The sequence below is a fragment of the Enterobacter cloacae complex sp. IR53030 genome, from assembly GCF_049238365.1.
Taxonomy (GTDB): Bacteria; Pseudomonadota; Gammaproteobacteria; order Enterobacterales; family Enterobacteriaceae; genus Enterobacter; species Enterobacter kobei.
The window spans coordinates 228,528-285,332 of record NZ_JBMKHA010000001.1 but is presented as its reverse complement, the minus strand read 5'-3'; the positions used below and the strand labels follow the sequence as shown (position 1 = coordinate 285,332).

Sequence of the window (56,805 nt, the reverse complement as noted above, 5' to 3'; positions counted from 1 at the left end):
ATTTCAGCTCGCCGCGCTTGCGGGCGACGTGGTAGGGCGTTAACCCTGCCCGCGCAATAAACGGTTTGAGTGCGGCAAAGACGGGTTCAAACGACGCGGGATACAGCGGGCAGTCGGTTAAGTCTTCCGGCGTGCCGTCGCGGTGCAGCATCCCCAGCAGCGGTTTTTCGACGCTGCCGCTGACCACCATTTTGGCTTTGTTGCGAAAGCCCTGCTCCGGTCCGCTGACGGGTGCGCACCACTCCCCCACCGCGTGTTCAGCCAGCAGCTGTTGCAGGTCGGCCATTTTGGCGGTGAGTTGTTGAGAGACCGGCTGTTCTATCCACTGACAGGAGCGGCAGCGTCCGGCGTCATAGAGTGCGCACTGCATATGAAAACCTTAAGAATAACGGGGGCTGCGATTATACACATTATTGCAACTGGAAGAACCGTCGACTGGACGCAGGCACGAACAGGAAGAACAGCACCAGCATATCCGGCAGTTTTTGCAAAAACAGCGCGTGCAAAATCTCGCGTTTTGATCCGCCCGCAATGCTGAACAGTTCGGGATAGCCATACCCCAGCGAGGCGGCCCACAGGTAGCTGGCGGCGGTCACCTGCGTCAGCAGATAGACCCAGCGCGCCCAGTTGCGCCCTTTGACCAGCGAAAACGCACAGTAGATCTCAATGAACACCAGCACCAGGCTGCTCAGAAAAACCAGCGTCAGATTCCACGTCTGCACGCTGCGGTGAATGAATTCACCGATACCGCGCACGCCCAGGGTATTCATAATCATCAGCACGTCCAGGCAGCGGATCATAATAATGGCGAGCGCCGCCACCTGTACCAGCGCAGGAACGTTAGGACGAGCGTGCGTAAGCCGTGATTTTTTTAATAATCCCAATGTTTTACTTCCCTGAAAAACAGTGCCGCGTGATACGCGGCACATCACTGGAAATTTTAAATGCTTCAGCCGCGTCTTGCACGCTGGATATCACGCACGCGCTGTTTTTCCGCGCGCGCCATCAAATACCAGGCGATAAATCCGACAATTCCGACCACGCCGAGGATGATAGAGGCCAGGGCGTTGATCTCCGGGTTAACCCCCATGCGCACGCTGGAGAAGACCAGCATCGGCAGCGTTGTCGCCCCCGGGCCGGAGACAAAGCTGGCGATCACCAGATCGTCGAGCGACAGGGTAAATGCCAGTAGCCAGCCGGAGATCACCGCCGGCATGATCATCGGCAGGGTAATGATGAAAAAGACCTTTAGCGGGGTCGCGCCGAGATCCATCGCCGCCTCTTCTATCGAGCGATCCAGCTCGCGCAGACGCGAGGAGATCACCACGGCGACATAGGCGGTACAGAACGTGACGTGCGCCAGCCAGATGGTGAGCATGCCGCGATCCGCCGGCCAGCCGATGGCATGCGCCAGCGCCACGAACAGCAGCAGCAGCGCAAGGCCGGTAATCACGTCCGGCATGACCAACGGCGCGGTGATCATAAAGGCGAAGCCGTTCGAACCGCGAAAACGGCCGAAACGCACCATCACCAGCGCGGCGATGGTGCCCAGAACAGAGGCCATCGTTGCCGCCAGTGCGGCGATGGTCAGGCTCAGCCCTACCGCGCTCATCATTGCATCGTCGTGGAACAGCTCACTGTACCAGCGCGTCGACCAGCCCGCCCAGACCGTCACCAGTTTGGAACTGTTGAACGAGTAGATCACCAGCATCAGCATCGGCGCATACAGGAAGGTAAAGCCGATCGCCAGGATCGCAATTCGCCACGGGGAGCGCACTACCGGTAAGTTATTCATCCGTGGTCTCCCATCTGTTTCTGCTGATGTTTGTGGAACCACATGATCGGCACGATCAACAGCAGCAGCATGATAATCGCCACCGCAGACGCCACCGGCCAGTCGCGGTTATTGAAGAACTCCTGCCACAGCACGCGGCCAATCATAATGCTGTCCGGCCCGCCGAGCAGCTCCGGGATCACAAACTCCCCTACCGCCGGAATAAAGACCAGCATCGACCCGGCGATAATCCCGCCTTTGGTCAACGGGACAATGACGCTGAAGAAGGTTTTCAGCGGACGCGCACCGAGATCAAGCGAGGCTTCCACCAGCGAGTAATCTATCCGCGTCAGCGCCGTATAGATCGGCAGAACCATAAACGGCAGATAGGCATACACAATGCCAATATAGACCGCGAGGTTGGTGTGCAGGATCGTCAGCGGCTGATCGATAACCCCAAGCCACATCAGGACGTTATTCAGCACGCCGTTGTTTTTCAGGATCCCCATCCAGGCGTAAACGCGGATCAGGAATGAGGTCCACGACGGCAAAATCACCAGCAGCAGCAGGATATTACGCGTCGAGGGTTTACTGTGCGCCACGGCCCACGCCAGCGGATAGCCCATCACCAGACAGCAGAGCGTCGAGATCGCCGCCACCTGCAGCGACTGCAGATAGGCTTCAATATAGAGCGGGTCCTCGGTGAGCTGCAGGTAGTTACCGAGGTTTAAGGTCAGCGTCAGCTGCCCGTCTGCCCACTCCCACAGGTCGGTATACGGCGGGATCGCCCGCGCCATCTCCGCCAGGCTGATCTTGAAAACGATCAGGAATGGCAGCAGGAACAGCAGGATCAGCCACACGTAAGGCATGGCAATCACCAGCTTGCGGCCGTGCTTCATCTTAAGGCGCGTCAGCCAGCTGGCTGCGCGGGCTGGAGGTTCAAGTGTACTCATTGGCCGCTCCTTATACCGTCAGCACGACACAACTGTCAGCATCCCAGCACAGGCGCACTTCGTCGCCCCAGGTCGGCTGACCTTTGCGGTAGCGATGTTCGTTTTGCAGCTGGGCGCTCAGCATCTGACCGCTTTTCAGACGCACATGATAGATAGACAGATCGCCCAGGTAAGCAATGTGCACCACTTCACCCACGGCGAAGTTATAGCCATCGGCTGGCGGATCGTCACAAAGCATGATCTTCTCCGGACGCAGCGCGACGTAGACCGGCACGTTGTCCACCACGGCGCTGTCAGGATCGACCTTGAGCGGATGCTGCAGACCCGGCGATTCAATGACCAGGCCATCCTCCTGACGATCTTTCAGTAGCCCTTCGAACACGTTGACCGAACCGATGAACTCGGCGCTGTAGCGGGTGGTTGGATGCTCATAAATCTCCTCCGGCTCGCCAATTTGCACAAACTTCCCGCGGTTCATGATCGCAATACGTCCGGCCATGGTCATGGCTTCTTCCTGGTCGTGGGTCACCATTACGCAGGTCACGCCGACGCGCTCAAGAATATCCACCACTTCCAGCTGCATACGGTCACGCAGTTTTTTATCCAGGGCCCCCATCGGCTCGTCGAGCAGCAGCAGTTTCGGGCGTTTTGCCAGGCTTCTGGCGAGCGCCACGCGCTGGCGCTGGCCGCCTGAAAGCTGGTGCGGTTTACGCTTCGCGAACTCCTGCATATGGACCAGACTCAGCATCTCGGCCACGCGCGCGGTGATTTCGGCTTTTGGCAATTTATCCTGCTTCAGGCCAAAGGCGATGTTCTGCTCCACCGTCATGTGCGGGAACAGCGCGTAGGACTGGAACATCATGTTAATCGGGCGCTGGTACGGCGGCACGCTGGAGAGATCCACGCCATCAAGCATGATTTGCCCGGCCGTGGGTTGTTCAAAACCGGCTAACATACGCAGCAGGGTTGATTTGCCACAGCCCGATGCGCCCAGTAGCGCGAATATTTCACCTTTATAGATAGTCAGGCTGACGTCGTCCACGGCATGCTGGCCATCGAAAGATTTGGTGAGGTTACGAATTTCAAGAAGCGGGGTCAGCGCTTTACGGACTTTCGCCTGCGGGCGGGGGATCGCGTCATTCACGGGGTGCTCTCCGGCAGAAATCAAATCATGGTGCAGGCGCACCAGAACGGTGCGCCTGTTGCCGGGGGCGCTTCGCTTGCCCGGCCTGTGACAAAGGGTTACTTACCGCTTTTCACCTTGGTCCACGCACGGGTACGTACGCGGTCAATTTTTGGATCCTGTACTTTCAGGGTGAAGAGCTTGGCGAACACGTCCGCTGGCGGATAAATTGCCGGATTACTGCGGATCGCTTCACTCACCAGCGGCACGGAAGCCTTGTTACCGTTGGCGTAATAAACGTGGTCGCTGATGTGGGCGATCACGTCCGGACGCATCAGGTAGTTAAGGAACTGATACGCTTCGTCTTTGTTTTTCGCATCAGCTGGCATCGCGAAGACGTCGAAGAAGGCCAGCGCCCCCTCTTTCGGGATGAAGTAGGACACATTCACGCCGTTTTTCGCCTCTTTCGCGCGGTTCGCCGCCTGCCACACGTCCCCGGCCCAGCCAATCGCAACGCAGATGTCACCGTTCGCCAGGTCATTGATGTACTGGGAAGAGTGGAAATAGCGAATGTTTGGACGCAGCTTCAGCAGCAGATCGGTCGCCGGACCGGTGTAGTCATCCGCCTTGTTGCTGTTCGGATCTTTGCCCAGGTAGTTCAGCACGGTGGCAAAAATCTCTTCTGGCGCGTCCAGGAAAGAGACGCCGCAGCTTTTCAGCTTCTCAAGGTTTTCCGGCTTCAGCACCACGTCCCAGCTGTCCAGCTTGACGTCCGGGCCCAGCGCCGCTTTGACTTTATCCACGTTGTAGCCGATACCGGTGGTCGCCCACAGGTAAGGCATGGCGTATTTGTTATCCGGGTCATGCTTAGCCACCAGCTTCAGGACTTCTGGATCGAGGTTTTTCCAGTTCGGTAATTTGCTTTTGTCCAGTGGCTGGAAGACACCCGCGGTCAGCTGACGCTCCAGGAAGCTCGCGGAAGGCACCACCAGGTCAAACCCGGTGCTGCCTGCCATCAGTTTTCCTTCCAGCACTTCGTTGGAATCGAAAACGTCGTAGACCACTTTAATGCCGGTCTCTTTCTCAAAATTGGCCACGGTGTCCGGCGCAATATAGTCAGACCAGTTATAAACGTGCAGCGTTTTTTGTTCCGCAGCGAGCGTGCCGGCAGAGACGGCCATCAGAGCACCCGCAACCAGACCCGATAACCATTTTTTATTCAAGGCGATCATAGTGTTATTCCTTCTGAAAGCTCGTTAACAAACGAACTAAAACTGTGCAATCTGGATATATGCAAAAATCATGCATAGTTTGTCGCTCTGCTCAAAATAAAAAGAAACCTCTTTACCCGGCAGGATCCGCTCGCTTTTTGAAGCATCGCAAGAATAACTGTAGCCCGTGTCTCCGGCTATAGCCCAGACGAAAAAACGCCTTTTATCAATTTTTTATGCAGGTTTAGTCTACGTGATAAGCCGAAACGGCCTTTGGTGAGGTGAAAAATTCTTTAAAGAAAGGTTAAAAGCAGCAGAAAAAATGGCCTAATGCAGCCGCCATGGCAGCGACTGCGCAAAAGTCAGGCAGCCTTAGTGAAGAAAATTGGGAGATGCATCATTATTCTCTGCATCATCTTCCGCGCTATACAGCAGATGGTGTGCATTGGCTTCCATCATGACCATGGAAATTTGCTCTTCACTCAAGCGCATAAACCAGGCGAACTGCTTAAAGGAGAGCCCTGCCCCGGAGAATAAAGACTGGCAAACGACCAGTTTTGGCAGATTATCATCCTGTATATCGAGAAATGCTTTCACCGTCAAAGAACTGGCATTGATGGCCGACAGGTCGGAGGCCAGCGCCAGTAGCGCAGACGGCTTCACTTCGGCCAGCGCGGAGAAAAGGATCACGTCGTTAATCAGATCGATTTTGGCATCAAAAATACCGTCGAAATTTTGCATATGAGGCAGATGCAGCGCCTGGCAGGAATCACATTCAAAGAACGTAATACCGGCATCATCGAGCCATTGACGTAACGTATCCAGTGTTGGTACGACCTGTAAATCCATCGCGGTGCAGCCTCTCTAATAAAAACTTCGCATAGATTACGCAAAAAGTGCGTTCAATGCCATTTAACCGCCCGTTTTCAGACAGTAGCCCGGCGTGGCATGACGCTCGATCCATGTGATCATTTTACCTGCAATATCGACCCCCGTGGTTTTTTCCACGCCTTCCAGCCCCGGTGAGGCATTCACCTCCATGACCAGCGGCCCGCGCGTCGCCCGCAGGAGGTCAACGCCCGCCACGTCCAGCCCCAACGTTTGCGCGGCTTTTACGGCAATGTCCCGTTCGCGATCGCTAATATCAGCCACTCTCGCTATGCCGCCGCGGTGAAGGTTAGAGCGGAAATCGCCCTCTTTGGCCTGACGCTCAATGGCCGCCACCACTTCATTTCCGACCACGAAACAGCGAATATCACGCCCTTTCGCCTCTTCGATATACTCCTGCACCAGAATGTGCGCATTCAGTCCCCGAAAGGCGTCGACCACACTTTCTGCAGCCTGCCGCGTCTCCGCCAGCACCACGCCGATACCCTGCGTGCCTTCTACCAGCTTGATCACTAAAGGCGCGCCGCCCACCATGTCTATCAGATCGCTGGTGTCGTCCGGCGAATGGGCTATTCCGGTAACGGGGAGATCGATCCCCTGACGGGCGAGCAGCTGCAGCGAGCGCAACTTGTCGCGGGCGCGGGAAATGGCCACGGATTCATTGAGCGGATAGCTGCCCAGCATCTCAAACTGGCGCAGCGCGGCGGTGCCGTAATAGGTGATCTGGGAGCCGATACGCGGGATCACCGCATCAAAATGCGGCAGCTTGCGGCCTTTGTAGTGTATAGATGAAGCGGCGGGGTCGATGTTCATATAGCAGGACATCGGGTCAAGGATCTCAACCTGATGTCCGCGTTTTGCCGCCGCTTCTCGCAGGCGTTTACATGAATAGAGCGTTCCATCCCGGGACAATATGGCAATTTTCACCCTGCACCTCTCTGAAGACATGGAAAAAGCCTTCATATCATACAGAATGGACTATCGCGTCGCCCAGCCCTGTTTATGCAGATAATCGAGAATAAACGGGCGATTTTCTTTAATGATGGTGCGGCGAATGTGCTCGCTCCAGGTATCGCGGCGGTTATTGCTGTCACGCGTCAGATAGTAATTCGCCAGCTCTTCATCATAGTGATTGAGGACATCACGATCGACCGGCTGGTAGTGGTTCTCGTGCACCAGCATTGCCGCAGGAATACGCGGTTTCAGGTCCGGATTATCCGCCGGCCAGCCGAGGCAGAGGCCAAACAGCGGCAGTACATGTTTTGGCAGCTTCAGCAGTTCGGTGACGCTTTCAATGTTGTTACGCAACCCGCCGATATAGACCCCGCCTAGTCCCAACGATTCCGCCGCAGTAAAGGCGTTTTGCGCCATCAGCGCGGTATCCACGACGCCCAGCAGCAGTTGTTCGGCGAGCCCCAGTTGCGCTTCAGGGCAAATCTGCAGATGGCGGTTAAAGTCGGCACAAAATACCCAGAACTCGGCGGCCTGGGCCACATGCTTCTGCCCGCCGGTCAGCGTCACCAGCTGTTCACGCATCGCCGGGTCGGTAATGCGAATAATGGAGCTGCACTGCAGGAAACTGGAGCTGGAGGTCGCCCTTGCGCTGTTAATAATGGCGGTACGCTGCGCCTCGGTGATTGGCTCATCGGTGAAGTGGCGAATGGAACGATGGGAAAGGAGCAGGTCAATCGTGGGTGTCATCTTCTCTCTCTTTGCTTGCTTAAAACGTATGGCAGCCAGTATAGGCAATGATCTGCGCGGTGTAATTGGCGAAACATAGCTCATAGGTATTATAACGACAGGCGAAACCTTCTTTAATGACGACAGGTTATGAGGCACTATACGTCTCATTCGCCGTCAGGCTTGTTTTTTGAGGAGAGAGAAATGTTTGCAGTAATTTTTGGTCGTCCAGGGTGCCCTTACTGTGTGCGCGCAAAAGAGCTGGCAGAGAAACTGACCGCAGAACGCGATGACTTCAATTTCCGCTATGTGGACATCCACGCGGAAGGCATCACCAAAGCCGATCTGGAAAAAACAGTCGGTAAGCCGGTTGAAACCGTCCCACAGATCTTCCTCGATCAGAAACACATCGGCGGTTGCACCGACTTTGAAGCCTACGCCAAAGAACATCTTGGCCTGTTTGCCGAGCAGTAATGAAAGGACGCCCTCACCCTGAGGGCGTTTTTATTTGTGGTGCCGTCGGTGCTGAATCAGGCTGCGCACAAATAAGTAGCAGAGCGCGCCAAGGGCACACCAGAATATGGCACTTAGCAACCACGCCAGCTCCTGCCAGAAACTCCGCGTTGAAACATACAGCAGGCGCATTAGCAGCAGACATAATGGCGCTGCAAGTATCGCCCCCAGTAACGGTTTCACCACTTCCCCTTTACGGGAGAGAAAACTGGCGGCGGCTCCCGGTAGCGTGAAGAAGAGCAACCCCAGCTCCGGATGCCCGGACGCCCTGAATGCGCCCTTCACATTAAATGCGAGCGACATGCATACGACCGTGAACAGCAAAAAGCAGCTGATCACCCCCGCCCAGTTTCGTTTCATATTCAAACAATCCTCCTGACTTATCTCTATCAAATACACTTTCGTCGGGTAGACGCCCAGTCAGATAAAGCAATGCGGCAATCCTTGCCAAAGTACGCACAGGGTGATGCGATAATCAGTAGCTGTCAGTAGCTAATGCGATTAAACTACACGCCAGCTAATGTTTTAGGGAATAAAGCAGGAAACAGGGAGCGTTAACGCCTTTCCCTGACCCAGAAAACAGTAGCCCAAAAAGTCCTTTCATTCAACAACTTACTGGTAAACAAGAAGTTAGCCTCCGTGAATATAAACGTCGCAGACTTGTTAAATGGGAATTACATCCTGTTATTATTTGTGGTACTGGCGCTGGGTCTTTGCCTGGGTAAATTGCGCCTGGGATCGGTTCAACTTGGTAATTCCATTGGCGTTTTAGTCGTCTCCTTATTATTAGGCCAGCAGCACTTCAGCATTAACACGGACGCGCTCAACTTAGGTTTTATGTTGTTTATTTTTTGTGTTGGCGTGGAAGCAGGACCGAACTTTTTTTCGATTTTCTTCCGCGACGGCAAAAATTATCTGATGCTGGCGCTGGTGATGGTCGGCAGCGCACTGCTGATCGCCTTAGGACTGGGTAAGCTGTTTGGCTGGGATATCGGGTTAACGGCCGGTATGCTGGCAGGCTCCATGACCTCTACGCCAGTGCTGGTGGGTGCAGGCGATACCCTGCGCCATTCGGGCATGGCTGGCGCACAGCTTTCGACCGCGCTCGACCACCTGAGCCTGGGCTATGCCCTGACCTATCTGATTGGTCTGGTGAGCCTGATTGTCGGCGCGCGCTATCTGCCAAAACTGCAGCATCAGGATCTGCAGACCAGTGCCCAGCAAATCGCCCGTGAGCGCGGGCTGGATACCGACAGCAAACGTAAAGTCTACCTCCCGGTGATCCGCGCCTACCGCGTCGGACCTGAGCTGGTGGCATGGGCAGACGGGAAAAATCTTCGCGAGCTGGGGATTTACCGCCAGACCGGGTGCTACATCGAACGTATCCGCCGTAACGGCATTCTGGCGAACCCGGACGGTGACGCGGTGCTGCAGATGGGCGACGACATCGCGCTGGTGGGTTACCCGGACGCGCATGCCCGTCTCGACCCAAGCTTCCGAAACGGCAAAGAAGTGTTCGACCGCGATCTGCTCGACATGCGCATCGTCACCGAAGAGATCGTGGTGAAAAACCATAACGCCGTTGGCCGTCGTCTGGCGCAGCTCAAGCTGACCGACCACGGCTGCTTCCTTAACCGCGTCATCCGCAGCCAGATTGAGATGCCCATCGACGACAACGTCGTGCTCAACAAAGGCGACGTTTTGCAGGTCAGCGGCGACGCGCGACGCGTAAAAACCGTTGCCGACCGCATCGGCTTTATCTCCATTCACAGCCAGGTCACTGACCTGCTGGCTTTCTGCGCCTTCTTTATTGTGGGCCTGATGATCGGGATGATCACCTTCCAGTTCAGCAACTTCAGTTTCGGAATCGGTAACGCCGCCGGTCTGCTGTTCGCCGGGATCATGCTGGGCTTCCTGCGAGCGAACCATCCAACGTTCGGCTACATACCGCAAGGTGCGCTGAACATGGTGAAAGAGTTCGGTCTGATGGTGTTTATGGCGGGTGTCGGCTTAAGCGCCGGAAGCGGCATTGGACACAGCCTGGGTGCCGTGGGCTGGCAGATGCTGGTTTCCGGCCTTATCGTCAGCCTGGTGCCGGTGGTGATCTGCTTCCTGTTTGGTGCCTACGTGCTGCGCATGAACCGCGCCCTGCTCTTCGGAGCAATGATGGGGGCGCGTACCTGTGCGCCGGCCATGGAAATTATCAGCGACACCGCGCGCAGCAACATCCCGGCGCTGGGCTATGCAGGCACCTACGCTATCGCCAACGTACTGCTGACGCTGGCAGGTACGCTGATCATCATCATCTGGCCAGGACTCGGATAACTCTGAAGTTTGCGCGTAATGAAAAAATTTTTGTTACGCGCAGAACTTTTTTATCAGGGGGCAGTCATAACTAGTGCCACTGCTTTTCTTTGATGTCCCCAATTTGTGGAGCCCATCAACCCCGCCGTTTTGGTTCAAGGTTGATGGGTTTTTTGTTGCCTTAAATAAACCCCAACAAAGAATAACCAAAGCCCGTTATCCAGCTTTTCTAAACGTGGGCATACGTAATGCCAGGCTTAACGAGCGATGTCTAAGCGTTTCCCTCACCCGCAATCCTCCCAACCATCGCCCGAATCTCGTCCCGGGTTAACGGCTCCCGGTCGGTCACATAGTGCAACGTCATCCCTTCGATAAACGCATCCAGCGCGCGTGTGGTAACCGGATCGAACCACTGCTCCAGCGTAGTCTGGCTCATCTTCATCCAGTCCTGCATCACCGTTTTGAGCGCCGCGCTGCGGTGCATAAAGGCGTAAAGCTGGTACATCAGCGCCATGTTGTGCGGCGTCGTCACCTGCGAACTGTGGATCAGGGTGGTGATGGACTCGCACGCCATTTCAGGCCCGGTGACGCCCGCAAAGAAATCCCGATACTGCTGCGACATCTGTTGCGTAAACCATGTGAACGCTTCCTCCAGCAGCGGCTCCATGCCGTCAAAATAGTAGGTCATCGACCCCAGCGGCACGCCCGCGCAGGCAGCGATTTTACGGTGCGTGACGGCGTGAATACCGTGCTCGGCAATGGTATCGAGTGTTGCCTGCAGGATCTTCTCCCGGCGATGCGGATCGTTCGGTGGTCTGCTCATAAATTCCTCACGTGGTTTGTGTACAAATGTACACAAACTTGCTAGTGTTGTCGCTATTGTTGTACTTCTGGTGCTACCCCAATGACGTTGACCTCTCCCCGTAAAACCCTGCAGCTCCGCATGTGGGCGCTGTTTATGTTCTTCTTTATTCCCGGTCTGCTGATGGCCTCTTGGGCCACGCGCACGCCCGCCATTCGCGATATTTTGTCTGTCTCTACGGCTGAGATGGGCATCGTGCTGTTCGGCCTGTCGATCGGTTCCATGAGCGGCATTCTCTGTTCCGCATGGCTGGTGAAGCGCTTTGGTACGCGAGCTGTGATCCGCACCACCATGTGCTGCGCGGTGTTCGGGATGGTGGTATTGAGCATCGCGCTGTGGTTTGCCTCGCCGGTGTTGTTCGCGCTGGGGCTGACGGTATTTGGCGGCAGCTTCGGTTCTGCGGAGGTAGCCATCAACGTTGAAGGGGCGGCGGTCGAACGTGAGATGAACAAAACCGTGCTGCCCATGATGCATGGCTTCTATAGCCTCGGTACGCTGGCCGGTGCGGGCGTGGGGATGGCGCTGACGGCCACGGGTGTGACCGCCAATCTGCATATCCTGCTGGCGGCGCTGGTGTGCATCATTCCGATCCTCACCGGCATCCGGGCCATCCCGGACGGCACCGGTAAAAACTCCGCTGACGAACGCTCGTCAGCCGAAAAAGGACTCCCCTTCTACCGCGATTTCCAGCTGATGCTGATCGGCGTGGTGGTACTGGCGATGGCGTTTGCAGAAGGCTCCGCCAACGACTGGCTGCCGCTGCTGATGGTGGACGGTCACGGCTTTAGCCCGACCTCCGGCTCGCTGATTTACGCCGGGTTTACGCTGGGGATGACCGTCGGGCGCTTCACCGGCGGCTGGTTTATCGACCGCTACAGCCGCGTGGCGGTGGTGCGCGCCAGCGCCCTGCTGGGCGGCCTGGGGATTGCGATGATTATCTTTGTGGACGTGGACTGGATTGCCGGCGTCTCGGTGATCCTCTGGGGACTGGGGGCGTCACTCGGCTTCCCGCTGACCATTTCCGCCGCCAGCGACACCGGGCCGGATGCCCCGACGCGCGTCAGCGTGGTGGCGACAACGGGCTACCTCGCCTTCCTGGTGGGGCCGCCGCTGCTCGGCTTCCTGGGTGAACACTACGGGCTGCGCAGCGCCATGCTGGTGGTGTTAGGGTTGGTGATCATCGCCGCGCTGGTGGCGCGCGCGGTGGCAAAGCCGGAAACGAAACAAACGACACTGGAGAAGGGATATGAGCGTTAAACTGATCGCCGTCGACATGGATGGCACATTCCTGAGCGATGCCAAGACCTATAACCGCCCGCGCTTTCTGGCGCAGTACGCCCGCATGAAGGCGCAAGGCATTCGCTTCGTGGTCGCCAGCGGCAACCAGTACTACCAGCTGATCTCCTTTTTCCCGGAGATTGCGCATGAAATTGCGTTCGTCGCTGAGAACGGCGGCTGGGTCGTGAGCGCCGGAGAGGATGTCTTTAACGGTGAATTGTCGAAAGCCCATTTCGAGACCGTCGCGAATGTATTAAACGACGTTCCGGGCATTGAGATTATCGCCTGCGGAAAAAACAGCGCCTATACGCTGAAATGCTATGACGATAACTTTAAGGATATCGCCGCGAAGTACTATCACCGGCTCGAAATGGTGAGTGATTTCGACAACCTGAACGACATTTTCTTCAAGTTTGGGCTGAACGTGTCAGACCATGAAATTCCGCGCATCCAGGCGATGCTGCATGAAAAGCTTAACGACATTATGGTGCCCGTGACAACCGGCCACGGCAGTATCGACCTGATTATCCCCGGCGTGCACAAAGCCAACGGTCTGCGGATCCTGCAACAGCGCTGGGGCATAGAGGACAGTGAAGTGGTTGCCTTCGGTGACAGCGGCAACGACGTGGAGATGTTGCGTCAGTCCGGGTTCAGCTTCGCGATGGCGAATGCCAGACCGCATATTAAAGCAGTGGCGCGGTTTGAAGCGCCGCATAATAACGAGGAAGGTGTGCTGGATGTGATTGAGAAGGTGTTGAACGGGGAGGCACCGTTTAATTGATATCGTGCGGTCTGGTGCCTTCACCCTAACCCTCTCCCTGTGGGAGAGGGAATAAACAGATTACGGTTGCAGGGCGTTGCCGACGCGTTTGTCCTTCAGGAACACCATCATCAGGCCAACCCACAGCACGCCGTTGGCGAGGTTAAACAGACTGAACAGACCGTTGCCACCCATCGCGTAAGCGTGCTTGCTCACCTCGATACCGACGGTAAAAATCAGCATCTGCAGCATACCCATCGCCGCGGACACCGTGCCTTTACTCATCTCGCTGGCAAACAGCGTCAGGCGCACCAGCCCGGCGTTCGCCACGCCAATCCCGAATGCATAAAGGCTGAGCCCCGCCGTCATCCACAGATAAGCGTGGGATGACGCAACGGTCGCCACCGCGGCAAGAATCAGCCCTGCTGCAATCGGCCAGCCACCCATAATAATCAGTGAACGCACGGTGCGGCGTGACGTCAGACGTGCCAGCACCAGGTTACCGATAATCAGCGCGCCAAAAATCGGCACCTGCAGCAGACCGTACTCGTAGCTGCTGAGCTTTTCACCGCTGATGATAATGACCGGAGACTGCGCAATCCACGCCAGCAGCGGCAGGCTCACAAACCCGGTCGCCAGCGCCCCCGCCAGAAAGCGGCCATTCTTCAGCACTTCTTTGTAATCCCGGCCCAGCTCCTTGAGCGAGAGTTTTTCACCCAGACGGGTCGCCGTTTCCGGCATTGCGCGGTGCAGGCCAAAGAACGCGATAGCAGCGAGAACCGCAAAGAGGATAAACATCCCTTCCCAGGGCGCAACATGTACCCACGCGGCGCCCACCAGCGGCCCGAGTAAAGGGGCAATCAGCGCCACGTTTGCCATGAGCGCGGTAATTTTGATACACACCGCCTCTTCAAACGACTCCTGAATGGCGGCATACCCTACGGCACCGATAAAGCACAGGCTCACCCCCTGCAGGAAACGCAGCAGGGTAAATTGCTCAATGTTTTGCGCCAGCAGCGTAGCGAGACAGGTGACGATAAACCACACCACGCCGGTCAGCATTACCGGACGGCGGCCAATACGATCCGACAGCGGCCCTAACAGCCACTGTAAAAACATGCCGCCAGCCAGATAGGCGGTCATGGAGGTCGGCACCCATTCAATTCCCGCGTTGTACTGCTCCACAACGGCCAGCATGCCGGGCTGGATCATATCGTTGCCGATATAGGTGGAGAATTCGTAGAGCACCAGACACAGGGGGAAAAGCAACGCCTGACGACCCAGACGTGAACCAGAAGAAGAACGGTTTAACATGCAATCTCTTTAAAATGACAAAATCGCGACGAGTGTAATGAAATGCCGCAGCCCGAGATAGTGATTTATCGAGGATAAACAGAAATAAAGCACATATCGTCTTCGTTTAAGGTTTCCTTAAGTTGACAGATTTATGATAGCCCGATTACTCGTCAACGATCCCAAATTATGGCACTCACTTCCAGCCGTTCAGAATTGTCTAACTTACAGACAAATAAGACAAAACGACTTTACCGCTTACCCTCCCGCTTTTATGGTTATCAGCTTTTCGTGCTGTTAGTCCTTGCCGTGGTGTTTACGTGGCTTTCGCGCGATGAAGCGCTCGACAGATGGATCACTGGTTTTTGGTATGACGCGGCGACGCAGAGCTTCCCGCTGCAGAAAGACCACCTGCTGGATTTGCTCAACCATCGTCTGGCGAAGTACATCGCCATCGCCTTAGGTGCCGTGGCGCTGCTTTACGGCGCTTACAAACGTAACGCCAGGCTGATTACGGCGGCGCTGCTGATGGGGCTTGGCGCGCTGGTAGTGGGCGTACTGAAAAGCATTAGCCACCACAGCTGCCCGTGGGATCTGGTGGAGTATGGCGGGAAGGCGATGTCTTACCCCCTGTTTAGCGCCGTCCCGACAGACAGCGGGCCGGGGCGCTGTTTCCCCGGCGGCCATGCCTCCAGCGGTTTTATGGTGATGGGGCTGTTTTTTGCCTTCTGGCGCGAGCGTCCACGTCTCGCCTGGAGCTTTGTTGTCCTCGGCGTGCTGCTGGGTCTGGCGATGGGCTTCGGTCAGGTGATGCGCGGGGCACATTTTTTCTCTCACAACCTGTGGGCCGGGTGGTGGGTTTGGTTTTCCCAGGTGGCCGTCTACGGGCTGGTTTCCACCCGGTTTGCAAAAGAGTGATAACGCTATGCTAGAGAATCTGAATTATCAGCTGTTTTATCTGATCAACGCCACACCGGCCTCGCCAGAGTGGATGATTGATTTCGCCACCTTCCTGGCAAAAGATCTGATTAGTATCGTGCCTGTGCTGGCCGCTGTCCTCTGGCTCTGGGGCCCTCGCAGCCAGGTGAAGGCACAGCGCCAGCTGGTGATCAAAGTCGCGATGGCGCTCGGGGTCAGCGTACTGGTTAGTTATATTCTCGGCCATGCGTTCCCGCACGATCGTCCTTTTGTCGACCATGTCGGTTATACCTTCCTGCACCACGCGCCGGATGACTCCTTCCCGAGCGATCACGGTACGGTTATCTTCACCTTCGCGCTGGCTTTCCTGTTCTGGCATCGCCTATGGTCTGGTGCGGTGCTGATGGTGGCAGCCGCGGCGATTGCCTGGTCCCGCGTGTATCTTGGCGTCCACTGGCCGCTGGATATGGTCGGCGGTTTCCTGGTAGGACTGATTGGCTGCGTGAGCGCGGCAATCCTGTGGAATCTCTTCGGTGAAGCGCTCTACCGGGGGCTCTCTTCCCTTTATCGCGCCATTTTTGCCCTCCCGATCCGCAAAGGCTGGATACGTGACTAACCCCAACCGGACAGGTTACACTGAGCCCCCGCCCTGCGGGGGCTCATTTTTTTTATCCTGAGGAACTATGGAAACACGACGCGATGACCGCATAGCTCAGCTGCTTCAGGCGCTGAAGCGTAGTGATAAGCTGCATCTTAAGGAAGCCGCCAACCTCCTCGGCGTCTCAGAGATGACCATTCGTCGTGATCTGAACAGCGACAGCGCTCCCGTGGTACTGCTGGGTGGGTACATTGTGCTTGAGCCGCGTAGCGCCAGCCATTATCTGATAAGCGATCAGAAAACGCGTCTGGTGGAAGAGAAACGCAAAGCCGCGCGCCTGGCCGCCACGCTGGTACAGCCGCACCAGACGCTGTTTTTTGACTGCGGCACCACCACGCCGTGGATTATCGAAGCCATCGACAGCAGTATTCCTTTTACCGCCGTGTGTTACTCCCTGAACACCTTTCTGGCGCTGCAGGAGAAACCCGAGTGCCGGGTGATCCTCTGCGGCGGTGAGTTTCACGCCAGCAACGCTATCTTTAAGCCGCTCAACCTGCAGGACACGCTCAGCAACTTATGTCCGGACATCGCTTTCTATTCCGCCGCGGGCGTGAATGTGCGTCAGGGGGCGACCTGCTTTAACCTGGAGGAGCTGCCGGTAAAGCACTGGGCATTAAGCGCCGCGCAATACCATGTGCTGGTGGTCGATCACAGTAAATTTGGCAAAGTGCGTTCTGCAAGAATGGGCGAGCTGGCGCAGTTTGACGCCATCGTCAGTGATTGCCGCCCGGATGAGGAAATTGTGGCCCATGCGAAGGCGCAGCAGGTGAAGTTGATGTATTGAGAGGGGGGCGGTCTGATGCCCTCACCCCGCCCCTCTCCCACAGGGAGAGGGAGAAAAGCATGATGAATTAGCTGAACCAGCTGCCAAACCAGCTGTGGAATTTCATCAATACGAAATCCCACATCCGGCTGAAGAAGCCACCCTCTTCTACCGCTTCCATCACGATCAGCGGACGCTGTTCAATTGACTTACCGTTTAACTGGAAATCAATCGTCCCGACCACCTGGCCTTTTTTCAACGGCGCGGTGAGCTGCGGGTCGGTCAGGGTATAGCTGGCTTTCAGGTTTTTCAGCTGACCGCGTGGAATGGTCACGGAACCGGCTTCTCCCGCCCCGAGATTCACTTCACTCTTATCCCCAAACCAGACGCGCTGGCTGACGAACGTGGCATCCGGTTTAATCGGCGTCACGGTTTCATAGAAACGGAAGCCCCAGGTCAGCAGTTTTTCTGATTCGTTAAACCGGATGCGGTCGGTTTTGGTGCCCAGCACAACCGAGATCAAACGCATGTCGCCCTGCGTCGCAGAGGCCACCAGGTTATAGCCCGCGCCCGCCGTGGTGCCGGTCTTCATGCCGTCCACGTTAACGTTGCTGCTCCACAGGAGACGGTTACGGTTCGGCTGACGAATTTTGTTGAAGGTAAACTCTTTCTCTTTGTGGATCGCGTATTCATCCGGTACGTCGTGGATCAGCGCTTTCCCCAACAGCGCCATGTCGCGCGCGGTACTGAACTGTCCCGGCGCATCCAGGCCGTGAACCGTTTTGAATGTCGTGTTGGTTAAGCCGAGTTTCTGCGCATAGCCATTCATCAAACCAATGAAAGAATCCTGACTGCCGGCCACATAATCGGCCAGCGCGATACACGCGTCATTTCCCGACTGAATAATTACCCCTTTGTTCAGATCGGAAACGGACACCTGATCCCCTGGCTTCAGGAACATCACCGATGACCCGCGCAGCGCGGGGTTGCCGGTCGCCCAGGCGTCCTTTCCGATGGTGACCATATCGTCCAGCTTGATCTTACCGGCTTTCAAGGCCTGGCCGACCACATAGCTGGTCATGATCTTGGTCAGGCTGGCCGGATCGAGTTTCTCATCGGCATTGCCTTCCGCCAGCACTTTCCCGCTGGCATAGTCCATCAGGATCCAGGCGCGCGCATCCACCGGTGGCGCTTCGGGCGCAGCCTGTTCTGCTGCGTAGAGAGTTGGTGCAAACAGGAAAAGGAGCGCAGAGCCTGCCGCCAGGCTGCGCAGAGAAGTCATTTTTCGCGTCATAAATGCCACCCGAGTGTCCATTCAAAAATTACGTCACATCACCGTGTCGCAAGAAGCGATGAGTAATAGCGCACTAAAACGGTGAAAGAAACCCAGCGAGGGTAAAGTTATTAAAGTTTATGCAATAACATTCATTTACGCTTTGATTCAGGCGATTTTTTTGTCTTCTGTTGCGTAATTGTTAGGTTTATCTCACCATGGCGAAAAAGGTGACCCGGATTCACAACTCATCAGGAGTAAATATGATTACGCTGTGGGGCAGGAACAATTCGACCAACGTGAAGAAAGTGCTCTGGACGCTGGAAGAGCTGGATTTACCGTTTAATCAAATCATGGCTGGCATGGCATTCGGGGTAAACAGAGAGGCCGACTATCTGGCGATGAACCCGAACGGCCTGGTGCCGCTGCTGCGCGATGACGAAACAGACGCGACGCTTTGGGAATCTAACACTATTGTGCGCTACCTCGCCGCCCAGTACGGCCTTGGCCGTCTGTGGGTTGAAAACCCGGCGCAGCGCGCCCAGGGTGAAAAGTGGATGGACTGGGCAAACCAGACGTTCTCTCCTGTTCACCGGGTGATCCTGATGGGGCTAGTGAGAACCCCCGAGGCCGAGCGCGACTATCCCGCTATTCATGCCGCTCAGGATGCCTGTGAAAACCTGTTTGCCATGATGGATGACGAACTGGCGAAGCACGCCTGGTTCTCCGGCGAGACGTTCGGCGTGGGGGATATTGCCGTGGCGCCGTTTGTCTGGAACCTGACCAATATGGGGCTGAACTGGACGCCGCGCCCTCACCTTGAACGCTGGCTCAAGCAACTGAGCGAGCGTCCGGCGTACCGTAACGTCGTGATGACCCCGGTCACCTGATTACGCACCGGACGGGCTGACTTTTAGCAGTTGCCCGTCCGTTTCATCGGTGAGCACATACAGATACCCGTCCGGCCCCACCCGCACATCGCGAATACGTTGATCCCGATCGCCCAGGATGCGCCCGTCCTCCGTGACCTTGTTGCCCTCTACGCTCAGGACGATAACGTCTTTCTCCTTCAGCGCCCCAATAAACAGTTTGTTTTTCCACTGCGGAAAAACGTCGCTGTTGTAGAACGCCATGCCGCTGACCGCGGGCGAGACTTTCCAGACAAACAGCGGCTTCTCGGTTCCCTCGACGTGTTCACCTTTGGCTTCGGGGATTTTCAGGCCACTGTAATTAATGCCGTGTGTTGCCAGCGGCCAGCCGTAATTTTTGCCTTTCTCCGGGATATTGATTTCATCCCCGCCGCGCGGGCCATGTTCGTTCAGCCAGAGCGTGTCGCTCCACGGATTCATCGCCATTCCCTGCGGGTTGCGAATGCCATAAGACCAGATTTCCGGCCGTGCGCCGGCGGTGTTCACAAAGGGGTTATCCGCAGGGACTTTACCGTCCTCGGTCAGGCGCACCACTTTCCCCTGCAGCTTGTCCAGGTCCTGCGCCGTCGGGCGCTGGTTGTTATCGCCGAGTCCGATAAAGAGGTAGCCTTTGCCGTCAAACACCAGCCGTCCGCCAAAATGGTTACCGGTCGAGAGTTTCGGCATCTGGCGGAACACGACCTGGAATGCCTCGATGCGGGAAAGATCGTCGCTTAAGCGGCCATAACCCACCGTCGTTCCGGCTTTGCCGTCATGCCCTGCTTCGGCGTAACTCAGCCAGACGCGGCGCGACGTTGCAAAATCCGGCGCCAGCACCACGTCCAGCAATCCTCCCTGACCGTTCGCCCAGACCTTCGGAACGCCGACAATGGTATCGGAAAGCCCTTTTCCGGCCTGCCAGTGTTTGAGCTGCCCGCCCTTGAGGGTGACCAGAAGCCCTTTATTGTCCGGCAGGAACGCCATCGACCAGGGGTGATCGAGTCGGTTTTGCAGCACCTCGACCTTCACCGCCTCTGGCGCCGCAAGAAGTGAAAAGGAAAAGCACAACGCAGGAAGGAAAATCAACCAGGACCGTGGCATGACGCGCTCCTTTTTCGGCATATGGCATAAAGATTAGCCAGTACCTCCGGGCGCGTTACCACTTTTACAAAAGCTTAATCAGAAGGGGGAGTTGCCTCCCCCGGGCTCAGTGTTGTTCAAGCTTCTCATGCTCGGACAGACACATGATGCATAGAGAGAGCGTTGTCAGGCAGTTTTCAAGCTTCTCCGCGTTCACAGCGATAAAATTCGGGCAGTCGTGGCGTCCGTTCATCAAACATACCCCAGCAATGGAGAGCACCTCAGCGGCACGACGCAGCGCCATTAACTCGCATTCATCGTATTCCGCCCTCAGGATCGGTGCTTTTTCACGCATGAAATTGCAAAGTTCAAACAGATTATCACGCAGATGTTCGCTTTCGCTGACTGACATATAGCCTTTGGCCTTCCTGAGCTGCAGATAAGCGGCCAGGTCGATTCGGGCGTTGATCAGCTTGTTAAGCAGATCGCGTTTCAGTCTGTCAACGGACATGCTATTTCCTCCTCTGTCAGCCATGTTGCACAGTCAGAATAAGTTCATTTTTTGTACAGTTTAATGCCTGAGATCAATTATTCTTAACTAATTAACATTATTTACAATGTTACAACCCCTGCCCGACACATCCCGCTTGCAAAGAGTGTATAAATCCCACGCGATACGCTGTAAAATCCCGCCCTGATAACTCCATAATTGATGAATTTTTAACCTATAAGCAATGTTACGCACCCGCCGAAAATCAGCTTCGTCTCCCTCGGCTGCCTAAAGGGCGAAAATAATACGTTGCTGCCTTTGCTCTAAACCCCGGTAGTTCTGACCCTGACGCAAAAACGCCGGGATAAAAACCCGGCGCTTTTAATCAACATTTAATGCTTAGTGTCAAAGGCTCATTTCTCAAGAAAGCCCGGTTTAACATTGGCTTTGCGTCATCCTTAGACCTCTTGAACAACTCCTTTAGGACTATCTTCGCGGTCATCTCGGGGATAAAAGATGATGTCAGAGCCGTCAGGATGTTGGGTCAGGCGCTTAAACTCCAGTATGTTGTTGATATCTTCACATTTTGAAGTATCCGCAACATTTTAGACTGAACGAACAAACTCCAAGAATTCACTTTCTGTGTAGCCACGAAATGACCGCTTCAAGATGTTTCCCCGCCAGCGATTTGCACGATAACGTCTTCCGAATAGAATTTTTCGCCGAGTAAATTTTCTAAATCTAATGCCTGTTTTTGGCTAACATTGAACCCTGCGATGCCTTTGACAAATGCATCTTCGTCATCCGGCCCCCACCCCATGACAGCAGCAACTCCTTTCAGTTTGCTCTTAGGGATCTCAACCTCTAAAACCAATTCTTCGCTTTTTTTATCAAAGACTTCCACAGAATAGATTACCATCACTTTTCTACCTTTCTGGTTGGATCTGCTGGCTTGGTTTGCTCACCTGTTATGTGATTGAACTCTCCTAAATGGTTGCGGCCAGAACGGTCATAAACTTCGACTGTGCCATGTTGAGAATCCCATTCATAAATTTTACCTTTGGCATCTTTCCATCTTGCCCGAAGTTGTCCGCCACCTTGAATAGCTGTCTTACGTGGTGCTCTTTTCGCATCAGGGAATGCTGGTAATGGTGGGGTCCCTTTTGGTGCAGTGTGGTATTTGTGATCCGCATTCAGATAGACATAAATCGGATCAAAGGTCCCTGCTGGATGCACCAGAATATAATCCCGGAATGAACGTTCTCCCGGTTCTGGGGTAACTGTTGACCACAGGCTGTTGATTTCACTTTCCGGGTAAACCAGTACATTCGGAGGAATATAGACGTTGTCCTGGCTGCCGGTATTGGTCGGGGAAGAATATCCCGGATCGTCAGGAGTCCAAACGACTATCGGCTTATCTGCGCCATCCTCCCAGAACTCATAGTTCCCGGTGGTGGTGTTCTTCTGAAGCATGCGCACTGGCACTCGGTCCTGTCCGCCTCCGGCGCTTACATGGAAGCCTTTCGGCCTCATAATGCCGAACTGGTCAGCCTCCCAGCGAAAGCGAACACGGGTCGGAACATCTTCTTTATTCCGTGCGGCCTGCTCAAGGCGCATTTTATTAATGTAGTCCTGTTCGCCACTGTTGAGCTTTGGCGAGTAGAACATGCCAAACAGAAAAACGGTTGGAGGACTCGGGGCTATCCAGCGACCAGCCGTCGAAAGATTTCCTCCAATTTTCTGCACTGCTGCGTATCCGGCCTCAATTGCTGCATCAGTGGCGATCCCTGCTGTAGTCGCGGCCCTTGCTGTTGCCATACCTGCAGTCGCAGACGCTTTGGGGGCATCCGAGGAACTGAAAAGGCGCTTATACCACGCGCGGTTATCTTCTGGTGGTGGAGTCGGTTCGGCTGGTTTGAGTTTCTTTGCAGCCTGCGCGTGTTGGACGGGTTCCTATTCTGTTTGTTCCGGTTGAGGACTCGCCCGGAAATAGCCTGCATAACCGAAATTATCAACGGATTCCTGATCTGTTCCTGCGTCGGTACAACCTTCGCCTCGCTGACGAGATTTAGCGTAAACAGGAGTAATCGTGGAAACAGAAGACTTAGCTAGTTCCTGCAAGACACTGGTTAAGCCTGAATGGACGTTTGAAGCAGATTGGGACCCTGCTCCACCAGTGAAAAAGTTGGAAGAGGCAAATACATAATTATCAGGACACTTGCATAGAACCTTATCGCAGTGCGCAACATGACATTTTGCGCCAGGATTCTGCCAGCCACTTGCACTCCCCTGTATCGGAAAACTCCCTTTGCATTGGTTGCAAAATGCTTTATCCCCATCCAGTACCAGATGGTCTACACCATCAATACACCCAGATGTTGCTGACACTATCTTCCCGTATGAAGTCTTATCCCCCATTTTGGCCAGCCGTTTTGTCATAAGTCACTCTACTTATTATAAAAAACACTCCTCTCGGTCATTTTACAAGCAATAACCATACGTTCAACAAGCATTTGTTCTAAGCAAAACATCGTTTCTTAACCAGAAAAATCGATTGGCACCGAAAACCTGCATCGAGCGCAATTCTTCAGTACAAATTTCCCCCCAACCTCTGTAGAATCCCTGCCTGACCATTCCAAAAATCGAACAATTTTTAACCTATGAGCAATGTTACGCACCCGCCGAAAATCGGCTTCGTCTCCCTCGGCTGCCCGAAAAACCTGGTGGATTCCGAACGCATCCTTACCGAACTTCGTACCGAAGGCTATGACGTGGTGCCAAGCTACGACAACGCCGATATGGTGATTGTGAACACCTGCGGGTTTATTGACAGCGCGGTTCAGGAGTCCCTGGAAGCCATCGGTGAAGCCCTGACGGAAAACGGCAAAGTCATTGTGACCGGCTGTCTGGGCGCGAAAGAGGACCAGATCCGCGAAGTGCATCCGAAGGTGCTGGAGATCACTGGCCCGCACAGTTACGAGCAGGTGCTGGAACATGTTCATCACTACGTGCCAAAACCAAAGCACAATCCGTTCCTGAGCCTGGTGCCGGAACAGGGCGTGAAGCTGACGCCGCGTCACTACGCTTACCTGAAAATTTCCGAAGGCTGCAACCATCGCTGCACCTTCTGCATCATCCCGTCCATGCGTGGCGATCTGGTGAGCCGTCCGATTGGCGACGTGCTGGCGGAAGCTAAACGTCTGGCCGATGCTGGCGTGAAAGAACTGCTGGTGATTTCTCAGGATACCTCTGCTTACGGCGTAGACGTGAAGCACCGTTCCGGTTTCCACAACGGCGAGCCGGTGAAAACCAGCATGGTGGGCCTGTGCGAGCAGCTCGCGAAGCTGGGGATCTGGACGCGTCTGCATTACGTCTACCCATATCCGCACGTTGACGACGTCATTCCGCTGATGGCGGAAGGCAAAATCCTGCCGTATCTGGACATCCCGCTGCAGCACGCCAGTCCGCGTATCCTGAAGCTGATGAAACGTCCTGGCTCCGTTGACCGTCAGCTGGCACGCATTAAACAGTGGCGCGAAATCTGCCCGGATCTGACCCTGCGCTCAACCTTCATCGTCGGCTTCCCAGGTGAAACCGAAGAAGATTTCCAGATGCTGCTCGATTTCCTGAAAGAAGCGCGTCTGGACCGCGTAGGCTGCTTCAAGTACAGCCCGGTTGAAGGCGCAACCGCCAACGAACTGGCGGATCAGGTGCCGGAAGAGGTGAAAGAAGAGCGCTGGAACCGCTTTATGCAGCTGCAACAGCAGATCTCTGCTGAACGTCTGCAGGAGAAAGTGGGCCGAGAGATCATGGTTATCATTGACGAAGTGGACGAAGAAGGCGCAATTGGCCGCAGCATGGCGGATGCCCCTGAAATCGACGGCGCGGTGTACCTGAACGGCGAAACTCGCGTTAAGCCGGGTGATATTATTCGCGTGAAGGTTGAAAACGCGGACGAATATGACCTGTGGGGTAGCCGGGTTTAATCGTACTGCACCTCATTTCCAGGCCGGGTAAGGCGTAGCCGCCACCCGGCACATTCCACTGCCCTACCCCTTAATCCTCGGATCCAGCGCGTCGCGCAGCCCGTCCCCCAGCAGGTTAAACGCCAGCACGGTCAGGAAAATCGCCAGACTCGGGAAGATCGCCACGTGCGGCGCAATCACCATATCTGCCCTCGCCTCGTTCAGCATCGCGCCCCACTCCGGCGTCGGTGGCTGTGCGCCTAACCCCAGAAACGACAGGCTGGCCGCAGAAATAATCGACACGCCGATGCGCATGGTGAAATAGACCACAATAGACGACACCGTTCCCGGCAGAATATGACTGAACAGAATGGTGGCATCGCTGGCCCCCATGCTGCGGGCGGACTCGATAAACGTCTGCTGTTTCAGCACCAGCGTGTTGCCGCGCACAAGGCGGGCAAAGGCGGGAATCGAAAATACCGCGACGGCAATAATCACGTTCGCCATGCCGCTGCCCATAATGGCCACCACGGCAATGGCCAGCAGAATGCCGGGGAAGGCAAACAGCACGTCGCAGATTCGCATGATGATGCGATCCCACCAGCCTTCGTAATATCCGGCGACGAGACCCAGCACGGTACCGATTGCCGCGCCGATCAGTACCGCAAACACCCCGGCGGCAAGCGAGATTTGCGCCCCCACCAGCACGCGGCTGAAGATATCGCGCCCAAGGGAATCCACGCCGAACCAGTGGAGCATGGACGGCCCATCGTTCAGGCGGTCGTAGTCAAAATAGTTTTCCGCATCAAACGGCGCCACCCACGGCGCAACAATCGCCACCGCAATCAGCAGCAGCACAAACAGCCCCGCCGCCATGGCGACCGGCTGACGGCGAAAACGCCGCCAGAACTCAGACCACGGCGTGCGGATATGCTCCGGTTTCAGCCCCGGCATAGCGTTTAAAACGGCCTGACGTCGCCAGTTCAACAATCGCATCTTACTTATACCTGATGGCCGGGTTAATGGCGGCGTAGAGCACATCCACCACTAAGTTGATAAGAATAAACTCCAGGGAGAAAAGCAGGACTTCCGCCTGAATCACCGGGTAGTCGCGCATCTCGACCGAATCGACCAGCAGGCGCCCCAGCCCCGGCCAGTTGAAGACCTTTTCCACGACGATAGAGCCACCCAGCAGGAAACCAAACTGCAGCCCCATCATCGTCACCACCGGGATCATCGCATTGCGGAACCCGTGCTTGAGAATGACCCACTTCTCGCTGACTCCTTTCGCCCGCGCGGTGCGGATATAATCTTCGCTCAGCACGTCCACGAACGAGGCGCGGGTAAAGCGGGCCATCACCGCCGACACGGCAGCGCCCAGCGTCATGGAGGGCAGAATGTAATGCTTCCAGGTATCGGCCCCGACGGTCGGCAGCCAGCCCAGTTCAACGGAGAAAATTTGCATCAGCAGCATCCCCAGCGCGAACGCCGGGAAGGAGATGCCGGTCACCGCCAAGGCCATGCCGAGCTTGTCCGGCCAGCGGTTGCGCCAGACAGCCGCAATAATCCCCGCGCCCAGCCCAAACGCCACCGCCCAGCCCATGCTGGAAATCGTTAGCCAGAACGTGGGCATAAAGCGGCTGGCAATCTCCTCCGACACCGGACGCCTCGACACCATCGAGATGCCAAAGTCGCCCTGCAGAACGTTGCACATATAGTGCAGAAACTGCATATACAGCGGCTGGTCGAGGCCCAGCTGTTTACGCACCAGCTCAATGACGGCGGCATCCGCTTCCGGCCCGGCAACCAGACGCGCCGGATCGCCCGGCAGCATATGCACAAACAAAAATACCAGTATCGCCACAATCAGCAGCGTCGGGATAAGCCCAAGCAAGCGTTTACAAACATAATTCAGCATGAGTGTTATTTTAAATCCGCATCGTCAAAGCTAAAGCCCGTATCCGGCATGATGTAGAACCCGGTCAGCGCTTTGTTATGGGCTGAAACCAGTTTCTCCACCACCAGCGGTACCCACGGCGACTCTTTCCAGATAAGGTCCTGGGCGTCTTTGTAGAGGCGCGCTTTCTCTTCCGGTTTAGTGGTTTTCAGGGCATCGGCCAGATCGTTGTCCACCTGCGGATTGCTGTAAAACGCGGTGTTAAACAGGGTTGGCGGCCAGTTTTGCGAAGCAAACAGCGGTGCAAGCGCCCAGTCGGCTTCACCGGTCGACGCCGACCAGCCGGTATAGAACATCCGCACGCCGCTCTCTTTCTGCCCTTTCCCCTCGACCTCGGCGGCCCGCTGACCGGCATCCATCGCGGTGACCTGCACCTTGATGCCCACCTGCGCCAGCTGCTGCTGGGTGAACTGCAGCACCTTCTGGGCGGTACTGTGATTATGCGACGACCACAGCGTGGTGCTGAAACCGTTCGGGAAGCCCGCCTCTTTGAGCAGCTCGCGCGCTTTAGCCGGATCGTACGGCCACGGCTGATAGCTTTGCGCATAGGCAATGGCCGGAGGCAGCACGCCGGTCGCCGTGGTGGCATAGCCCGCAAAAGCGACCTTCACCAGCGCCTGACGGTTAATCGCATAGTTGATGGCTTCACGTACCTTTGGGTTATCAAACGGCTTCTGCGTGACGTTCATGCTGATATAGCGCTGCATGATCGACGGACTGGCCACCAGCTCCAGCTTGCTGTTTTTCTGCAGAATAGCGGCCTGCTCATACGGGATGGGGAAAGCAAACTGCGCCTCACCCGTTTGCAGCATCGCTGCGCGGGTATTGTTATCCACCACCGGACGCCAGGTGATGGTGTCCAGCTTCGGCAGCCCTTTCTGCCAGTACCCTGGGAATTTCTTCACCTTCACAAAATCGGTCTGGTTCCAGGTGAGCAGCTCGTACGGGCCGGTACCGACCGGGTGGAAGCCAATCTCCTTGCCGTACTTTTTCAACGCGGCAGGCGAGATCATCGCCGTTGCCGGGTGCGCCAGTATATTGATAAACGCCGAGAATGGCGCTTTCAGCGTGATTTTGACCGTCGTCGGATCCACCGCCTCGGTGCTGGCGATGTTTTTATAAAGGTTATAGCGCTTCAGGCTGTTTTCCGGGTTGCTGGCACGGTCAAGGTTGACCTTTACCGCCTCCGCATTGAAATCGGTACCGTCCTGGAACTTCACGCCGGAACGAAGCTTGATGGTATAGACCAGACCGTCGTCGGAGACGGTATACCCCTGCGCCAGAACATTTTTGAGCTTCATCTCGTTATCCAGGCCGAACAGCCCCTGATAGAACGATTTCGCCACCGCCTGGGAAAGCGTATCGTTGGCGTCATACGGATCCAGCGTGGTGAAGTTGGAGCCGACAGCAACCACCACATCTTTGGCAGCGAACGCGGGGGCAGCGGCCAGGGCTGCCGTCACGCTCGCGGCTAACAACCATCTACGCGCTACAAAAGTAACCATTGTGTTCTCCTGCCTGTTGTAAGTTATAACCGCGAAAACGCATTGTCCTGACGCGGGGGAGCGACGAAATGACCCGGCCCGACTTCGCGCAGCGTCACGCGCTCCACGGCCTCGCCGCGTTTGCGAATATTGCTCGGCATTTCATCCTGCAGCAGCACGCGCTGGCCGTGACGATGCGCGGGGTCAGCAACCGGTACCGCCGCGATAAGCTTGCGAGTGTAAGGATGTTGCGGGTTCTCAAACACTGCCCTTCGCGGACCTATCTCCACGATTTGCCCCATGAACATCACCGCCACGCGATGGCTGATGCGCTCGACCACCGCCATATCGTGCGAGATAAACAGGAAAGCGATGCCCATATCCCGCTGTAAATCGAGCAATAAGTTGATGATTTGCGCCCGGATTGAGACATCCAGCGCCGAAACGGATTCATCCGCAATCACCACTTTCGGGTTCAGCGCCAGCGCACGGGCAATGCAGATACGCTGCCGCTGGCCGCCGGAAAACTCGTGCGGATAACGCCAGGCATGTTCCGGCTTGAGGCCGACACGCTCCAGCAGCCAGGCCACGCGACGCTGCGCTGCTTCGCCGTCGAGCAGATTATGCACCCGCAGCGGCTCCATAATGGAGTATCCCACCGTATGGCGCGGGTCGAGGGAGGCATACGGATCCTGGAAAATAAACTGAATATCCCGGCGTACCGCCTGTAATTTGTTGTCTGGCAGGGTGTCGATTCGTTCGCCGTTAAAGGTGATTGTCCCTTCCTGCGTCTCCACCAGCCGGAGCAGCGCGCGTCCGGTGGTGGATTTCCCGCAGCCGGACTCCCCCACCAGCGCCAGCGTTTCTCCCGGCCATAAATCGAAACTGACGTTTTCGACCGCGTGGACTTCGCGCTTCAGGCGATTGAAAATCCCGCTGCGCAGCGGAAAACGGGTCACCAGGTCGCGCACTTCAAGAATGGGTTTGCCCGGCACCACGGTATCCTGCTCGCGTTCATCCTCCTGCTGCCCTGTCGCTTCAAGGGAAATCAGCGGAAAACGACGCGGCAGGTCGCTGCCGTTCATCGCGCCAAGACGCGGCACCGCCGCCAGCAGCGCTTTAGTATAAGGATGCACAGGGGCATGAAAAATCTGTTCGACCGTGCCGGTTTCCACCGCATTGCCCTTGTGCATCACCAGCACCCGGTCGGCGATGTCAGCCACCACGCCCATATCGTGGGTGATAAATATTACCCCCATCTCCATCTCTTGCTGCAGCACTTTGATAAGCTGCAGGATCTGCGCCTGAATCGTCACGTCCAGCGCCGTTGTCGGTTCATCCGCAATCAGTACCGCCGGACGGCAGGAGAGCGCCATGGCAATCATCACCCGCTGGCGCATACCGCCGGAAAGCTGATGCGGGTAACGTCCCAGAATGGCCTGCGCCTCGGGAATGCGCACCAGCTCCAGCATCCTTCTGGCTTCGTTGAGCGCCTCATCGCCACTTAGCCCCTGATGCAGCCGGATGGACTCGGCAATCTGTTCCCCTACCGGGAAAACCGGGTTAAGCGAAGTCATCGGCTCCTGAAAGATCATCGCAATATCTGCCCCGCGCACGCCCTGCATCTGCGCGCCGCTCAGCTCGTTTAAATCAATGACCTGACGATTACGGCGGCGCAGGAGCATCTTCTCGCTGCTGATTTGCCCGCCCGTCTGTTCCAGCAGACGCATCAGCGCCAGCGCGGTGACCGATTTACCGGAACCGGATTCGCCAACAATTGCCAGCGTCTCGCCGCGTCTGAGCGAGAACGATAAATTTTCTACTGCGGGGATGAACTGCCGCTCTTCCTGAAACGCAATATTCAGCTGATGGACAGCCAGTACTTCGCCGTTGTCCAGCTCTTCACTGTGCGGCACGCGCGGCCCCCTTATTCACGATAGATGCCCGTGCTCGGTTCATCACCGGCGTAACCCCAGGCGCGATACATCCCTTCGCTGTTAAACGGCAGGGCCACGTTGCCCTCACGGTCCACGGCAATTAGGCCGCCAACGCCGCCCAGAGCAGGCAATTTTTCCATCACCACGCGCTCGCAGGCCTCGCTCAGGCTTAAACCGCCGTAATCCATCAGCGCGGTGATGTCGTAGGCCGCGAGGGCGCGAATAAACACTTCCCCGGTGCCGGTACACGACACCGCCGCCGTGGCGTTATTGGCATAGCAGCCGGCGCCCGGCAGCGGGCTGTCGCCGACGCGGCCGGGCAGCTTGTTGGTCATGCCGCCCGTTGAGGTCGCCGCCGCGAGGTTGCCGGCCTTATCCAGCGCCACCGCGCCGACTGTGCCCATTTTGGTGGTTTCATCCAGCGGCGCAGCATGATCAAGCTGCGTCATACCCGCTGAACGGGCTTCCAGCAGTTGCTGATAGCGCTCCTCCGTGGAAAAAAGATCGGGCGATACCGGTTCCATTCCGTGCTCACGGGCAAATTTCTCCGCCCCGGCGCCCGTCAGCAGAACGTGCGGACTCTCTTCCATCACCAGACGCGCCGCCAGCACCGGATTACGCAGATGACTCACGCCCGCCACGGCCCCTGCCTTCAGGGTGACGCCGTCCATCACGCAAGCATCAAGCTCGTGGGTTTCATCCCGGGTAAAGACTGAACCGATGCCAGCATTAAAGAGCGGACACTCCTCCAGCAGACGCACCGCCTCGGTGACCACATCCAGCGCGCTCTCGCCCGCTTCCAGCATTTTTTGACCTGTTTCAACAATGGCGTACAGCGCGTCAATATAACGCTTTTCCTGCTCAGGACTGAGCTGTGCACGGGTGATTGCCCCTGCGCCACCATGAATTGCGATTACCGCATTAACCATTCACATCACCCGTTAGCCTGATTCGCGGCTTTTTCTATAAATATCATTATCGTCGATGAAACTTCAGATGATTTTTGAATATAGAAAGACGCAACTGTGATGTAAAGCGTACACCCATCGGGTCATACAGTTAGCCGCACTTTTCTGCCATAATGGACGCTTTCGTTGTTACTCCTCAGGAGCCCACCATGGATTTTACCGCCGGACTGATGCCGCTTGAGACGGCACTCACGCAGATGCTTGACCGACTTTCGCCGCTGCAAGACGTCGAAACGCTGCCCCTCGTGCGCTGTTTTGGCCGAATCGCCGCGCGCGATATCGTCTCTCCGCTTAACGTGCCGGGGTTCGATAATTCCGCGATGGACGGTTATGCGGTACGCCTGGCGGACCTCCAGACGGGCAACGCCCTGCCGGTGGCGGGTAAAGCCTTTGCCGGTCAGCCGTTTAGCGGTGAATGGCCTGTGGGCACCTGCGTGCGCATCATGACCGGCGCGCCGGTTCCGCCAGGCTGCGATGCCGTGGTGATGCAGGAAGAAACCGAACAGACGGACGACGGCGTGCGTTTTACCGCCAGCGTCAAAGCGGGCCAGAACATCCGCCGTACCGGCGAGGACATTACCCTTGGCGCAACGGTCTTTGCCGCCGGGCAGAAGCTGACGGTGGCGGAGCTGCCGGTGCTGGCCTCGCTCGGCATCGCGGACATTGACGTTATCCGGAAAGTGCGCGTCGCGGTGTTCTCCACCGGTGACGAGCTGCAGCTTCCGGGCCAGCCGCTGCAGGACGGTCAGATTTACGACACCAACCGGCTGGCAGTCCACCTGATGCTGGAGCAGCTGGGCTGCGAAGTGATTAATCTCGGCATCATTCCTGACGATCCGGAAAAACTGCGCGCGGCATTTATTGAGGCGGATAAATCCGCCGATGTGGTCATCAGCTCCGGCGGCGTCTCCGTGGGGGAAGCGGATTACACCAAAACCCTTCTTGAAGAGCTGGGCGAAATCGCCTTCTGGAAGCTGGCAATCAAACCGGGCAAACCGTTCGCGTTTGGCAAGCTTCCGCACAGCTGGTTCTGCGGTCTGCCGGGTAATCCGGTCTCAGCGGCACTCACCTTTTACCAGCTGGTGATCCCGCTGCTGGCGAAGCTTTCCGGCAACACCGCCAGCCCGCTGCCGGAACGCCTGCGCGTGCGCGCCGCGACGCGCCTGAAAAAATCGCCGGGTCGGCTTGATTTCCAGCGCGGCATTCTGGCGCATAACGCGCAGGGTGAGCTGGAAGTCAGCACGACCGGGCACCAGGGTTCGCACATTTTCAGCTCCTTCAGCCTGGGCAACTGCTTTATCGTGCTGGAGCGCGAGCGCGGCAACGTGGAAGCGGGTGAATGGGTTGAGGTAGAGCGCTTCAACCAGCTGTTCGGAGGCTGACATGACGGTGGAACTGAGCGACCAGGAGATGATGCGCTACAACCGCCAGATTGTCCTGCGCGGGTTTGATTTCGAGGGACAGGAAGCACTCAAGGCGGCCAGCGTGCTGGTTGTTGGCCTCGGCGGGCTCGGCTGCGCCGCCGCGCAATACCTGGCCGCGGCGGGCGTGGGCAGGATGACGCTGCTGGATTTTGATACCGTATCGGTGTCTAACCTGCAGCGCCAGACGCTGCACAGCGACGCGACCATTGGCCAGCCAAAAGTGGAATCCGCCCGGGCTGCTCTGGCGCGCATCAACCCCAACGTTCAGTTCACCCTGCTTGACGCGATGCTGGATGACGAGGCGTTATTTGCGCAGATTGCGCAGCACGATCTGGTGCTCGACTGCACCGATAACGTCGCCGTTCGTAACCAGCTTAATGCAGGCTGTTTTGCCCACAAAACCCCGCTGGTCTCCGGTGCGGCGATCCGCATGGAGGGGCAGATCAGCGTCTTCACCTATGCGGAGGGGGCCCCCTGCTACCGCTGCCTGAGCCGTCTGTTTGGTGAGAATGCGCTAACCTGCGTTGAGGCGGGCGTGATGGCGCCGCTCGTCGGCGTGATTGGGTCGCTGCAGGCGATGGAAGCGATTAAAGTGCTGGCACATTACGGTACGCCTGCCGCAGGAAAAATCGTGATGTATGACGCGATGACCTGCCAGTTCCGCGAGATGAAGCTGATGCGTAATCCGGGGTGTGAGGTTTGTGGAGGTTAAAGCAAACGGCAACCTTCAGGTTGCCGTTTAAGTGTTTGCTCCCTCTCCCTGTGGGAGAGGGTTGGGGTGAGGGCATCAGGCCGCACCCGTCAGATCGACGTCCGACCAAACGCCCCCTGCCAGTCCTGCTCAAACTTCACAATCGCTGCGTCTACCGCAGGAGAGGTAATAAACTGCTGCGCCACGTCCAGCGGCAGCGTGATGGACTCGCATCCTGCCAGCAGGCAGTCCAGCGCCTGACGTGGGGTCTTAAAGCTCGCGGCCAGCACTTTTGATTGCGGGGCGTGCAGCGTCAGCAGCTGTTGCAGCTCAACCACGGTCTGGATACCGTCCCCGCCCTGCGCGTCCACGCGGTTCACGTATGGCGCGACATACTCTGCTCCTGCCAGCGCGCAGAGCATACCCTGGGCCGCGCCGTACACCGCCGTACCCAGCGTCGGAATGCCTTCCGCTTTCAGCATCTTGATGGCTGCCAGCCCTTCGGCAGTTACCGGCACTTTCACCACCAGGTCGTTAATCATCGCGCGCAGCTTACGCGCGTCTTCCACCATACCTTCAGCGGTAGTCGCCATCACCTGCGCGAACAGACGGCCTTTACCGCCCATCGCGTCGTGCAGCGCGGGCAGAAGCTCATCCAGCGGCGTTTTACCTGCCGCCACAATGCTTGGGTTGGTGGTCACGCCCGCCAGCGGGAAGATACGCGCCAGCTTTTTGACTGCCGCAACGTCAGATGTGTCGAGATAAAGTTCCATGATGTCACCCTCAAAATTAGCCTGCGCTTAACCTATCACAGGAAAACCTGCTCAGGAGTTGACCTGCATCAAGATAACTTTCATTCGAAAGTCATTTAATCTTCATATGCAACCTGAGGGTAAAAACATGATCTTCAATATTCAGCGTTACTCCACCCACGATGGCCCCGGTATTCGTACCGTGGTTTTCCTGAAAGGCTGCTCGCTGGGCTGTCGCTGGTGCCAGAACCCGGAAAGCCGTTCCCGTAGCCGGGACGTGCTGTTTGATGCGCGCCTGTGCCTTGACGGCTGCGACCTGTGTCAGCAGGCGGCGCCGGGCTGTATCGAACGCACGCTGAATGGTCTCGTCATCCACCGTGAAAAATTGCGTGAAGAGACGCTCAACGCCCTCACCGACTGCTGCCCGACGCACGCGCTGACCGTATGCGGTGAAGAACAGCAGGTGGGCGAGATCATGGCGACCGTGCTGCGCGATAAGCCCTTTTACGACCGCAGCGGCGGCGGTATTACGCTTTCCGGCGGCGAGCCGTTTATGAACCCGGAGCTGGCGCACGCGCTGTTTAAAGCCAGCCACGAACAGGGGATCCACACCGCCGTTGAAACCTGTCTTCACGTGCCGTGGCACTATATCGAGCCTTCATTACCGTACGTCGATCTGTTCCTCGCCGACCTGAAACACGTCGATCCTGAGGTGTTCAAACAGTGGACGGACGGCTCGGCCAAACGGATCCTCGATAACCTGAAGCGCCTTGCCGCTGCCGGGAAAAAAATCACCATTCGCGTACCGCTGATTCAGGGCTTCAATGCCGATGAAGCGTCCGTGACCGCCATTACCAACTTCGCCGCCGATGAACTTGGCGTCGATGATATTCATTTTCTGCCGTATCACACGCTGGGCATGAACAAATACACCCTGCTTGGCCAACCCTACTCTGCCCCTGACAAACCGCTGGATAACCCTGCCCTGCTGGACTTCGCGCAGCAGTACGCCTGCCAGAAAGGGTTAACCGCGACCTTACGAGGATAAACCTATGACGACGTTAAATCTCAACACCCTCAGCGAGCGCATCAAGGCGCACAAAACCGCGCTGGTCCATATCGTTAAGCCGCCGGTCTGTACCGAGCGCGCGCAGCATTACACCGAAATGTACCAGCAGCACATGGACAAGCCGATCCCGTTGCGTCGCGCCCTGGCGCTGGCGCATCATCTGGCTGAGCGTACCATCTGGATCAAACACGACGAGCTGATTATCGGTAACCAGGCAAGCGAAGTTCGCGCCGCACCTATCTTCCCGGAATACACCGTCTCCTGGATTGAAAAAGAGATCGACGATCTGGCGGACCGTCCGGGCGCAGGCTTTGCGGTGAGCGAAGAGAACAAGCGCGTCCTGCATGCGATCTGCCCGTGGTGGCGCGGCCAGACGGTGCAGGATCGCTGCTACGGCATGTTCACCGACGAGCAAAAAGGCCTGCTGGAAACCGGTATTATCAAAGCCGAAGGCAACATGACCTCCGGCGACGCGCACCTGGCGGTGAACTTCCCGCTGGTGCTGGAGAAAGGTCTCGACGGCCTGCGCGCTAAAGTCGCCGAGCGCCGCTCGCGTATCAACCTGACGGTGCTGGACGATCTGCACGGCGACCAGTTCCTGAAAGCGATCGATATCGTGCTGGACGCGGTGAGCCTGCACATCAAACGTTTTGCCGCTCTGGCACGCGAAATGGCGGCCACGGAAACCCGCGAAAACCGCCGCGACGAGCTGCTGGCGATGGCGGAAAACTGCGACGTGATTGCCCACGAGCCGCCAAAAACCTTCTGGCAGGCGCTGCAGCTGTGCTATTTCATTCAGCTGATCCTGCAGATTGAGTCTAACGGTCACTCCGTGTCGTTCGCCCGTATGGACCAGTATCTCTATCCGTTCTACCGCCGCGACGTGGAGCTGAACCAGAGTCTCGACCGCGAACACGCCATTGAGCTGCTGCACAGCTGCTGGCTGAAGCTGCTGGAAGTGAACAAGATCCGCTCCGGCTCGCACTCTAAGGCCTCTGCCGGTAGCCCGCTGTACCAGAACGTCACCATCGGCGGCCAGAAGCTGGTCAACGGTGAGCCAATGGACGCGGTCAACCCGCTCTCCTACGCGATTCTGGAATCCTGCGGTCGCCTGCGCTCCACTCAGCCGAACCTGAGCGTGCGTTACCACGCAGGCATGAGTAACGACTTCCTTGACGCCTGCGTACAGGTGATTCGCTGCGGCTTCGGGATGCCGGCGTTCAACAACGATGAAATCGTTATCCCGGAATTTATCAAGCTCGGCGTTGAACGTGATGACGCCTATGACTACGCGGCCATCGGCTGTATCGAAACCGCCGTGGGCGGCAAGTGGGGCTATCGCTGCACCGGCATGAGCTTTATCAACTTTGCCCGCGTGATGCTCGCCGCGCTGGAAGGCGGCCGCGACGCCACCAGCGGTAAGGTATTCCTGCCGCAGGAAAAAGCGCTCTCTGCCGGTAACTTCGATAACTTCGAGGAGGTGATGGCGGCGTGGGATACGCAGATTCGCTACTACACCCGCAAATCCATCGAAATTGAGTACGTGGTAGACACCATGCTGGAAGAGAACGTGCACGATATTCTCTGCTCGGCGCTGGTGGACGACTGCATCGAACGCGCGAAAAGCATCAAGCAGGGCGGCGCGAAGTATGACTGGGTTTCCGGCCTGCAGGTGGGTATCGCCAACCTCGGCAACAGTCTGGCGGCGGTGAAGAAGCTGGTGTTTGAACAGGGCGTCATCGGTCAACAGCAGCTGGCGGCGGCGCTGGCGGATGATTTCGACGGGTTGACCCACGAGCAGCTGCGTCAGCGTCTGATCAACGGCGCGCCGAAGTACGGTAACGACAACGACAGCGTGGATATGCTGCTGACGCGTGCTTACCAGACCTACATTGAAGAGCTGAAGCAGTACCACAACCCGCGCTATGGTCGTGGTCCGATTGGCGGTAACTACTACGCGGGCACCTCCTCCATTTCCGCAAACGTGCCGTTTGGCGCGGCAACGATGGCGACTCCGGACGGACGTAAGGCGCATACCCCGCTGGCGGAAGGGGCAAGCCCGGCGTCCGGTACCGACCACCTCGGCCCGACGGCGGTCATCGGCTCCGTGGGTAAACTCCCTACCGAGGCGATTCTGGGCGGCGTGCTGCTGAACCAGAAGCTGAACCCGTCGACGCTGGAAAACGACAGCGATCGCCAGAAGCTGATGGTGCTGCTGCGCACTTTCTTCGAGGTGCATAAAGGCTGGCATATTCAGTACAACATCGTCTCGCGCGAAACGCTGCTGGAAGCGAAGAAACACCCTGACCAGTACCGCGATTTAGTGGTACGCGTAGCGGGCTACTCGGCGTTCTTCACCGCCCTGTCGCCGGATGCACAGGACGATATTATTGCGCGTACCGAGCATACGCTGTAAAAAAACGCCCGGTGGCGCTGCGCTTACCGGGCCTACATTGTCTCCCCCGCAGGCCGGGTAAGGCGAAGCCGCCACCCGGCTTTCTGACTTTCATTCGAAATTAAATTTGTGCTCCCCGTCACCTTGTTATTAGAATGTTTCAAAACGCAGTGACCCAGGAGCACAGTATGACCGTAAAAGTTATCGTCACCGATATGGACGGAACTTTCCTTGATGATGCCAAGCAGTACGATCGTGACCGCTTCCAGGCACAGTTTGAGCAGCTTAACGCCCGCGGTATTGAATTCGTTGTCGCCAGCGGCAATCAGTATTATCAGCTCATCTCCTTCTTCCCTGAGCTAAAAGATCGAATCTCCTTCGTGGCGGAAAACGGCGCGCTGGTGTTCGATCACGGGGAACACGTTTTCCACGGCGAACTGACTCGCCATGAGTCGCAGATCGTCATTGGCGAACTGCTGAAAGATAACGCGCTGAACTTCGTGGCCTGCGGGCTGCAGAGCGCTTACGTCAGCGATAAAGCCCCGGACGAATTTGTGGCGCTGATGTCTAAGCACTACCATCGCTTAACGCGCGTCAGCGATTATCACGAGATTGACGATGTGCTGTTCAAGTTCTCACTGAACCTGCCCGACAGCGATATCCCGAACCTGATCGACGCGCTGCATGTTTCTCTCGACGGCATTATGAAACCGGTCACCAGCGGCTTTGGGTTTGTGGACTTGATCATTCCTGGCCTGCATAAAGCCAACGGCATCAGCCGCCTGCTGAAGCGCTGGGAGCTCTCCCCACAGCAGTGCGTGGCCATTGGCGACAGCGGCAATGACGCGGAGATGCTGAAGCTGGTGAAATACTCATTTGCGATGAACAACGCGGCAGAAAGCATCAAACAGATCGCCCGCTACAGCACCGACGACAACAACCACCAGGGCGCGCTGAACGTCATTCAGGCCGTGCTCGATAACCATTCCCCGTTCGACGCCTAATCTCTCTCCCGCCGGAGCCCCGCTCCGGCCTATCACTCTTTTTCCGACCTGTGGCTTGCGTCAAGTTTTTAAACTTGCATTAACTTATTTTTAACTTAAAGTATCACTTGTAAATATTTTTACTTTCGAATGAAAGATGCGAGGCAGTTATGACCTTTACCAGTGAAACTTTGCCAGCGGACCACAAAGCGGCAATTCGTCAGATGAAGCGCGAGCTACGCACCCAGATCGGTGATGTTCAGGCGGTGTTTGACAAGCTCAGCGACAACATTGCCACCCGCGTGGCAGAGATCAACGCCCTCAAGAATAAAGGCCAACCCGTCTGGCCGACGATCCCGTTCGCGGATGTGAAAAACGGCACAATCACCGCTGAACAGCGCGAGGCGGTTAAGCGTCGGGGCTGCGCGGTGATCAAAGGTCATTTTCCGCGCGAACAGGCGCTGGCGTGGGATCAGTCGATGCTCGACTATCTCGATCTCAATAAGTTTGACGAGGTGTATAAAGGGCCGGGCGATAACTTCTTCGGCACCTTAACCGCCTCTCGTCCGGAGATTTACCCGATCTACTGGTCGCAGGCGCAAATGCAGGCGCGTCAGAGCGAAGAGATGGCGCAGGTGCAGTCGTTCCTGAACCGTTTATGGACATTCGAGAGCAACGGCAAGCAGTGGTTCGACCCGGATGTCAGCGTGATTTATCCGGATCGTATTCGCCGCCGCCCGCCGGGCACCACCTCTAAAGGGCTGGGCGCGCACACCGATTCTGGCGCGCTGGAGCGCTGGCTGCTGCCTGCCTATCAGCAGGTGTTTGCCCGCGTGTTTGACGGCAATATTGATAAGTACGATCCGTGGAACGCCGCGCACCGCACCGAAGTGGAAGAGTACACCGTGGATAACACCACCAAGTGTTCGGTGTTCCGTACTTTCCAGGGCTGGACGGCGCTGTCGGACATGATCCCCGGCCAGGGACTGCTGCACGTGGTGCCCATCCCGGAAGCGATGGCGTACATTCTGCTGCGTCCGCTGCTGGACGACGTGCCGGAAGACGAACTCTGCGGCGTCGCGCCGGGCCGCGTGCTGCCGATTTCGGAAAAATGGCACCCGCTGCTCATCGAAGCATTAACCAGCATACCGGCGCTGGACGCAGGGGATTCCGTGTGGTGGCACTGCGATGTGATCCACTCCGTCGCTCCGGTGGAAAATCAGCAGGGCTGGGGCAACGTGATGTACATCCCTGCCGCGCCGATGTGCGAGAAGAACCTCGCCTACGCGAAAAAGGTGAAGGAAGCGCTGGAAACCGGTGCGTCACCGGGAGATTTCCCGCGTGAAGATTATGAAAAAAGCTGGCAGGACCGCTTTACCGTGAACGATCTCAACATCCACGGCAAGCGCGCGCTGGGTATGGTTTAACTGTCGTACAGCCCTTCCCGCTCAACGGCGGTGCGTCGTTTCCCCTGGCGTATCCGCCGTACCGATTCCCGCACGGTCAGCGTGCCGTTCAGCAGCAAGGTTCCCACCGGGGCGTCCGGGCGCATCAGCCGCTGCTGGAGCATATGCACCGCTTCCGTTCCCAGTTCATCACGCGGGACATGCACTGCCGTCAGGGGCACATCCTGAATCGCCGCCAGATTAAAGCCGTCGATGCTCATGACGGAAACGTCCTGCGGTACCCGCAATCCCTGTTTCTGCAAAGCGCTGATGGTGCCCGCCGCCATAAAGTCGCCGCCGACCAAAAACGCGGTGGGCAGATCTTTTCCCTTCTGCTGGTTAAGCCACTCGCTAACCAGCTGTTCCGTTTCGCGCGCGCTAAAGCTCGGCACCACCAGCAGATCGCGCTTGTCGCTGAACGTCAGGTTATGGGCGTGCCACGCGTCGCGGATCCCTGCCAGGCGCAGCTCCATGGTGTAACGGCGCAGGCACAGCACGTTCATCACGTCGCGGTGTCCCATTTCGAACAGGTATTCCGCCGCCCGCTCGCCAATGGCGCGATGGTCCGGCGCTACGGCAGGCAGACGCATGTGGCGGTCACGGCAGTTAATCAGCATGCAGGGTTTTCCCACGTCCACCGCCAGATCGTGGATATGCGGATCGTCAATACCGAGCAAAATGGCTGCCTGGGTGTCCGGCTCGTTCATGCGTGCCAGAAAAAGCTGCGCGTCGCTGTCGTTCTCCTCCAGCGCACAGTAGCGTAGCCGAACCTCGTGCGAAGCCAGCCCTTTGCTGACGCTCTGGATCACGCGGTAGTAAAAGATGTCGGACCGCTCGTCAAAGGCTCGCTGGGGAGCAAAAACCACCAGGCTGTTAAGCAGCAGACGCCCCGCCGCCATGCCATCCATCACCCCCAGCTCCCGTGCGCACGCCAGCACCTTTGCACGCGCTTTTTCGCTGGTGTTCGCTTTGCCCGCCAGCACGCGGGAAACGGTACTGATAGAGAGCTGTGTACGGGCCGCGATTTCGGTGATTTTTAGCCTTTTGTCCATTTTGTGATCTGGCTCCATTTGCGAAATGAAAAAATTTTCATAGCGTATCCGTCAGGTAATAACGGGCATAACGGCCATCATGCCAGAGGGTTTGCGCCCGTTATGAGAAACTTTGCACAAAATCCACTATTGCCCACTCATTTTCTCCCTTAAGGTGAACTTGTCACACAACTTCCATACTAGTTGTATAGCAGCTTAAGGATTCTAAACGGATAGAAATCAAAGGCATAACAATCTGTGTGACACCTGAACCTCCGTCCCCTTAGCGTCCGTCTTGTGGAGAGTAAAATGAGTCAGGACATCAATAACACCGTTGCGACAAGCAAAACCCGTCGCGTCATCAAGAACCTGCGCTGGTACGTGCTGGTGCTGTTTTTACTGGGCGTCACCGTTAACTACATCACCCGAAACTCATTGGGGATCCTCGCGCCGGAACTGAAAGAGAGCCTCGGGATCACCACCGAGCAATACTCCTGGATCGTCGGCGCATTCCAGATCGCCTACACCATTTTCCAGCCCCTGTGCGGCTGGCTGATTGACGTCATCGGCCTGAAGATTGGCTTTATGGTCTGCGCCGGGATCTGGGCGCTGATGTGTATCTTCCACGCGGGGGCCGGAAGCTGGCTGCACCTGGCTATCCTGCGCTTCTTTATGGGGGCCTCTGAGGCCGCCGCAACCCCGGCGAACGCCAAAACCATCGGTGAATGGTTCCCGAAATCGGAACGCCCTGTTGCCGCCGGTTGGGCGGGCGTGGGCTTCTCCATCGGTGCGATGCTGGCCCCGCCAATTATCTACTTTGCTCACGCGTCGTTTGGCTGGCAGGGTGCGTTTATGTTTACCGGCGTGCTGGCGCTGCTGTGGGTGATCCTCTGGTGGGCGTTCTACCACAACCCGGAGCAGCACCCGAACCTGAGCAAGGATGAGCTGGCATTTATCAAGCAGGATAACGAACCGCCTGCGGTCAAACTGCCGTTCCTGACCGCGCTGAAAACCGTCTCGAAAAACAAACGTTTCTACGGTATCGCCATCCCGGCCTTTATGGCGGAACCGGCCTGGGCGGTGTTGAGCTTCTGGGTGCCGCTGTATCTCGCCAAAGAACACGGCATGGACCTGAAGCAGATTGCGATGTTCGCCTGGCTGCCGTTCCTCGCTGCTGACCTCGGCAGCGTGGCAAGTGGCTACCTGACGCGATTGTACACCCGCCTGTTCGGCTGCTCCCGCGTTAACTCCGTCGTCGCCAGCTCCGTCACCGGCGCGTTTCTGATGATTTCTCTGGGCATTGTCGCCATTACCCGCGACCCGTATATCACCATCGTGCTGATCTCCATCGGCGGCTTTGGGCACCAGATTATCTCCTGCATGCTCAGCGCCCTGGTCGTGGAGTCGTTTGATAAGGGCCAGATGGCGACCGTCAACGGCATGCGCGGCTCGGCGGCGTGGATCGCCAGCTTCCTGTTCTCGCTGTTAATCGGTGTGACCGCCGACAAAATCGGCTTTAACCCGCTCTTTATTGCCATGGGCTTCTTTGACCTGATTGGCGCTGTCTTCCTGGTAGCATTTATTGCTGAACGTCGCGCCAAGCGCGCCTGATAGTGGATGTATTGCATATGAAAACCCTGAAAAACTGGACCGTTGATACGCAGTCGGCAAACCATCTGGAACTGCTGGTGGATAACCAGCACCGCCTGTGCCTGTATGTGCTGGAAGAGAACCTGTTCCGCGTGCTGATCAAACGCAAAGGTGAACTGGCGCTGGACCGCACCTGGAGCATCGCCCCGGCGCAAGACGTGCCGTGGGAAGGTCGCCGTCGTGACGATGTCAGTGGCTTTACCTGCCCGGCCTGGACGCTGACGCGGCAGGAAAATACCGTGACGGTGGCGACGGAGCAGCTTCGGGTGACCGTCCACCAGCCCCTGTGGCTGGAGTGGCACTACCGCAACGACGCGGGCGAGTGGCAGCCGCTGGTCAATGACCGTCCGACCAGTGCGTACCTGCTGAACGCCCACGGTGACGGCGTGGCGCACTATCTGAGCCGTCGCAAGGACGAACGTTTCTACGGGCTGGGCGAGAAAGCGGGCGATCTACAGCGCAACGGTAAACGCTACGAGATGCGCAACCTGGATGCGATGGGCTACAACGCCGCCAGCACCGACCCGCTGTACAAGCACATTCCGTTCACCCTCACCCGTCGCGACGACGTGAGCTACGGCCTGTTCTACGATAACCTGAGCAGCTGCTGGCTGGATCTGGGCAACGAGATCGACAACTACCACACCGCCTATCGGCGCTGGCAGGCGGAAGCGGGCGATATCGATTACTACATCTTTACCGGCAAGCGCGTACTGGACGTCACCAAAGCCTTCGTGCGCCTGACCGGGAAAACGCTGTTCGGACCGAAATGGAGCCTGGGCTACAGCGGCTCGACCATGCACTATACCGACGCGCCGGACGCGCAAAACCAGCTGATGAACTTTATCCGCCTGTGTGAAGAACACGCGATTCCATGCGACTCGTTCCAGCTCTCCTCAGGCTATACCTCCATTAACGGCAAGCGCTACGTCTTTAACTGGAACCATGACAAAGTGCCGCAGCCGAAGGTGATGAGCCAGGCGTTCCACGATGCCGGGTTAAAGCTGGCTGCCAACATCAAGCCTTGTCTGCTGCAGGATCATCCCCGCTATAACGAAGTGGCGGAACGTGGCCTGTTCATTCCCGACTCAGAAACTGATGCACCTGAACGTTCCAGCTTCTGGGATGACGAAGGATCACATCTCGATTTCACCAACCCGCAAACGGTGCAGTGGTGGCAGAACGGCGTGACCACGCAGCTGCTGGAGATGGGGATCGACTCGACCTGGAACGATAACAACGAATACGAAGTATGGGACGGGGAAGCACGCTGTTTTGGCTTCGGCAAAGAGATTGCCATCAAACACATTCGCCCGGTGATGCCGCTGCTGATGATGCGCGCCTCGCTGGAAGCGCAGCAGCGTTTCGCGCCGGAAAAACGTCCGTATCTCATTTCCCGCTCCGGCTGCGCCGGGATGCAGCGCTACGTCCAGACCTGGAGCGGCGATAACCGCACTCACTGGGATACCCTGCGCTATAACATCCGCATGGGGCTGGGCATGAGCCTCTCCGGGCTGTTCAACGTCGGCCACGACGTCGGCGGTTTCTCCGGCGACAAGCCAGACGCCGAGCTGTTCGTGCGCTGGGTGCAAAACGGCGTGATGCATCCGCGCTTTACCATTCACTCGTGGAACGATGACCACACGGTCAACGAGCCGTGGATGTACCCGGGCGTGACCCCCGCTATTCGCGATGCGATTGAGCTGCGCTACCGTCTGCTGCCCTATCTCTACACCCTGCTCTGGCAGGCGCACGCCGACGACGAACCGATGCTGCGCCCGACCTTCCTCGACCACGAGCACGACGCGCGGACCTTCGAAGAGTGCGATGACTTCCTGCTGGGCCGCGACCTCCTTGTCGCCAGCGTCGTCGAGGCCGGGCAGCGTAAACGCCACGTCTGGCTGCCGGATAACGAAACCGGCTGGTACGATTTCTACACTCACGAATGGTTCGCTGGCGGGCAAGCGATCGTCCTCGACGCGCCGCTGGAGAAACTGCCGCTGCTGGTGCGCGCCGGTGCCGGTCTGCCGCTCAGCGAGCGCATCCGTCACGTGAGCGCCGAAAAAGACGATACTCGCGAGCTGAAGCTGTTCCCGGTGAAAGGCGTCGGCACCACGTCCGGCCTGCTGTTTGAAGATGACGGCGAGTCCTGGGGCTACCAGAACGGCAATGCGCTGTGGGTGGCGTGGGAAATGGTGTGCGACGGGGCAACCGTCAACCTGAACATCGGTGCACGCGGTGATTATCGTCCGGCGTGGAACGCGCTGAAGGTGTCGTTACCGGCGGGGGAAAAACGTAAGCTGCTGGTGAATGGTGAAGAAAGGTGTGATTGGGTGGTGTAGTGCGGCCTGATGCCCTCACCCTGACCCTCTCCCACAGGGAGAGGGAATGGAACATAGGCCGGGTAAGGCGAAGCCGCCACCCGGCTTTTTTTAACTCTCGATACCTTTGCTGCGCAGGTAATCTTCGTAGTTACCGGTGAAGTCCACCACGCGCTCTGGCGTAATTTCGATCACGCGGGTCGCCAGCGAGCTGACGAATTCACGGTCGTGAGAGACGAAGATCAGCGTGCCCTGATACATCTCCAGCGCCATGTTCAGCGATTCGATAGATTCCATATCCAGGTGGTTAGTCGGTTCGTCCATTACCAGGATATTGGGTTTTTCCATCATCAGCTTGCCGAACAGCATGCGACCCTTTTCACCACCGGACAGCACTTTCGCCGGCTTTTTGATGTCGTCCTGGCTGAACAGCAGACGACCCAGAATGCTACGCACCGCCTGCTCGTCGTCGCCTTCCTGCTTCCACTGGCTCATCCAGTCAAAGACGGTCAGGTCGTTTTCGAACTCGTATTCATGGTCCTGCGCGTAGTAACCAATCTGCGCGTTTTCTGACCACTTCACGGTGCCATTGTCCGGCTGCAGTTCACCCACCAGAGTTTTCAGCATGGTGGATTTACCCACGCCGTTGGCCCCCAGAATGGCAATCTTCTCGCCCACTTCCAGCAGCAGGTTGAAGTTTTTAAACAGCGGACCTTCATCGAAGCCTTTGGTAAGGGCTTCCACTTCCAGCGCGTTACGGAACAGTTTCTTGTCCTGCTCGAAGCGGATGAACGGGTTCTGACGGCTGGAAGCTTTGACTTCTTCCAGCTTGATTTTGTCGATCTGACGGGCGCGGGACGTCGCCTGACGAGACTTAGAGGCGTTCGCGCTGAAGCGGCTGACGAAGGATTGCAGGTCCGCAATCTGCGCTTTCTTCTTGGCGTTGTCGGCCAGCAGGCGTTCACGCGCCTGGGTCGCAGCCGTCATGTATTCGTCGTAGTTGCCCGGGTACACGCGCAGCTCGCCGTAGTCCAGATCCGCCATGTGCGTACAGACCATGTTCAGGAAGTGACGGTCGTGCGAAATGATGATCATGGTGCTGTCGCGGTCGTTCAGCGTCTGCTCCAGCCAGCGGATGGTGTCGATGTCCAGGTTGTTCGTTGGTTCGTCGAGAAGCAGGATGTCCGGGTTAGAGAACAGCGCCTGCGCCAGCAGGACACGCAGCTTCCAGCCTGGCGCGACTTCACTCATCGGGCCGTAATGCTGTTCAACAGGAATGCCCACGCCCAGCAGCAGCTCGCCCGCACGCGCTTCAGCTGAATAGCCATCCATCTCGCCGTAATGCGTTTCCAGTTCGGCCACTTTGTAGCCGTCCTCTTCGCTCATTTCAGCCAGGGCGTAAATGCGATCGCGCTCCTGCTTCACTTCCCACAGCTCCGCGTGCCCCATGATCACGGTGTCCAGCACGGTGAACTCTTCGAAGGCGAACTGATCCTGACGCAGCTTACCGATGCGCTCGTTCGGATCGAGCGACACGTTGCCAAGCGTCGGCTCCAGGTCGCCGCCGAGGATCTTCATAAAGGTGGATTTTCCGCTACCGTTGGCACCAATCAGGCCGTAACGGTTGCCGCCGCCAAATTTGACGGAAATGTTTTCGAACAGCGGCTTACTGCCAAACTGCATAGTGACGTTGCTGGTAACTAACACGGGGAGATTCCTGCGAAAAGTGTGATAAACACGGCATTATGCCACAATTCCGAATTGAGATCCCGTGTTGCGGCAATCCACTAAACTTTAACAAAATCGAAAAAAATGTGATTTCGTACACATCTGAATTCCCTGCGAGCGGGAATGCACATATAATGCGCTCCCATCATAGATTCAGACTTATCAACTCATCGCCTGAATGGCTTAGATACCTCGCACAACATGAACATGAAATTAACAACGCTTTTTGCGGCGGCGTTAGCCGTAGTAGGTTTTTGTAAGACCGCGTCTGCGGTGACGTATCCCCTGCCGACAGACGGAAGCCGTCTGGTGGGCGAAAACCAGGTGGTGACGGTACCAGAAGGTAACTCTCAGCCGCTGGAGTATTTCGCCGCACAGTACCAGCTGGGCCTGTCTAACATGCTGGAAGCAAACCCGGGCGTTGACCCGTATCTGCCAAAAGCGGGTACCGTACTGAATATTCCTCAGCAGCTGATCCTGCCGGATACCGTTCATGAAGGTATCGTCATTAACAGCGCCGAAATGCGTCTGTATTACTACCCGAAAGGCACCAACACCGTTATCGTGCTGCCAATCGGCATCGGCCAGCTGGGTAAAGACACCCCAATGAACTGGACCACCAAAGTTGAGCGTAAGAAAGCGGGCCCAACCTGGACCCCTACCGCCAAAATGCACGCAGAATACATCGCTGCCGGCGAACCGCTGCCAGCCGTTGTGCCAGCCGGCCCGGATAACCCGATGGGTCTGTACGCGCTGTACATTGGCCGTCTGTACGCCATTCATGGCACCAACGCCAACTTCGGTATCGGCCTGCGCGTAAGCCACGGCTGCGTGCGTCTGCGTAACGACGACATCAAGTTCCTGTTCGAAAACGTGCCGGTCGGTACGCGCGTGCAGTTCATTAACGAACCGGTAAAAGCGACCACTGAGCCAGACGGTAGCCGTTACATTGAAGTGCACAACCCGCTGTCTACCAGCGAAGACCAGATCAACAACAACGAAGTCGTCCCTGTGACGCTGAACAGCGCGGTGCAGGCGGTGACCTCTCAGCCTGACGTGGAAACGACCATCGTTGACCAGGCCGTGCAGAACCGCTCCGGTATGCCGGTGCGTTTGAACTAATAACGAGCATTAAAAAAGCGGGCTTCGATGCCCGCTTTTTTTTACCCGTTATTCACGATAACTATCCCGCCGTGGTCGTACCGATAGTGGCAGTGGGCATATTCCAGCGGCGTGCCATCTTCCAGATAAATGACCTGCTCCACCTCCAGCACCGGATCGGTTTCCTCGCAGACCAGATGTTGCCTGTCCAGCGCATTGGGTTTTAGCGCCCGCACCACCCTGTATGACCCCATAATTTTCAGCCCCAGCGTCTCCTGAACATACTGAAACACCGAACCGTCAAGATGGCTTTTCGTCAGGCCGGGCACCAGGGTCATCGGCATTACCGTTGAATCCAGCGACATCGGTTCACCGTTTAATAAACGCAGGCGAATAAAATCATAGACCGGCGCATCGGCATTAATCATCAGCGACGCCTGCTCTTTCTCGTTCGGGAAGCGCAGTTCAAAATGCACCACCTGGCTCGTGACCGTACCCAGATGTTCCCAGGTTTTGGTGGCACCAAAATAGTCGCTGCCGGAGAGATCCCACTGGGAAAGCTGAAGGAAGTTTTTGCGGATAAAGGTGCCCTGCCCCTGACGGGTATAAACCAGACCTTCGACAATCAGCTGGCGCATCGCCTGCTGGATGGTCATCCGGCTGGTGCTGAACTCCGCCGCCAGCGCAAACTGGTCCGGAAGTGGTTCATTGGCGGCGTACTGCTGGCTGATAATGCGTTTTTTAATTTCCCGCGCTATGGTGATGTACTTCGCCGCCATCGTCCTTCCTTTCAGTTAGTTTTCTATCCCGCTGTTTTTCAACGCCACTCGCTCGGCAATCTTGAGGAAAGGCAGGTAGAAGAATACACCAAAAACAATGATTGCCAACTGCACCACCACCGCCCGCCAGTCCCCTGCCGTGGCCAGCCAGGCGCTCAGAATCGGCGGCGTGGTCCACGGGATCATCACCACGCAGCGCGACATTAACCCCAGCGTGGTGCAGAGCCAGGCAACGTAAATGCCAATCGCGGGCAACAGCACAAACGGGATCATCAGCGGCAGGTTAAAGACAATCGGCAGGCCAAAAATCACCGGCTCGTTGATGTTGAATAAACCGGGCGCCAGCGACAGGCGCGCCACCTGCTTCGCCGACTTCTGCCGGGAGAAGATAAAGATGGCGATCAGCAGCGAAATGGTGCTGCCCGTCCCGCCCACCATGCCAAACGTCGGTACGAAGATGTTGTTGATGATATGCGGGATGGGCTGGCCATTGGCAAAGGCCAGCATGTTCTCGTTGGTGTTGATCAGCAGGAACGGTTCCAGTACCACGCTGTTGACCACCGACTGATGAATCCCGAGCGTGAACAGGAAGTTACCGAAGCTGTAGATAAAAATCGTTCCCGGCAAGCTGGTGTTGATCAGCCGCAGCGGCTGCTGGATAAAGGTCGTGATGAGATGGATCAGGTCCGTGTGCAGCACGTTTGCCAGCAGTGCTGCCAGCACGGCAAATACTGACAATGTCAGAATGGTTGGGATCAGCGCTGTAAAGGATTTACTCACCGCCGGAGGCACATTTTCCCCCAGCGAAATGTGCAGCGCCTTGAGCCGCGAAATGGCAATAAACAGCTCCGTTGAGAGTAGCCCGATCAGCACTCCGGCAAAAATCCCGGTAGAGCCGATATTGGCGAACGTCAGTACCTGAGTGACGTTCACCGTGGTCTCGCTGCCGACGGGCGTCAACTGCAGGCGCATCGGCATCATGATGATAAAACTGCTGACGGCGATAACCACTGCCGAGACCGGATTGTCGAAATCTTTATTGCGCGCCAGCGACCAGGCAATCATCGGGGCCAGCAGCAGCGCGGCGATATTCAGCGTGCCGTTGATTATCGCCTCCCCCCAGACCTTAAACTGCGTGAGCGTGTCGCCGTCAAAAATCCACGGGAACACCACGTTGTTCACCAGCACCGCCAGACCGGCGAGGATGAAAATCGGCATCACCGTGGCGAAGGCATCGCGCAGGGAGCGCAGGTGCACCTGGTTTGCCAGGCGCGCCGAGAACTCAACAAATTTATCGACAAAGGACTGCATATGCGGTGTGATTTTTGTTTCAGACATAGCGGATAGTTCCCATCAATCAGTCACAAAAACGGCCCGGCAGCGTACGGCTTACATCTCGCGTCCGTTGGTATGAATGACCTGTTTCAGCCAGGCGTAGCTTTTCTTCGGCACGCGCTTCAGGTCTTTCAGGTCGTGGTTTTCTCGGTTGACGTAGACCACGCCGTAGCGCTTACGCATGTCGCCCTGGGAGCTGAGAATGTCGATTAACCCCCAGCCGAGGTAGCCGATGACCTCTGCGCCATCTTCGAACATCGCCGCTTTCATTGAGTCGATATGCGCCCGGTGGTAGTCGATGCGGTAGGTGTCCTCAATCGGGTTGACGCCGTCCCAGGACTCAATCACGCCAATACCGTTTTCAATCGGGAAGACCGGCATCCGCCAGTCGTTGGCGTAGCGGGTGATGATGGTGCGAAAGCCCATAGGGTCGATCTGCCAGTTCCACTCGGTGGCTTTCAGGTACGGGTTATTTTTCTCACCGTGTAGCAGGTAATAGTTGACCGGCGTGCCTTCCGGGATGGCATCGCTGTCCAGCGTTTTGCTGGCGTAATAGCTGAAGGCCATAAAGTCGTTTTTGGTACGCGCCAGCAGCGCTAAATCTTCGTCGCGGTAGATATTGCCAAAGCCTTCCTGCTCCACCACCGCCATCACCGCCGGGCTGTAACCCTGACCCGCAAAAACGCGCAGCAGGTTCTGGTTGAGGAATTCATCGTACTGCTGGGCGCAGAAGATATCGCGCGGTTTGCAGGTGGCCGGGTAAATCAGCTGGTGCGCCAGCATGCCGCCCATCAGCTGGCCCGGTTTGGTCTGGTGCAGATACTCGGTCAGCGACATATGCGCCACCATCGCATGGTGCTGTAACTCATAGAGCTCGCGAAGGGTTTGCTCCCCTTTCAGGTAACCGGAAATGCGGAAGGCTTCCGGCATATGGAAAATGTTCTGCTCGTTGAAGGTCAGCCAGTACTTCACCCGGTCGCCAAAGCAGTCGATCATCTTCTTGCCGTAGCGGATAAAGGCCTCCATCACGCGGCGATCGTTAAATCCGTTGTACTCCTGCGCCAGCGCCAACGGCATATCGAAGTGATAGAGGCAGATCATCGGCTCGATGCCGCGCGCGATAAGATCGTCAATAAAGCGGTCGTAAAAGGCGATCCCCTCGTCGTTGAACGCGCCATCGCCCTGCGGGCAGACACGGCTCCATGAGATCTGAAAGCGGTAGCAGTTCATGCCCAGATCCTGCATCAGGTCGAAATCTTCCCTGTAGCGGTGGTAGGAGTCGGTCGCCACTTTCCAGTCGGAGATATTTTCTCCGGCTTCACGAATGTCGTAGACCGACATGCCCTTTCCGCCCTCGTTCCATGCCCCTTCCGTCTGCATGCTGGAGACCGAGTTGCCCCATAAAAAATTGGCTGGCAGCGATGTATTCATGCTCTCTCCCTATATGACTAGTCATTTTAAATTTCATGACTAGTCATATAGGCGAAGATGAAAAGGGGATCAAAGGGGAGGATCGTTTTTTGTGAGATGGATTGAAATAATGCCTACGGAAAGTAGCCCCGGTAAGCGAAGCGCCACCGGGGAGAGGACGGTTAAAGCTGCACTAACTGGTTACGACGATATTCCCCCTGGCGCTCAAGCATCCAGCCCGGGTATTCCCCTGGCAACGCGCTGACGGCATCAAGCTGTTTAAGCTCGTCTTCGCTTAAGCGGATCCCGGTTGCGGCGATATTGTCATTCAACTGATCGACGCGTTTCGCGCCCACGATCACGCTGGTTACCGCTTTCTGGTGAAGCAGCCACGCCAGCGCGATCTGCGCGACGGAGACGCCTTTGCTTTCGGCAATCGTGCGCATTACATCCACGCAGTCGAAGGCGCGATCTTTATTGACCGGCGGGAAGTCAAACTCCAGACGGCGCCCGCCCGATTCACTCTGCCCGTTGCGATCGTATTTCCCGCTCAGCAGACCGCCCGCCAGCGGGCTCCAGACCATCAGCCCGACGCCTTCGCTCTGCATCATCGGCACCAGCTCGCGCTCAAGATCGCGCCCGGCGATGGTGTAATACGCCTGCAACGACGCGAAGCGTGCCAGCCCCAGACGCTCGGAGATGCCAAGCGCTTTGGCAATCTGCCACGCTGCCCAGTTCGAGACGCCGATATAGCGCACGTGGCCGTGCTGTACCAGGGTATCCAGCGCACGGAGCGTCTCTTCAATGGGGGTGGCAGGGTCAAAGCCGTGCAGCTGGTAGAGATCGATATGATCCAGCTGCAGGCGGCGCAGACTCTCCTTCACGCTGCCGATGATGTGATATCGCGAGCTGCCGCGCGAGTTCACGCCCGCGGTGCCGGTTTCACCGAACACTTTGGTCGCGACCACCACGTTCTCCCGCGGAATTTTCAGGTTCTTCAGCGCCTGGCCGGTGATCTCCTCCGAGCGCCCTTCCGAGTAAACGTCGGCGGTGTCGATAAAGTTGATCCCGGCATCCAGCGCGCGGCCCACCAGCTGTTCGGCTTCGCTCTGCTGCAGCTGGCCAATCTTGCCCCACATGCCGCCTTCCCCGCCGAAGGTCATGGTCCCGAGGCAGAGTTCAGAAACAAACAGACCGGTGTTGCCCAGTTTTTGATAACGCATAAGTCATTCCTCACATGTCGAATGGGTGCCAGTTAGTTATACCCGCCCCTCTGTCATCGCGAATGTGGCGTTCCTGTCCGTTTCTTGCCCAATCCTCTGAATTTATCCGCGCGGGGCTTCGCCAAAGACGCTGTAATCCGGGAGCTGCACCTGCTGATACGGCTCCCAGCCGCCGCCAAGCGCCTTGTAGAGCGCCACCAGATCGAGCGCGCTTTGCACCTGCGCCTGAGCGCGCTGCTGCTGAGCCTGGGCGAGCTGACGCTGGGCATCCAGTACGTCGATAAAGCTGGCGATGCCCTGTCGATAGCTGTCGCTGGCTAAGTCAAAGGCGTTTTGCAGGGCGTCGATCGTTTTTGCGAGGCCCGCTTCACGTTGCTGGTCGGTGCGGTAGCTGACCAGCGCATTTTCAACATCGCCGAGCGCGGTGAGCACCGTCTGCCGATAGTCCAGCACCGCAGCCCCCTGCTGCGCGCGCGCCACCTTCACGCTGGAGACCAGTCGTCCGCCCTGGAAAATCGGAATAGAAACCTGTGGACCGAAGCTGTAGAAATGGCTGCTCCAGTCGGTCAGCCAGTTGGTTTCGCTATTACGCAGGCCAAACTGCCCGGAGAGGGTAAAGCTCGGGAACAGCTCGGCCACCGAGACGCCGATTTGCGCCGTGGCGGCATGAAGATTCGCCTCCGCCTCACGCACGTCCGGACGACGGCGCGCCAGCGTGGACGGAATGCCCGTTTGCACGATATCCGGCAGCGCAGGCATTGGCTGCGCTGACTGGAGTTCGGCATCCAAAGCGCCCGGCGGCTTGCCGAGGAGGATTGCCAGGCCGTTCATCGCCTGCCGCGCCTGCGCCTGATATTGCGGCAGTTGCGCTTCCAGATTTCCCAGCTGCGCCCGGGCATTTTCTACGTCCATCTGTGGCGAGAGCCCGCCGCGCTGGCGGCTTTCAGTGAGATCCAGCGTCTGCTGCGCGCTCTCAATCTGGGTATTCAGGGTGGCGATAATACTCTGCGCGCCGCGCAGCTGTAGCCACGCCCGCGCCACTTCCGCTTCCAGCGACACCAGCGCGTCGTTACGCTGCTCGATAGCCGCCTTCTGCTGGGCTTCCGCGGCTTCCACCTGACGGCGCACCTTGCCCCACAGGTCAATTTCCCACTGGGCGTCGAAACTGCCCTGGTAGAGGTTGATCGGCTGCGTCAGCGGGCCTAACGCGCCCCGCAGGGCTGGATCGACATTATCCAGCTGGTCATACACGCCGTGGGATTTCAGCTCGCCTTCCAGCCCGAGCTGTTGGCGCGTCGCCTGTAGATTGCCATTAACCGACGGGAAAAATGCTCCGCCTGCCTGATTAATCTGTTCACGTGCCCCGGCAATGCGTAGCACCGTTTGCTGCAGGGTCAGGTTTCCGGCAATAGCCCGTTCAACGAGGCTATCGAGCTGCGGCGAGCCGAAGGTTTTCCACCAGCGCGGGTTGGTCGCAGCGGAGATGGTTTGCGATTTCACGCCGCTGTCGCCCTTATCGTTCCAGTGCGTGACGGCCGGCGGCGCGGGTGGCTGGTAATCCGGTCCCACGGCACAGCCAGCCAGCAGCAGCATTATCATCAGAGGGTGTAAACGTCTGTGTATCATCAATGTGCTCCTGCACTCCCCTCGCTCTTAACCGGCGAGAGCAACAAACAAAACGGAATCAGTAACAAGGCCACCACGCTCAGCAGGGTGAAGACGTCGATGTAGGCCAGGAAGCGCGACTGCTCGATCATGGTCTGGTACATCCGCCCGGTGGCAATGCCGGTTGGGTCACCCACCTGAGTCGTGAAGTTCTGGATCGCCTGGGCGCTTTCGCGTATCGCCTGCTGAAACTGCTCGTTAAACGGCGAAGCGTGATACGCCAGATGCGCGCTATGGGCCTGCGAGCGCTCGGTAATGGCCGCCGTCGAGAGCGAAATCCCAATCGAGCCCGCCACGTTGCGGAACATGGTAAACAGCGCCGCCGCGTCGGCGTTGAGCCGTCTCGGTATCGAGATGAAGGCAATCGTGGTGAGCGGCACAAACAGGAACCCCAGCCCAATCGACTGAGCGCTGCGGAACAGCACCAGAGTTTCGAAGTCGATATCCGGCGTCAGCGTACGTGACCAGAAGAACGAGACCGCCAGGCAGGTAAAGCCAAAGGCGATAATCCAGCGCGTCTGCACCACCGGCATGAGCTTCAGCACCAGCGGGATGGTGAGTACAATCAGCACCGCGCCGGGCGACAGCACCAGCCCGGACCAGGTGGCGGTATAGCCCAGATCCTGCTGCGCCAGCTGCGGGATCACCACCGAGCTGCCGTATAAAATCATCGCCATCCCAGCCATTAACAGGCTGGAGATCGCGAAGTTGCGGTCTTTCAGGCAGTACAGATCCACCACCGGCTTTCTGGCATACACCAGCCAGTAGATCGCGCCGATGATACCGATCAGCGTCAGCACGGCGAAAGTGCGGATAAAGTTTGAGTAGAACCAGTCTTCATCCTCTCCCCGGTCCAGCATCACCTGCAAACAACCGAGCCCTAAGGCGATCAGCCCGATCCCCGTCCAGTCGATGGTTAGCTTCTCTTTCGATTTACTCTCCCACGGCGGATCTTCCAGCAGCTGATAGATCGCCAGTACCGTGACGATCCCCACCGGGATGTTGATAAAGAACACCCAGCGCCAGGAGTAGTTGTCGGTGATCCAGCCGCCGAGCGTGGGGCCGAGCACCGGCGCAACGATAATCGCAATAGAGGAGAGACCAAACGCTTTGCCCCGGTCCTCCGGCTTGAAGTAGTCGAGCAGCACCGACTGCTGGGTAGGCTGCAACCCGCCGCCAAAGAAGCCCTGCATCACGCGGAACAGGATGATCTGCCACAGCTCGGTGGCGATCCCGCACAGGAACGAACAGACGGTGAACATCACAATGCAGATTAAGAAGAACTGCTTGCGGCCAAACACCCGGCTCAGAAACGCCGAGATGGGCAGCACGATGCCGTTCGCCACCAGATAGCTGGTTAAAACCCAGGTCGATTCGTCATAGCTGGAGGAGAGCGAACCCGCGACGTGCGGCAGCGCCACGTTAACGATGGTGGTGTCCAGAATTTCCATAAACACCGCCAGGGTGACCACAATCGCCACCGCCCACGGGTTACTGGCGGGTTTCCAGCTGTCGTGGCTATGATCCGTCATTCCACTGTCACCTTCGGCGCCACCGACAGCCCCAGCGGCAGCGGTTTATTCGGGTCGAGTCCCTTATCAATCACGATTTTCACCGGCACGCGCTGCACAATTTTGACGAAGTTGCCGGTGGCATTTTCTGCCGGGAAAGCGGAGAAGCGTGAGCCACTGCCCTGCTGAATACTGTCGACGTGGCCCTCAAGTTCCATATCCGGCCACGCATCCACGGAGACGGTGACCTTATCGCCGGGCTTCATGCGTTCAAGCTGGGACTCTTTAAAGTTCGCCACCACCCATACGTTAGGGGAAACCAGTGAGAACAGCGCGGTGCCCGCCTGCACCAGCGTCCCGGGCTGCACGTTGCGTTTGGTGACAAAGCCGTCGAACGGGGCACGGACTTCGGTGTAGGAGAGATTCAGATTGGCCGTTTCGAGCTGCGCTTTCGCCTGCTCGACCTGACGCTCACGTGCTTCAACGTTGGTTTCCTGCTGGCGAATTTGCAGTTGAACCTGCTCCGCCACTTCCAGCTGCGCCTGGGCGCTGGCCAGTGCAGCCTGCGCGCTGCGCAGCTGTGCGTTCGCAGAATCAATACTTTGTTGCGTGGTCGCCCGCGGGTCGACGCCGCGTTGACGACGGTACTCCGCCTGCGCGTTCGCCAGATCGGCCTGCGCTTTCAGTACCTGCGCTTTCGCTTCGTCACGCTGGGCAGGATACTGCACTTTTGAGAGCGCCAGCTGCGCCTGGGCCTGATGGAGCTGCGCGATAGCCAGTCCAAGCTGAGCCTGAGCCTGATCGCGCTGGGCGGTGGTATCGCGTGGATCGATAACCACCAGCAGATCGCCTTTTTTAACGCGCTGGTTATCGCGCACGTGCAGCCCGGTGACATAGCCCGCCGTTTTGGGGGCAATCGTCACCACATCGCCATCGGTAAAGGCGTCGTCAGTTGTCTCTTCGTTACGGGTTAAAAACCACCAGACCAGCGCCACGACAACCATCACTACCACGACAATGCCGAGGATAATTAACGGTTTTTTGCCCGGTCGCTTACGTTCATTATTGTTGTTTTCCTGCTCGTCAGCAGGCGTTTTTTGATCTTCAGCCATAGTTCAGCAACGGTCCTGTCAGTGAGCGGCATCACACTATGCCGTTCACTAAAGCTAGGACGTTGCTATACGTTTGCCAGGAAAAACTGACAAATTGCGCACTATATGAGAAGGAATAATCCGAAACCGATCGCCGCAGC

At 57.1% G+C, this 56,805-nt stretch carries 53 protein-coding genes (2 of these 53 running past the window's edge); 18 read left to right on the top strand and 35 right to left on the bottom strand.

The features are described from left to right. From rlmC to nfsA, 9 genes are all read right to left on the bottom strand, one after another. On the bottom strand, window positions 1–370 hold the beginning of the coding sequence (gene rlmC, locus ACOTXR_RS01410; RefSeq protein WP_058690434.1) for a 23S rRNA (uracil(747)-C(5))-methyltransferase RlmC. The gene continues 770 nt to the left of window position 1, outside the view; 370 of the gene's 1,140 nt are visible here — the first part of the coding sequence; its start codon is at window positions 368–370; the stop codon falls past the left edge of the window. A gap of 40 nt (window positions 371–410) precedes the next feature. Then, window positions 411–929: a YbjO family protein gene (locus ACOTXR_RS01405; protein WP_058690435.1), complete on the bottom strand. Its 519-nt coding sequence runs from the start codon at window positions 927–929 to the stop codon at window positions 411–413. A gap of 20 nt (window positions 930–949) precedes the next feature. Next, window positions 950–1,795, bottom strand: coding sequence for a putrescine ABC transporter permease PotI (potI, locus tag ACOTXR_RS01400; protein WP_014883155.1), 846 nt, complete (start codon window positions 1,793–1,795; stop codon window positions 950–952). Beyond that, window positions 1,792–2,727, bottom strand: coding sequence for a putrescine ABC transporter permease PotH (gene potH / locus ACOTXR_RS01395; RefSeq protein WP_014883154.1), 936 nt, complete (start codon window positions 2,725–2,727; stop codon window positions 1,792–1,794). The genes potI and potH overlap by 4 nt, the downstream gene beginning before the upstream one ends. A 10-nt stretch (window positions 2,728–2,737) precedes the next feature. After that, window positions 2,738–3,871 carry a putrescine ABC transporter ATP-binding subunit PotG gene (gene potG / locus ACOTXR_RS01390; RefSeq protein WP_023332502.1) on the bottom strand — a complete coding sequence of 378 codons (1,134 nt, stop codon included), beginning with the start codon at window positions 3,869–3,871 and terminating at the stop codon, window positions 2,738–2,740. A gap of 98 nt (window positions 3,872–3,969) precedes the next feature. Next, complete coding sequence (gene potF, locus ACOTXR_RS01385; protein WP_014883152.1) at window positions 3,970–5,082, bottom strand: spermidine/putrescine ABC transporter substrate-binding protein PotF; 1,113 nt, start codon at window positions 5,080–5,082, stop codon at window positions 3,970–3,972. Window positions 5,083–5,433: 351 nt separating this feature from the next. Further along, window positions 5,434–5,910 carry a YbjN domain-containing protein gene (locus ACOTXR_RS01380; RefSeq protein WP_003858385.1) on the bottom strand — a complete coding sequence of 159 codons (477 nt, stop codon included), beginning with the start codon at window positions 5,908–5,910 and terminating at the stop codon, window positions 5,434–5,436. Between the two features lie 63 nt (window positions 5,911–5,973). Next, window positions 5,974–6,876 carry a 30S ribosomal protein S6--L-glutamate ligase gene (gene rimK / locus ACOTXR_RS01375; RefSeq protein ID WP_032628797.1) on the bottom strand — a complete coding sequence of 301 codons (903 nt, stop codon included), beginning with the start codon at window positions 6,874–6,876 and terminating at the stop codon, window positions 5,974–5,976. A 51-nt stretch (window positions 6,877–6,927) separates the two neighbouring features. Next, window positions 6,928–7,650 (bottom strand): nitroreductase NfsA, encoded by a 723-nt coding sequence (gene nfsA / locus ACOTXR_RS01370; protein WP_058690436.1) that lies wholly within the window; start codon window positions 7,648–7,650, stop codon window positions 6,928–6,930. Window positions 7,651–7,833: 183 nt separating this feature from the next. On the opposite strand from nfsA, the gene ACOTXR_RS01365 reads away from it, so the two are divergent. Beyond that, window positions 7,834–8,103: a GrxA family glutaredoxin gene (locus ACOTXR_RS01365; protein WP_014883149.1), complete on the top strand. Its 270-nt coding sequence runs from the start codon at window positions 7,834–7,836 to the stop codon at window positions 8,101–8,103. 30 nt (window positions 8,104–8,133) lie between these two features. On the opposite strand, the gene ACOTXR_RS01360 is transcribed toward ACOTXR_RS01365, so the two are convergent. Continuing rightward, window positions 8,134–8,502, bottom strand: a complete 369-nt coding sequence (locus ACOTXR_RS01360; protein WP_014883148.1) for an inner membrane protein YbjM — start codon at window positions 8,500–8,502, stop codon at window positions 8,134–8,136. 279 nt (window positions 8,503–8,781) lie between these two features. Between ACOTXR_RS01360 and ACOTXR_RS01355 the strand changes: the two genes are divergently transcribed. After that, entirely contained in the window at window positions 8,782–10,467 is a 1,686-nt protein-coding gene (locus tag ACOTXR_RS01355; RefSeq protein WP_014169303.1) for an aspartate:alanine antiporter, read from the top strand. A gap of 250 nt (window positions 10,468–10,717) precedes the next feature. Here ACOTXR_RS01355 and ACOTXR_RS01350 read toward each other — a convergent pair whose 3' ends face one another. Beyond that, complete coding sequence (locus tag ACOTXR_RS01350; RefSeq protein ID WP_047624657.1) at window positions 10,718–11,269, bottom strand: TetR/AcrR family transcriptional regulator; 552 nt, start codon at window positions 11,267–11,269, stop codon at window positions 10,718–10,720. Between the two features lie 81 nt (window positions 11,270–11,350). Between ACOTXR_RS01350 and ACOTXR_RS01345 the strand changes: the two genes are divergently transcribed. Both ACOTXR_RS01345 and ACOTXR_RS01340 read left to right on the top strand, forming a co-directional pair. Then, the gene (locus ACOTXR_RS01345; protein ID WP_014883146.1) at window positions 11,351–12,565 is read left to right on the top strand and encodes an MFS transporter; all 1,215 of its coding nucleotides are present in this window, start codon (window positions 11,351–11,353) and stop codon (window positions 12,563–12,565) included. Beyond that, window positions 12,555–13,367: a Cof-type HAD-IIB family hydrolase gene (locus ACOTXR_RS01340; RefSeq protein ID WP_014883145.1), complete on the top strand. Its 813-nt coding sequence runs from the start codon at window positions 12,555–12,557 to the stop codon at window positions 13,365–13,367. Before ACOTXR_RS01345 ends, ACOTXR_RS01340 begins: the two co-directional genes overlap by 11 nt. A gap of 60 nt (window positions 13,368–13,427) precedes the next feature. Here the strand turns inward: ACOTXR_RS01340 and ACOTXR_RS01335 are convergent, their stop codons facing one another. Further along, window positions 13,428–14,660, bottom strand: a complete 1,233-nt coding sequence (locus tag ACOTXR_RS01335) for an MFS transporter (protein ID WP_014883144.1) — start codon at window positions 14,658–14,660, stop codon at window positions 13,428–13,430. A 168-nt stretch (window positions 14,661–14,828) separates the two neighbouring features. Here ACOTXR_RS01335 and ACOTXR_RS01330 point away from each other — a divergent pair, with 168 nt between their 5' ends. The 3 genes from ACOTXR_RS01330 to deoR all read left to right on the top strand — a co-directional run bounded on the left by ACOTXR_RS01330 (window position 14,829) and on the right by deoR (window position 16,999). After that, window positions 14,829–15,557, top strand: coding sequence for a phosphatase PAP2 family protein (locus ACOTXR_RS01330; protein ID WP_058690437.1), 729 nt, complete (start codon window positions 14,829–14,831; stop codon window positions 15,555–15,557). 7 nt (window positions 15,558–15,564) lie between these two features. After that, entirely contained in the window at window positions 15,565–16,173 is a 609-nt protein-coding gene (ybjG, locus tag ACOTXR_RS01325; RefSeq protein WP_014883142.1) for an undecaprenyl-diphosphate phosphatase, read from the top strand. A 67-nt stretch (window positions 16,174–16,240) separates the two neighbouring features. Further along, the gene (gene deoR / locus ACOTXR_RS01320) at window positions 16,241–16,999 is read left to right on the top strand and encodes a DNA-binding transcriptional repressor DeoR (RefSeq protein WP_014883141.1); all 759 of its coding nucleotides are present in this window, start codon (window positions 16,241–16,243) and stop codon (window positions 16,997–16,999) included. A 67-nt stretch (window positions 17,000–17,066) separates the two neighbouring features. Here the strand turns inward: deoR and dacC are convergent, their stop codons facing one another. Continuing rightward, window positions 17,067–18,272: a serine-type D-Ala-D-Ala carboxypeptidase gene (gene dacC, locus ACOTXR_RS01315; protein WP_045268580.1), complete on the bottom strand. Its 1,206-nt coding sequence runs from the start codon at window positions 18,270–18,272 to the stop codon at window positions 17,067–17,069. A 242-nt stretch (window positions 18,273–18,514) separates the two neighbouring features. On the opposite strand from dacC, the gene ACOTXR_RS01310 reads away from it, so the two are divergent. Beyond that, entirely contained in the window at window positions 18,515–19,141 is a 627-nt protein-coding gene (locus tag ACOTXR_RS01310) for a glutathione S-transferase family protein (RefSeq protein ID WP_023338183.1), read from the top strand. Here ACOTXR_RS01310 and ACOTXR_RS01305 read toward each other — a convergent pair whose 3' ends face one another. The 6 genes from ACOTXR_RS01305 to ACOTXR_RS01280 all read right to left on the bottom strand — a co-directional run bounded on the left by ACOTXR_RS01305 (window position 19,142) and on the right by ACOTXR_RS01280 (window position 23,168). Next, the gene (locus ACOTXR_RS01305; protein WP_058690438.1) at window positions 19,142–20,260 is read right to left on the bottom strand and encodes a PQQ-dependent sugar dehydrogenase; all 1,119 of its coding nucleotides are present in this window, start codon (window positions 20,258–20,260) and stop codon (window positions 19,142–19,144) included. A 106-nt stretch (window positions 20,261–20,366) separates the two neighbouring features. Beyond that, a complete protein-coding gene (gene bssR, locus ACOTXR_RS01300) occupies window positions 20,367–20,750 on the bottom strand; it encodes a biofilm formation regulator BssR (RefSeq protein WP_023332493.1) in 384 nt (127 codons plus the stop codon). A gap of 437 nt (window positions 20,751–21,187) precedes the next feature. Continuing rightward, the gene (locus ACOTXR_RS01295) at window positions 21,188–21,304 is read right to left on the bottom strand and encodes a bacteriocin immunity protein (RefSeq protein ID WP_373371041.1); all 117 of its coding nucleotides are present in this window, start codon (window positions 21,302–21,304) and stop codon (window positions 21,188–21,190) included. A gap of 89 nt (window positions 21,305–21,393) precedes the next feature. After that, the gene (locus tag ACOTXR_RS01290; protein WP_058690440.1) at window positions 21,394–21,648 is read right to left on the bottom strand and encodes a DUF7683 domain-containing protein; all 255 of its coding nucleotides are present in this window, start codon (window positions 21,646–21,648) and stop codon (window positions 21,394–21,396) included. Then, window positions 21,648–22,547 carry a colicin E3/pyocin S6 family cytotoxin gene (locus ACOTXR_RS01285; protein WP_058690441.1) on the bottom strand — a complete coding sequence of 300 codons (900 nt, stop codon included), beginning with the start codon at window positions 22,545–22,547 and terminating at the stop codon, window positions 21,648–21,650. The genes ACOTXR_RS01290 and ACOTXR_RS01285 overlap by 1 nt, the downstream gene beginning before the upstream one ends. Window positions 22,548–22,682: 135 nt before the next feature. Beyond that, on the bottom strand, window positions 22,683–23,168 hold the full coding sequence (locus ACOTXR_RS01280) for a hypothetical protein (protein ID WP_176686919.1): 486 nt from the start codon (window positions 23,166–23,168) through the stop codon (window positions 22,683–22,685). Window positions 23,169–23,389: 221 nt separating this feature from the next. Here ACOTXR_RS01280 and rimO point away from each other — a divergent pair, with 221 nt between their 5' ends. Continuing rightward, window positions 23,390–24,715: a 30S ribosomal protein S12 methylthiotransferase RimO gene (gene rimO / locus ACOTXR_RS01275; protein ID WP_045134211.1), complete on the top strand. Its 1,326-nt coding sequence runs from the start codon at window positions 23,390–23,392 to the stop codon at window positions 24,713–24,715. A 63-nt stretch (window positions 24,716–24,778) separates the two neighbouring features. On the opposite strand, the gene gsiD is transcribed toward rimO, so the two are convergent. From gsiD to iaaA, 5 genes are read right to left on the bottom strand one after another with little or no spacing between them, the layout of a single operon-like run. Next, window positions 24,779–25,690 carry a glutathione ABC transporter permease GsiD gene (gene gsiD, locus ACOTXR_RS01270; RefSeq protein WP_023335042.1) on the bottom strand — a complete coding sequence of 304 codons (912 nt, stop codon included), beginning with the start codon at window positions 25,688–25,690 and terminating at the stop codon, window positions 24,779–24,781. 1 nt (window position 25,691) lies between these two features. Next, entirely contained in the window at window positions 25,692–26,612 is a 921-nt protein-coding gene (gsiC, locus tag ACOTXR_RS01265) for a glutathione ABC transporter permease GsiC (RefSeq protein WP_421766970.1), read from the bottom strand. 5 nt (window positions 26,613–26,617) lie between these two features. Then, a complete protein-coding gene (gene gsiB / locus ACOTXR_RS01260; protein ID WP_200923852.1) occupies window positions 26,618–28,156 on the bottom strand; it encodes a glutathione ABC transporter substrate-binding protein GsiB in 1,539 nt (512 codons plus the stop codon). Window positions 28,157–28,179: 23 nt separating this feature from the next. Further along, window positions 28,180–30,051: a glutathione ABC transporter ATP-binding protein GsiA gene (gsiA, locus tag ACOTXR_RS01255; RefSeq protein ID WP_023338180.1), complete on the bottom strand. Its 1,872-nt coding sequence runs from the start codon at window positions 30,049–30,051 to the stop codon at window positions 28,180–28,182. Window positions 30,052–30,062: 11 nt separating this feature from the next. Continuing rightward, on the bottom strand, window positions 30,063–31,001 hold the full coding sequence (gene iaaA, locus ACOTXR_RS01250) for a beta-aspartyl-peptidase (RefSeq protein ID WP_032637926.1): 939 nt from the start codon (window positions 30,999–31,001) through the stop codon (window positions 30,063–30,065). 188 nt (window positions 31,002–31,189) lie between these two features. On the opposite strand from iaaA, the gene moeA reads away from it, so the two are divergent. Further along, the gene (moeA, locus tag ACOTXR_RS01245) at window positions 31,190–32,422 is read left to right on the top strand and encodes a molybdopterin molybdotransferase MoeA (RefSeq protein WP_058690444.1); all 1,233 of its coding nucleotides are present in this window, start codon (window positions 31,190–31,192) and stop codon (window positions 32,420–32,422) included. A 1-nt stretch (window position 32,423) separates the two neighbouring features. Next, window positions 32,424–33,176 (top strand): molybdopterin-synthase adenylyltransferase MoeB, encoded by a 753-nt coding sequence (moeB, locus tag ACOTXR_RS01240; RefSeq protein ID WP_050861574.1) that lies wholly within the window; start codon window positions 32,424–32,426, stop codon window positions 33,174–33,176. A gap of 89 nt (window positions 33,177–33,265) precedes the next feature. On the opposite strand, the gene fsa is transcribed toward moeB, so the two are convergent. Continuing rightward, window positions 33,266–33,928, bottom strand: coding sequence for a fructose-6-phosphate aldolase (gene fsa, locus ACOTXR_RS01235; protein ID WP_014883128.1), 663 nt, complete (start codon window positions 33,926–33,928; stop codon window positions 33,266–33,268). Between the two features lie 127 nt (window positions 33,929–34,055). Between fsa and ACOTXR_RS01230 the strand changes: the two genes are divergently transcribed. The 4 genes from ACOTXR_RS01230 (at window position 34,056) to ACOTXR_RS01215 (ending at window position 39,781) form a co-directional block, all read left to right on the top strand. Beyond that, a complete protein-coding gene (locus ACOTXR_RS01230) occupies window positions 34,056–34,955 on the top strand; it encodes a glycyl-radical enzyme activating protein (protein WP_058690445.1) in 900 nt (299 codons plus the stop codon). A 4-nt stretch (window positions 34,956–34,959) separates the two neighbouring features. Further along, window positions 34,960–37,392: a formate C-acetyltransferase/glycerol dehydratase family glycyl radical enzyme gene (locus ACOTXR_RS01225; protein ID WP_078309767.1), complete on the top strand. Its 2,433-nt coding sequence runs from the start codon at window positions 34,960–34,962 to the stop codon at window positions 37,390–37,392. Between the two features lie 167 nt (window positions 37,393–37,559). Next, window positions 37,560–38,375 (top strand): Cof-type HAD-IIB family hydrolase, encoded by an 816-nt coding sequence (locus tag ACOTXR_RS01220; RefSeq protein ID WP_023336967.1) that lies wholly within the window; start codon window positions 37,560–37,562, stop codon window positions 38,373–38,375. Window positions 38,376–38,524: 149 nt separating this feature from the next. Continuing rightward, window positions 38,525–39,781: a DUF1479 domain-containing protein gene (locus tag ACOTXR_RS01215; protein ID WP_058690447.1), complete on the top strand. Its 1,257-nt coding sequence runs from the start codon at window positions 38,525–38,527 to the stop codon at window positions 39,779–39,781. On the opposite strand, the gene ACOTXR_RS01210 is transcribed toward ACOTXR_RS01215, so the two are convergent. Then, window positions 39,778–40,851, bottom strand: coding sequence for a LacI family DNA-binding transcriptional regulator (locus ACOTXR_RS01210; protein WP_023332477.1), 1,074 nt, complete (start codon window positions 40,849–40,851; stop codon window positions 39,778–39,780). The genes ACOTXR_RS01215 and ACOTXR_RS01210 overlap by 4 nt on opposite strands. Before the next feature lie 288 nt (window positions 40,852–41,139). Here ACOTXR_RS01210 and ACOTXR_RS01205 point away from each other — a divergent pair, with 288 nt between their 5' ends. Together ACOTXR_RS01205 and ACOTXR_RS01200 are read left to right on the top strand one after the other, a co-directional pair. After that, complete coding sequence (locus tag ACOTXR_RS01205) at window positions 41,140–42,441, top strand: MFS transporter (protein ID WP_014883122.1); 1,302 nt, start codon at window positions 41,140–41,142, stop codon at window positions 42,439–42,441. Between the two features lie 17 nt (window positions 42,442–42,458). After that, window positions 42,459–44,822: a TIM-barrel domain-containing protein gene (locus ACOTXR_RS01200; protein WP_058690449.1), complete on the top strand. Its 2,364-nt coding sequence runs from the start codon at window positions 42,459–42,461 to the stop codon at window positions 44,820–44,822. 90 nt (window positions 44,823–44,912) lie between these two features. Here the strand turns inward: ACOTXR_RS01200 and ACOTXR_RS01195 are convergent, their stop codons facing one another. Continuing rightward, window positions 44,913–46,508 (bottom strand): ABC-F family ATPase, encoded by a 1,596-nt coding sequence (locus tag ACOTXR_RS01195; protein WP_014883120.1) that lies wholly within the window; start codon window positions 46,506–46,508, stop codon window positions 44,913–44,915. 222 nt (window positions 46,509–46,730) lie between these two features. On the opposite strand from ACOTXR_RS01195, the gene ldtB reads away from it, so the two are divergent. Continuing rightward, the gene (ldtB, locus tag ACOTXR_RS01190; protein WP_014883119.1) at window positions 46,731–47,651 is read left to right on the top strand and encodes a L,D-transpeptidase; all 921 of its coding nucleotides are present in this window, start codon (window positions 46,731–46,733) and stop codon (window positions 47,649–47,651) included. 41 nt (window positions 47,652–47,692) lie between these two features. Here ldtB and ACOTXR_RS01185 read toward each other — a convergent pair whose 3' ends face one another. From ACOTXR_RS01185 to ACOTXR_RS01150, 8 genes are all read right to left on the bottom strand, one after another. Next, entirely contained in the window at window positions 47,693–48,409 is a 717-nt protein-coding gene (locus ACOTXR_RS01185) for a GntR family transcriptional regulator (protein ID WP_014883118.1), read from the bottom strand. 15 nt (window positions 48,410–48,424) lie between these two features. Continuing rightward, window positions 48,425–49,747 (bottom strand): PTS sugar transporter subunit IIC, encoded by a 1,323-nt coding sequence (locus ACOTXR_RS01180; protein WP_014883117.1) that lies wholly within the window; start codon window positions 49,745–49,747, stop codon window positions 48,425–48,427. A gap of 51 nt (window positions 49,748–49,798) precedes the next feature. Continuing rightward, window positions 49,799–51,175, bottom strand: a complete 1,377-nt coding sequence (locus ACOTXR_RS01175; RefSeq protein WP_058690450.1) for a glycoside hydrolase family 1 protein — start codon at window positions 51,173–51,175, stop codon at window positions 49,799–49,801. Window positions 51,176–51,336: 161 nt separating this feature from the next. Then, window positions 51,337–52,377 carry an aldo/keto reductase gene (locus ACOTXR_RS01170; protein WP_058690451.1) on the bottom strand — a complete coding sequence of 347 codons (1,041 nt, stop codon included), beginning with the start codon at window positions 52,375–52,377 and terminating at the stop codon, window positions 51,337–51,339. A 102-nt stretch (window positions 52,378–52,479) separates the two neighbouring features. Further along, a complete protein-coding gene (locus ACOTXR_RS01165; protein ID WP_058690452.1) occupies window positions 52,480–54,003 on the bottom strand; it encodes an efflux transporter outer membrane subunit in 1,524 nt (507 codons plus the stop codon). Further along, window positions 54,003–55,574, bottom strand: coding sequence for a DHA2 family efflux MFS transporter permease subunit (locus ACOTXR_RS01160; protein ID WP_023332472.1), 1,572 nt, complete (start codon window positions 55,572–55,574; stop codon window positions 54,003–54,005). The genes ACOTXR_RS01165 and ACOTXR_RS01160 overlap by 1 nt, the downstream gene beginning before the upstream one ends. Next, window positions 55,571–56,665: an HlyD family secretion protein gene (locus ACOTXR_RS01155; RefSeq protein ID WP_014883112.1), complete on the bottom strand. Its 1,095-nt coding sequence runs from the start codon at window positions 56,663–56,665 to the stop codon at window positions 55,571–55,573. Before ACOTXR_RS01155 ends, ACOTXR_RS01160 begins: the two co-directional genes overlap by 4 nt. Before the next feature lie 101 nt (window positions 56,666–56,766). Next, window positions 56,767–56,805, bottom strand: the end of a protein-coding gene (locus ACOTXR_RS01150; RefSeq protein ID WP_023332471.1) for an anion transporter. 1,071 nt of this gene lie beyond the right edge of the window; only the last 39 of its 1,110 coding nucleotides appear in the window; its start codon lies off the right edge, out of view; its stop codon occupies window positions 56,767–56,769.

What these genes read in the sequence shown, in the direction of transcription:
- ACOTXR_RS01405 (WP_058690435.1), bottom strand. Translation starts at nt 929, where the DNA reads ATGTGCCGCGTATCACGCGGCACTGTTTTTCAGGGAAGTAAAACATTG.
- potI (WP_014883155.1), bottom strand. Translation starts at nt 1,795, where the DNA reads ATGAATAACTTACCGGTAGTGCGCTCCCCGTGGCGAATTGCGATCCTG.
- potH (WP_014883154.1), bottom strand. Translation starts at nt 2,727, where the DNA reads ATGAGTACACTTGAACCTCCAGCCCGCGCAGCCAGCTGGCTGACGCGC.
- potF (WP_014883152.1), bottom strand. Translation starts at nt 5,082, where the DNA reads ATGATCGCCTTGAATAAAAAATGGTTATCGGGTCTGGTTGCGGGTGCT.
- ACOTXR_RS01380 (WP_003858385.1), bottom strand. Translation starts at nt 5,910, where the DNA reads ATGGATTTACAGGTCGTACCAACACTGGATACGTTACGTCAATGGCTC.
- nfsA (WP_058690436.1), bottom strand. Translation starts at nt 7,650, where the DNA reads ATGACACCCACGATTGACCTGCTCCTTTCCCATCGTTCCATTCGCCAC.
- ACOTXR_RS01365 (WP_014883149.1), top strand. Translation starts at nt 7,834, where the DNA reads ATGTTTGCAGTAATTTTTGGTCGTCCAGGGTGCCCTTACTGTGTGCGC.
- ACOTXR_RS01360 (WP_014883148.1), bottom strand. Translation starts at nt 8,502, where the DNA reads ATGAAACGAAACTGGGCGGGGGTGATCAGCTGCTTTTTGCTGTTCACG.
- ACOTXR_RS01350 (WP_047624657.1), bottom strand. Translation starts at nt 11,269, where the DNA reads ATGAGCAGACCACCGAACGATCCGCATCGCCGGGAGAAGATCCTGCAG.
- ACOTXR_RS01345 (WP_014883146.1), top strand. Translation starts at nt 11,351, where the DNA reads ATGACGTTGACCTCTCCCCGTAAAACCCTGCAGCTCCGCATGTGGGCG.
- ACOTXR_RS01340 (WP_014883145.1), top strand. Translation starts at nt 12,555, where the DNA reads ATGAGCGTTAAACTGATCGCCGTCGACATGGATGGCACATTCCTGAGC.
- ACOTXR_RS01335 (WP_014883144.1), bottom strand. Translation starts at nt 14,660, where the DNA reads ATGTTAAACCGTTCTTCTTCTGGTTCACGTCTGGGTCGTCAGGCGTTG.
- ACOTXR_RS01330 (WP_058690437.1), top strand. Translation starts at nt 14,829, where the DNA reads ATGGCACTCACTTCCAGCCGTTCAGAATTGTCTAACTTACAGACAAAT.
- ybjG (WP_014883142.1), top strand. Translation starts at nt 15,565, where the DNA reads ATGCTAGAGAATCTGAATTATCAGCTGTTTTATCTGATCAACGCCACA.
- deoR (WP_014883141.1), top strand. Translation starts at nt 16,241, where the DNA reads ATGGAAACACGACGCGATGACCGCATAGCTCAGCTGCTTCAGGCGCTG.
- dacC (WP_045268580.1), bottom strand. Translation starts at nt 18,272, where the DNA reads ATGACGCGAAAAATGACTTCTCTGCGCAGCCTGGCGGCAGGCTCTGCG.
- ACOTXR_RS01310 (WP_023338183.1), top strand. Translation starts at nt 18,515, where the DNA reads ATGATTACGCTGTGGGGCAGGAACAATTCGACCAACGTGAAGAAAGTG.
- ACOTXR_RS01305 (WP_058690438.1), bottom strand. Translation starts at nt 20,260, where the DNA reads ATGCCACGGTCCTGGTTGATTTTCCTTCCTGCGTTGTGCTTTTCCTTT.
- bssR (WP_023332493.1), bottom strand. Translation starts at nt 20,750, where the DNA reads ATGTCCGTTGACAGACTGAAACGCGATCTGCTTAACAAGCTGATCAAC.
- ACOTXR_RS01290 (WP_058690440.1), bottom strand. Translation starts at nt 21,648, where the DNA reads ATGGTAATCTATTCTGTGGAAGTCTTTGATAAAAAAAGCGAAGAATTG.
- ACOTXR_RS01285 (WP_058690441.1), bottom strand. Translation starts at nt 22,547, where the DNA reads ATGGCAACAGCAAGGGCCGCGACTACAGCAGGGATCGCCACTGATGCA.
- ACOTXR_RS01280 (WP_176686919.1), bottom strand. Translation starts at nt 23,168, where the DNA reads ATGACAAAACGGCTGGCCAAAATGGGGGATAAGACTTCATACGGGAAG.
- rimO (WP_045134211.1), top strand. Translation starts at nt 23,390, where the DNA reads ATGAGCAATGTTACGCACCCGCCGAAAATCGGCTTCGTCTCCCTCGGC.
- gsiD (WP_023335042.1), bottom strand. Translation starts at nt 25,690, where the DNA reads ATGCGATTGTTGAACTGGCGACGTCAGGCCGTTTTAAACGCTATGCCG.
- gsiC (WP_421766970.1), bottom strand. Translation starts at nt 26,612, where the DNA reads ATGCTGAATTATGTTTGTAAACGCTTGCTTGGGCTTATCCCGACGCTG.
- gsiB (WP_200923852.1), bottom strand. Translation starts at nt 28,156, where the DNA reads ATGGTTACTTTTGTAGCGCGTAGATGGTTGTTAGCCGCGAGCGTGACG.
- iaaA (WP_032637926.1), bottom strand. Translation starts at nt 31,001, where the DNA reads ATGGTTAATGCGGTAATCGCAATTCATGGTGGCGCAGGGGCAATCACC.
- moeA (WP_058690444.1), top strand. Translation starts at nt 31,190, where the DNA reads ATGGATTTTACCGCCGGACTGATGCCGCTTGAGACGGCACTCACGCAG.
- moeB (WP_050861574.1), top strand. Translation starts at nt 32,424, where the DNA reads ATGACGGTGGAACTGAGCGACCAGGAGATGATGCGCTACAACCGCCAG.
- fsa (WP_014883128.1), bottom strand. Translation starts at nt 33,928, where the DNA reads ATGGAACTTTATCTCGACACATCTGACGTTGCGGCAGTCAAAAAGCTG.
- ACOTXR_RS01230 (WP_058690445.1), top strand. Translation starts at nt 34,056, where the DNA reads ATGATCTTCAATATTCAGCGTTACTCCACCCACGATGGCCCCGGTATT.
- ACOTXR_RS01225 (WP_078309767.1), top strand. Translation starts at nt 34,960, where the DNA reads ATGACGACGTTAAATCTCAACACCCTCAGCGAGCGCATCAAGGCGCAC.
- ACOTXR_RS01220 (WP_023336967.1), top strand. Translation starts at nt 37,560, where the DNA reads ATGACCGTAAAAGTTATCGTCACCGATATGGACGGAACTTTCCTTGAT.
- ACOTXR_RS01215 (WP_058690447.1), top strand. Translation starts at nt 38,525, where the DNA reads ATGACCTTTACCAGTGAAACTTTGCCAGCGGACCACAAAGCGGCAATT.
- ACOTXR_RS01210 (WP_023332477.1), bottom strand. Translation starts at nt 40,851, where the DNA reads ATGGACAAAAGGCTAAAAATCACCGAAATCGCGGCCCGTACACAGCTC.
- ACOTXR_RS01205 (WP_014883122.1), top strand. Translation starts at nt 41,140, where the DNA reads ATGAGTCAGGACATCAATAACACCGTTGCGACAAGCAAAACCCGTCGC.
- ACOTXR_RS01200 (WP_058690449.1), top strand. Translation starts at nt 42,459, where the DNA reads ATGAAAACCCTGAAAAACTGGACCGTTGATACGCAGTCGGCAAACCAT.
- ldtB (WP_014883119.1), top strand. Translation starts at nt 46,731, where the DNA reads ATGAACATGAAATTAACAACGCTTTTTGCGGCGGCGTTAGCCGTAGTA.
- ACOTXR_RS01185 (WP_014883118.1), bottom strand. Translation starts at nt 48,409, where the DNA reads ATGGCGGCGAAGTACATCACCATAGCGCGGGAAATTAAAAAACGCATT.
- ACOTXR_RS01180 (WP_014883117.1), bottom strand. Translation starts at nt 49,747, where the DNA reads ATGTCTGAAACAAAAATCACACCGCATATGCAGTCCTTTGTCGATAAA.
- ACOTXR_RS01175 (WP_058690450.1), bottom strand. Translation starts at nt 51,175, where the DNA reads ATGAATACATCGCTGCCAGCCAATTTTTTATGGGGCAACTCGGTCTCC.
- ACOTXR_RS01170 (WP_058690451.1), bottom strand. Translation starts at nt 52,377, where the DNA reads ATGCGTTATCAAAAACTGGGCAACACCGGTCTGTTTGTTTCTGAACTC.
- ACOTXR_RS01165 (WP_058690452.1), bottom strand. Translation starts at nt 54,003, where the DNA reads ATGATACACAGACGTTTACACCCTCTGATGATAATGCTGCTGCTGGCT.
- ACOTXR_RS01160 (WP_023332472.1), bottom strand. Translation starts at nt 55,574, where the DNA reads ATGACGGATCATAGCCACGACAGCTGGAAACCCGCCAGTAACCCGTGG.
- ACOTXR_RS01155 (WP_014883112.1), bottom strand. Translation starts at nt 56,665, where the DNA reads ATGGCTGAAGATCAAAAAACGCCTGCTGACGAGCAGGAAAACAACAAT.